This window comes from Pseudomonas sp. CAN1, assembly GCF_030462585.1.
Classification (GTDB): domain Bacteria; phylum Pseudomonadota; class Gammaproteobacteria; order Pseudomonadales; family Pseudomonadaceae; genus Pseudomonas.
In genome coordinates, this window is the sequence record NZ_JASMRU010000004.1 from 283921 (window position 1) to 338311 (window position 54391).

A 54391-nucleotide genomic window follows, 5' to 3' on the forward strand; every position below is an offset into this window, starting at 1 on the left:
AGAGCATCCCCAGCTCAGCCATTGATTGCGGCTCGCCGTCACCGACAATGAAGTGATCGAGCACGCGCACGTCAATCAGCGCCAGCGCCTGGACGATGCGGCGGGTCAGCAGGTCGTCCGACTGGCTCGGCTCGGCGATGCCGGAGGGATGTTAGGAAACAATTTGCTTTGTCACCTAAGCGCACTGCTTTGGGATAGCGGCTAAATTTGCTAAACCAACGCATATAGGGCTTGGGTGATGGTTCTCATTATTCGAAAGTCGGAAATAGCGTCCATAGCGGAAAGCAATGGCTTTGAAAACTACCTCCCTGCTCAAATTCTTTCATCAGTGGAGTTAAAAGAACCACGCCCAACGGGATTCCCGCTTCTATTCTCAGAACGCCTCGAACTCATAGAGCCTGCAGTTCTATATTTACACGAGCATTTAATACATCGCGCCCATTCAAAAGAGACGATAAGAACTTACTGCGAAATACTTCAAGACTGGTTTGAAACCCTTGAGCAAAATAATATCCAATGGCAAATCGCAGACGCATCAGACCTAATCTCCTATAGAAATAGAATGATAAACCAGCGTAGCGAAAAAACGAAATCCAGCTACAGCATATCCACAATAAACCATCGCGTACGGGGGGTTATTAGATTCTACGAGTGGGCGGTAAGAACGAAGCATCTGCGGAGCTCTCCAATAGGAGAGCGCCCAAGACTCATAATGAAAAGTGTGAACTTTAGCCGCCGACAAAATTTTGAGGCGAACTTAAAGTCGCCATTCATCATTAGACAATATGAAAATCTCCCAAACCCTTTAAACCCAGCCGAAGCGCGAGATCTACTTGCCGCCCTACAACCGCCGTTTGATCTGATTGCGAGATGGCAACTTTTTACAGGAATGCGCATTAGCGAGGCATTGCAATTAAACCTAGCGGACATTCAGGCAAAAAACCAGAGGCGGAGTATAAAAATAGAAATATGCAGGAAGGGCAGGAAACACGGCTATATAATTGCGCCAGCCCCACTGATCAGGGCAACAGAAAACTACATTGCCACACATAGACTGGCATGGCAGAACAGAACTGCATCTAGGGGAAACACTCCAAACCCAGAGGCCCTATTCATAACTTCTCACGGAAAAAGAGCTTCAAAGGGAAACTACCAAAGGGCGATACGAGAGACTAGTATTTCTTTGGGATTTAGATGCACCTCACATACCCTAAGAGCAACTTTCGCATGCACATTACTATCTAAACTCGAGTCGCTTTCGAAGTCTGGCGAAAGTATAAACCCGCTAATGATTGTGAAGATATTAATGGGCCATTCCAATATAGAAACGACAGACAGATATCTTCGAGCAATTTACACAGATGGATGCGATGTAGAGGCTATCCTCGAAGATCTTTTAGGAAAAAGCAATCATGCAGCGAACTCCAGCATCCAGGATATATAAGGATAGTATCGATAAAAAATTCCAATCGCGGCTATCTCGCCAGGAGCGAGCGCAATCTATCCGCATCAGAGAAACGACTATAGACTTTAGCCTTCTCAACCTTCCAAAAGATATAGAGATTGCCCTTTCGGAAACATTTAAAACACACTGCAGCGCACTATCCAAAGACACCACTATCACTTATTGGAGAAACTTAAGAGTATTCTCGAAGTTTTTAGAAACAGACGGAAAGGTCCGAAGGGTTGAGGACCTTAATGGAGAAATGCTTCGAAGGTACATTAGATGGCTTAATCGACAAACTTCAATGGACGGCCGTGAGTGGACAAAGCAATCTAGAGCGGCCTATTACACCACTGTGAAGTCGCTTCTCAAGACGGCTCTGCTCACCAGGCAATTTGTTTTACATGACATAGACTTCCCAAACAACCCGTTTCCATGGAGGAACAGAGACACACCTGCCAGAAAAAGACTTTCAGCAGATCACTTAAAGCAAATTCTCGATGCTTGCACGAAAGAAATATCCGATATCCGAAGACGCCGAGAGTCATTTAAGAAAAACATCTCGGAGAATCATCAGCAAGGAAGTATTCAGTGGCTAATCTCGCAAACAATTAAAAAGTACAACGGCATAATCCCAGAACGAAAGACACTCCAGAAAGTTAAGGACAGAGAATATCTTAAAGCCTTAGAGTCCAATGGAGGCCTAAAAGAAATAGAGCCTTTAATTTATCCGCGCTCAGAAACCCTCCTACCCTACTATCTATCCATACTCGTGCAAACAGCTGGCAATCCGGCCTCAATTTCCCGCCTCGAAACAACCTGTCTGCAAGAGCTTCCGCTAATTGACAATAGAGTCGCAATCATCTGGAGGAAAGGAAGAGCCAGCTCGATCCAAAGGGTTATATTCTCGGACGAGGCCCCCAACAAACCACCTCAATTAGTTAAAGAACTACTCTCATGGGGCGCCGACCTACGAGCCAAGTCTCCTGAGCCCCTGAAAGAAATGCTATTTATCTTCAAAGGCCCAAGAGAAATTAGCTACCTGTCTGATCGGACCGCCTCACAAATACTTAACGATTTCTGTAAACGCCATTGTATAGAGCGATTTAGCTTATCAGAGGTGCGCGGCGGAGTCCTTGCAAGCATCTACCAGTCAACAGGAAGTCTACAAAGGGCCAAGGAGTTGGCAAACCACAAAAGCTCTGCCACAACTATAAAATATGTAAACTCCGACGAAACAAAAATCAGAAACAGGGAGGTAATTTCTGATATTCAGAAAAGCTTCCTAAAAAACATAAAGCCTAAGAGAGGAAAGCAAGTCTCGCCCTCCCTTCCCCCCCATGGAGTTAGCACCAAGTCAGTTTCATTATTTGGATTCAACTGCAAAGACCCATATGAAGGGGCGGCTCCAGGCACTAAAAAAGGTGAAATATGCAGTAATTTTCTTGGCTGCTTTATATGCCCAAACGCAATTATACCAAATGACGCGAAGAGTATTGCGAGGCTAATACAAGCAAAACAGCACCTGACCCAAAGTGCAGAATACATACATCCCAGCCGCTGGCAAATTCTTTACGCACCGATCTTGCGAATACTAGAGGAGGATATACTCCCAAATTTCTCCAGCCACCAAACGTCAGAAGCGGAAAAGATAGTGAAAGACTTGCCGCCACTACCTGAGCTAAGGTGAGCAAACATGCAAAAATACAACCCGTTAAAACCAACAGATAGCCAGAGCCAGGGCGACTCTCAAGAAGATAGAAACACCTTCCTATCTAACTGTAAGTGGGAGGATGACGTCTGGACACTATCTCCGACAAATGCAGTGGAAGAAACTAAACCTTGCAAACTGAACTGGGCATTTCGTGTTTCAAAGGATGAGTTATTCACTGCGACCAAGCACCAGGGGCTACTCGAGAAATCAAAAAAACTGCTATATCTAGCGCAAACGCGCTCAATTTTGAATGGCATGCCACAAAAATCAAAGAGTGTATCTCAACTATTTGACTACCTGCGAGCACTATTAATATGGATGCTCGAAAACGACATACCAAGCTTTGACTTCCTAGACGACCAATTAGTACTGAAATTCAGATCATACATTTCAAAAAGAACCATAAATAACGGTAGAAATATTAAACAAATAACCGTCCAGAAATACTTATCAATAATATCCTACCTTCTCAATTTCAAAACAGAATTGGACATAAAAATCTCGCCACCGCAGAGTGCAGCATACTTCACATCCATGGAGCGAGAGTTTTGGCCATATACGCCAAATGAAATAGCTCTACCATTAATTGAAAGATCAAAACTATTAATAAAGTCCGCTCCAGCAGTAACATTAGCTGGCTTAAAAATATACTCAGATGAAATGCTTATAGAGCAAAAAAGCGGCACACCTCGAAAGCAAGCACTTAGCAAGGCATCGAAAAAGCTCTCTGCCGCAAATCTGCATATACAACAGCCCCGCGCATTTAGAATAAGGTCGGCGAAAGACCTATCAAAACTTATTAACTCCCTATACACCGCCTGCTTCGTGTTGATCTCCTATCTAACAGGCGCAAGAGTAAGTGAAATTTTGACATTAAAAGACAACTGCCTAAGACGTGTCTCTAATGGGGATGGTCTAGAGCTAACCGTAATTGCTGGGCGAATATTCAAGCAAGAAGCTGAGTATTACGGTAGGCCTCATGAATGGGTAGCACCACCACTTACGCAGAAAGCTATCGAAGTCCTAATTTTGTTATCAGAAAAGCATCGTCTACAAACCGCCAGAAATGACCTGTGGCTACGAAGCAAAAACATTGGTTCGGCTGAATGGGAGCATACATGCAGAACACCAATAGAAATATCAACTAGGGATAGATTACGAGGGGCATTGCTAAGCTATTCCGATTGGTTAGACCTGCCTAAGATTAACGGTCGAAAATGGCGTCTTTCAACGCATCAAGGACGAAAAACATTCGCTCGATTTGCAGCTCTTAGAGACCGATCCTCTCTCTTCGCCTTGTCACAGCAGCTTGGGCACCGTGAACGAGCGATTACAGATTTCAGCTATAGCGGCCAGGATTATGATCTTTCGTCAGAAATTGACTCAATTATAGTCGAGCAGTCCATTACCGCTTGGGAGCATTTGCTCGAGACACCACTTCTTGGAGGACGAGCCGGAGATGAGATTATTGCCAAGCGCCCCAGCTTTCAAGGAGCAAGCATGAAACAAGAAATCACCACTTATGCAAGAATTCTTGTAGATGCAGGCCTTACTCTTGGAGTGTGTGACTGGGGATACTGCATATACAGGAAAGAGTTTAGCAGTTGTAAAGGAAGCAATTTCGGTCCTAGCCCGCTCAGAAGAGAACCATCTACATGCGCCTCCTGTAAAAATTTTGCTTTAACCAAAGAGCATACGCCTTATTGGGAATACCAAATAATTAAATCTTTGGAAATTTTAGAGCAACCTGATATCCCCCTACAAACTGCCAGACTAGCTAGGGCGCGGATAGAAGAGGCATCAGAGTTAATTCAGAAAATCAAAATAACTGATGACATGGACCAGGAAGATGACTGAAAGAACACAAAAATCAGCCGATCGAATAATGGAAGCCATCAGAACTTTGCATGAGGAAAGTCCTGACAAGCAGATAACCATAACTGCTGTTTGCAATATCGCAGAAGTCTCACGAAATACCATCTATAGGTATCACAAGGACGCCCTAGAAAGAATTCGTCAACTGAATAAATCCAGTCGGCCGGAGCCCCCGACACTAAAGGACACCGTTGATAAACTTACGAGAGAAAATAGGGCACTCACCTTGCGCCAAGAAAAACTTGCCGCTCTGATTGATCACTATTTTTCTGCCTGGCAGGAAGCCAAATCAAAATCGGAACACCAGCAGCGGGAGCTTGCCGAGCTTCGAAAACTGCTCCGCTCAGCCCCAAAGCCAATCAACGGTTAGCTTTTCTTGGGGATTTTCGCGTACGAGAAAAATCTTTAATAGAAATTGCGAAACCGTGCCCCACCTATTGAAAATTCACCAAAAACGTGATATATAGCGCGAGCTTAATACTAGGTTGCGCAAATTATGAACATGAACGTCTCGGAGAAGTTTTTCTCTGCAAGCTCCGAATTACCAAGTGAATCTGCGGGCCCGAAGCTTGTGAGCCTCTTCTGCGGCGCAGGTGGATTGGACTTAGGATTTATAAATTCAGGGTTTGATGTTGTATATGCCGCCGACTACGACTTGTCCGCCGTTCAAACATATAACCGCAACCATGCAGGAAAAAGAGCTAACCAGATAGACCTGTTAGAGACCAGCGCTGCAGAGCTCTACCAGCAAGCAGTCATCGCTCCAGGCCTAGATGGGCATATTGATGGAGTTATTGGCGGCCCTCCCTGCCAAGGGTTCTCGCGCGGAAATACTGGCCGTTGCTTTAGTGATCCTAGAAACCAACTAGCCGTTAAGTACGCAGAAATTGTTAACTATTTCTTTGAGCACTCAAAGATAAAGTTTTTCTTGTTTGAAAACGTTCCGGAAATTCTTGCAAGCAAAAATACCGAATTCCTTTCGATGCTACGGGAAAAGCTGTCAGAGAATTTTATCATTCATGAAAAAGAGATCAACGCAGCCAATTTTGGAGTTCCACAACAGCGACACCGCTACTTTATCGCTGGAGTTAGCAAGCATATAGACAGTACAAGCTTCAAGTTTCCAGAGCCAACGGCATTAACTCATAAGACCGTTCGTGAAGCTATCCATGGTCTACCAGAGCCAATCTATTACAAGAAAGGGTGTGGAGAGAACGACATTCCATTCCACCCCAATCATTGGACTATGCAACCAAAATCAAAGCGCTTCTTAACCGGCGAAATGCCTACTGGCGGTCGCTCATTCATTAAACTTGAGTGGGGCAAACCGAGCAGAACTGTAGCTTACGGAAATCGCGAGATACATGTTCACCCTGAAGGGCACCGCCGCCTGAGTATCTATGAGGCGATGCAGCTTCAAGGATTCCCAAAGTCATACAGACTTTGCGGAAGCCTAAGCGCACAGGTTAAACAAGTATCCAATGCGGTTCCACCCCCGGTAGCAACCGCGCTAGCCGAGAGCTTGAAAGACTTATTATTTTAAGGGACTAGTACATGGAAGTTCAGCAAAATGATCCACAAAATGAAAGTGATCCGCTAGAAGCGACTGAGCAAACAGAAGACTTAGTCAATAGCAAGCTTGCAAGCGCGCACGACTCCGGGGAAACCGTAAAGGCGCGCTTAATGACCGACGAGCGAGTTTTCGCACGGATCACTGATGGTATCTACCGAGACCCTGCATCTGCGCTACGTGAATTAATCGCCAATGGATACGACGCTGACGCAACGGAAGTTCGCGTAGAAACAGACTTCCCCCGGTTCTCAAAAATATCAGTGCGCGATAATGGCAGAGGCCTGACCAAAGAAACTCTGGCCCATGTGATATGTCATATTGGCGGCAGTCTCAAACGAACAAAGCAAGGCCAAAATTTCAATATTTCCAGTGACGACGACCCCACTAAGAGCAAGGAGGGGCGCCCTCTCATTGGAAAACTCGGGATAGGTCTGTTTTCAGTCTCACAGATAACTCACCATGTAGTTATCATCTCGAAAACAAAAGGCAGTAGCAAACGCATATATTGCGACATACTTTTGATGCCGCAGTCAGAAGCCCTTCTTGAGAAAGAGGAGGGTCAAAAATTTGTAACCGGCGAAGTTGAGATAAAGTTTGTTGAAGCTAACGATATCGACTCGCACGGAACCGAAATACTGCTGCTTGACCTAAGAAGTCACGTGAAAGAAGCCCTTCTCTCTAAAATGACATGGGATGCGCTTAGAGAGAAAGATGAGAGCGAGAAGAAAGAGGAAGAAGTCAAAACCGAAGCAGACTTAGCGATAGCCTTTGGTGATGATGGATTTGAAGGTGGCATTAGCATCGTTGAACCTCTTTTCCATATCGGAGAGATAGACGTACATAACGGTGTAATCCTTAAGGAAGCAAAGCTTCCTTGGAAAAGTGATGCGAACTCAGAAGATAAATTCCCGCAACTGGTAGAAAGACTTTCTGCGGCGGTAGACCCCACCGACAGATCAAGCAAGGGACCTAGCATTCAGGAGCATTTGGACTATTATCTTAGGATGCTTTGGGTATTGAGCCTTTCGATCCCGCTTCCCTATCTTAAAAAGCATCCGTTCGAAATTGAGAGTACCGACGGTGCGCAGATATTTCAGATAGACAACAAGCAAAAGGGAAGCCCTGCGGAAGTCAAGCTAGACTCGGGCCAGACGATTGCGGCTAAATATAAATTTAAATCGATTCAGGCACACAGCCTTCCGTTCAACGTATTTGTGGATGGCATCAAGCTTACTCGACCGCTTCAATATGGGAACTTTAAGCCATTAGACCATGCCATAACCAACCCGCTAATATTTATTGGCCGTGCAAAGCCTGATCTCAGCGTTATTCCTGAGCAATATCGGGGCGGCGAGCTTGAGTTTGAAGCCTACCTTTACTGGACCAAGAAAATTGTTCCAAAAGAACACAACGGGGTTCTAATCCGAATAAACGGCGCCTCGGGAACGCTTTTTGACGAGACTTTTTTAAAGTACCAAGTTTCCGAACTTACTCGCTTACGCCAAATCACCGCAGAAATCTTTGTAATTAAAGGGCTTGACGCCGCGCTCAATATCGACCGCGAATCATTCAACATAGCGCACCCTCACTTCCAAATCCTCAAGAACTGGTTGCATTCGGCGATGCGCCAGCTAATGAACAAACATAAGTTGCTCTCTGGAAACATAAACAAAACGACTCTTGGCGAAAGAAAAGAGAAAACTTTCGAGCAACTTAGAAGCATTGTCTCAGAACACGTAAAGATTTCTGGCGAAACGGCATCAGCACCAAAATCAATTCGGTACCTCGAAACCGAGAGTGCCACACTCAAATTTGAAGAGGAAACACACAGCAAATCCGTAATTGAGCTGAACAGAGAAAAAGCTCTGGCACCTATCTTGCGGAACAAGGCTGCCTCGCCGAGGGACAAAGCGCGCCAGATGCTGAACGAGGAGAAGGCCAAGACGCTTGCCTCGATTCTGACTGTTTATGGGATAGACCAGCATCTATCTAAAGAGAGATTTGAAAGCTTGGTCTCCGCGATACTTGAAGTAATGGTCCTAGAGATTGGGAAATGAATGATATGGATGTCAACACAGAAGAACACAAAGAGACGGAAGACTCCTTTGATTCGGACTTCGACCTCCCAATCGGAGTAGCCCCCACGGTGACAGTTCATACGTCGCCCATGCTAAAGACAGAGTTTGCTCCTTGGCATAAGCCGAGAAAGCAATGGATACGCGACAATCAGTGGAACTATCTCTCCTCCGCCATAGCAAAAGCACTCAAGCTAAAAGAAAAAAGCCGCTCGCTCAATTATCTTAGTCTTCCAGGCGTGGACCTTCTAGACATTCGCGCCCTCGAAGAAACGTGCAACGACTTAGGGGTAAAGCTTAAATTTCTAGGCCTGAACTACATTGAGGAAGATCAACAGGAGCAGCAAGCGGAGCAAGCTTTGTCGCTGAACGAAGTCAGATCACTGGACTATGTCGACCAAGAGAGCACGTTGCTAACTGAACGTTTCGAGGATCTTTGCGACCCTAAGTCAATCGTAAGTCAGCAAGTACTCGAAGAGTGCAAAACTTACGATGTAATCAACATCGATCTTTGCGCCTCTTTCGCTAAGCACAAGCCTGGAACGTGGGGGAGTCTATACACTGCACTCCACAAGCTACTAGTACACCAGGTTTACTATCGCACCGAACCTTGGGTCTTCCTTATCACCACTAGAACAGACAAAAGAAAAGTAGACCCGGATGCATTTGTTCGCCTAATCAACTCTGTACTAGAGTCTGTAGACCCCGCAATTATCTCTGAATACTTAGAAGGGAAAATGGGCATCAGCCCGAAATACATTCAAGCTCGCCAAATCACACAAGAAGCCTTGACAACAGTTCAGCACATGAACTGTTTTACAGCATCTTTTGGGATATGGAAGCTACGGCTTTTGATTGACGGTGATTACAAGACAAAGTCGCACATGCACCCTCCATTTTCGTATCACGTCGAATCAACCGACTCGGTGCCTGACATGACGTCCATGTCGTTCTGGTGTACACGGCTCCCCCCAGCCAGTACCGATCCCTCAGGGCTGTCTGCATCTAATGGAGGCTCCGTCGGCCGGGCGGATCATAGAGAAATATTCCAGAGCTATTCAAAAAAGGCACTGGAATCGTCAATCAATGGCGTCGACCTAGATGTACTTCTGACCGAGAAGCCCGGCGATTACGCACATGCACTGGAGCGCTCAAAGTCGCTATTGAGAAAAGCGCGGTACTCTTTGGACAAATACGATGACTGGGTTACCCAACAACAAGACAAAATTAGCTCTATGATTGCGGGCCGCCAGGCTCCGACATGAAATCGACATTAATTTGAATCGGTGACATGCATGCTAAACCCACCCCACCCCGGTGAACTATTGAGGGAAGACGTTCTTCCAGCACTCAAAATTTCTGCCAGAGAGCTCTCTCAGCATCTTGGGTATCTGGAGACTGAGATTCTTGGTGTCTTAGAGTGCAAAGCTGGCGTGAGTGCAGACCTTGCTCTTAGGCTTGAGCTAGCAGGGATAGGTGTCGCGAGCAATTGGTTAGCAATGCAGTCCGCTTTCGACCTAGCACAAGCGAGAAAGCGGCAGCATCCGACGATCAAACGGATATATCCATAGCAAACCGTCTGCACGACCTCGTTAGGCTGTCGCCGAGGGCACTACAAGGTAGGTCCCCTCGGGGACACGTGCGGCTCAGGTTCTATTCAGATCTGCGGCGTAGACCCTGGTTACAGCCGTCAACCTCACCTAACGAGTAGTTGTGGGCCAGGATCAGCGCGGCGGCGTTGTGCGCCAGGGCGCGCTTGACGATCTGCCGCGGGTAGACGCTGGCGCTGTCGATGGAGCCGTGGAACAGCACCTCGAACTCCAGCATGCGGTGGCGGTTGTCCATGAACAGGCAGGCGAATACCTCATGGGGCTCGTGGCGCAGCCGCGCCTTGAGGAAGTCGCGCACCGCCTGCGGGCTCTCCAGCGCCGGGCCGCGATCCATGTCCTCGGCCAGGTGCCGGCGCCCCATCTCCAGCACCGCCTGCAACTGGGCGAACTTCGCCGGACCCAGCCCATGGTGGTGGCAGAAGGCGTCCAGGTTCGCCTCCAGCAGGGCGCGCAGGCTGCCGAACTCCAGCAGCAGCCGGCGCGCCAGGTCGACAGCGCTGCAACCAGCGACGCCGGTACGCAGGAAGATGGCCAGCAATTCGGCATCGCTCAGGCTCGCCGCACCCCGTTCCAGCAGCTTCTCCCGGGGGCGTTCCGCCGCAGGCCAATCGAGAATTCTCACGCAACCTCCCAGCTCAGGGGCCCCGCTGTTCCCGCGCAGGCGCTGTGCTATCTTAGCCCCCTCGCTTCGCGCAGCCGGAGGCCTGGGGAGGCGTCATCGGCTTCAGCGCGCGTCATCCATTTCCGTATTTAAGGCTGGCCTATGCAGCGGCTCTATCGTAAACGCATCGTTCTGGGCGTCGGCGGCGGTATCGCCGCCTACAAGAGCGCCGAACTGGTCCGCCGGTTGCGCGACCAGGGCGCCGAGGTGCGTGTCGTGATGACCCAGGGCGGCCGCGAGTTCATCACCCCGCTCACCCTCCAGGCGCTGTCCGGCCACCCGGTGCACCTGGACCTGCTCGACCCCGCCGCCGAAGCGGCCATGGGACATATCGAACTGGCCCGCTGGGCCGACCTGGTGCTGATCGCCCCGGCCACCGCCGACCTCATGGCGCGCCTGGCCCAGGGCGTGGCCAACGACCTGCTGACCACCCTGGTACTGGCCACCGATGCGCAAGTCGCCCTTGCACCGGCGATGAACCAGGCCATGTGGCGCGACCCGGCCACCCAGGTGAATGCCGAGCTGCTGCGCTCGCGCGGCCTGCACTTCTTCGGCCCCGCCGCCGGCAGTCAGGCCTGCGGTGACGTCGGCCTCGGGCGCATGCTCGAAGCCGAGGAGCTGGCACAGCGCGCCGCCGACTGCTTCGAGTACAAGGCGCTGACCGGCCAGCACATCCTGATCACCGCCGGGCCGACCCAGGAAAACATCGATCCGGTGCGCTACATCACCAACCACAGCTCCGGGAAAATGGGCTTCGCCCTGGCCGAGGCGGCTGTCGAGGCCGGCGCCCGCGTGACCCTGGTGACCGGCCCGGTGCACCTGCCCACCCCCGACCGGGTCAACCGCGTCGACGTGGTCAGCGCCCGCGACATGCTCGCTGCCTGCGAAGCGGCGATGCCGGCGGACATCCTGATCGCCTCCGCCGCGGTGGCCGACTACCGCCCGGAACTGGTCGCAACGCAAAAACTCAAGAAAGACCCCACCAAAGGTGATGGCCTGCTCTTGCAGCTGGTGCGCAATCCCGACATCCTCGCCACCCTTTCGCTGCGCGAGGATCGGCCGTTCAGCGTCGGCTTCGCCGCGGAAACCGAGAACCTGCTCGACTACGCTTCGCGCAAGCTCAAGGACAAGAATCTCGACCTGATCGTGGCCAATGACGTGGCGAATCCGTCAATTGGCTTCAATAGTGAAGAGAACGCCATCACGGTCATCGACCGCGAATTGCACAAGACTGCGTTCGCCCAGACCAGCAAGGGCAAGATTGCCCGCCAGCTGATCGCCTTCATCGCCGAACGCATCAATCAACACTGAGAACTCAATGCACTCCCTGCAAGCCAAGATCCTCGATCCCCGCCTGGGCAGCGACTTCCCGCTGCCGCAGTACGCCACTCCGGGTTCCGCCGGCCTCGACCTGCGCGCCATGCTCAAGGAGGACTGCGTCCTCGAACCGGGCCAGACCGTACTCATCCCCACCGGCCTGTCCATCTTCATTGCCGACCCGGGCCTCGCCGCGCTGGTCCTGCCGCGCTCCGGCCTGGGCCACAAGCACGGCATCGTGCTGGGCAACCTGGTCGGCCTGATCGACTCGGACTACCAGGGCGAGCTGATGGTCTCCTGCTGGAACCGTGGTGATACGGCCTTCAGGATCGCCATCGGCGAGCGCATCGCCCAACTGGTGCTGGTACCGGTGGTACAGGCGCATTTCGAGCTGGTCGAGAGCTTCGACGAGAGCCAGCGCGGCGCCGGCGGCTTCGGGCATTCCGGCAGCCATTGACCCTTTCCTAATTTCAGGATGAATCGCCGAGGAGACGTTGCATGAAACTTTTCCAACGCACTGCCAAGGACAGCGCCGAGCTGCCGGAACTCGTTCCGGCGGAAAAGGCCGTCAGAGGACCCGCCGCCAAGGTCGACCTCAAACCGCTGCTGCCGGCCTTCGTCGTCACCGTCGCTGGTGTCGCCGCGGCCAGCGCCCTGCTCTGGTTCAGCCTGTTCGGCCAGGCCGGGCAGACCCACACCGCACAGCTGAGCAGCGCCTGGTCGGAAAACCAGGCCGGCGCGCTGCGCCAGTCGCTGAGCCTGCTCGCGGCCGACAGCCGCAGCATGGCAGGCGATCCGCAACTGCTGCCAACGCTGCAGGGCAACGATCCGGCGCGCATTGCCGCGCTGGAGAAGTCCCTCGCCCAGGGTCACCTGGATGGCCTGGTGGACGTCCACCTGAACGCCAACGGCCAGGCTGTGCAGGACGCCAACCGCCCCGGCCCGCTGAACTACGCCGCGCTGGACATGCTGCACCGCGTCGAGAGCGGCCAGAACGTGGCGCCGGAAGCCTACAAGGTCGGCAACCGCTGGCTGGTCTACAGCCCCACCGCGCTGCGCGCCGCGGACAACTCGATCCAGGGCTCGCTGCTGCTGGTGGTGGACCTGCAACGCCTGATCGACAGCCTGCCGCCGATGTCGGCCGATATCGGCCAGTTGCAGCTGGCCCAGCAGTTCGGCAACTCGCCGGCGCAGGTCCTGCTGCAACGCGGCCAGGCTTCCGGCACCACGGTGCTGAACCTGTCCAGTGGCAACCCGAACTGGAAGCTCACCTTCACCCCCGGGCCGAGCCTCACCGATTCGCTGTACTCGCCAGCCCTGCTGGGCATCGCCGCGCTGCTCGCGCTCGTCGGCGGCCTGCTCGGGCTGTATCTGGCGCAAAGTGCGATGCAGCGCCGGGTCAGCAAGGACGCCCACGCCCTGGGCCAGTTCATTCAGGAACTCGCCGGCCAACGCACTGCCAAAGCACCTGAGCTGAGCCTGCCGAGCCTGCAGGTGCTGGCTCAGGCGCTGGCTCGCCAGCCGCGCCGCAAGACCGAAACAAACGGTGCCAGTGTCCCGGCCGCCGCCCCCGCAGCGCCAGCCCAACCCGCCCCGGCGATGGTTGAGGTCGGCGCTCCGGCCAAGGCCGAGGCGTCACTGGTCGACCCGCTGTTCCAGAACACCGACATTCTGGACATCGACATACTTGATGAAGACCAGGATCTCCTGGGATTGGAGCAAACCCCCGCTATGAGCACGCCTAAAGCCCCGCAGCTGCCCGCCAGCATTTTCCGCGCCTACGACATCCGTGGCGTGGTCGGCGATACCCTGACCGCCGAGACCGCCTACTGGGTCGGCCGCGCGATCGGTTCCGAAAGCCTGGCGCGCGGCGAGCCGTGCGTCTCCGTGGGCCGCGACGGCCGCCTGTCCGGCCCCGAGCTGGTCCAGCAGCTGATCCAGGGTCTGCTCGACTGCGGCTGTCAGGTCACCGACGTCGGCATGGTGCCGACCCCGGTCCTCTACTACGCCGCCAACGTGCTGGAAGGCAAATCCGGCGTGATGCTCACCGGCAGCCACAACCCGCCGGACTACAACGGCTTCAAGATCGTCGTTGCCGGCGAGACCCTGGCCAACGAGCAGATCCAGGCCCTGCGCGAGCGCATCCAGAACGACGACCTCGCCTCTGGCGTGGGCAGCGTGCAGCAGGTCGATATCCTGCCGCGCTACTTCAAGCAGATCCGCGATGACATCGCCCTGGCCAAGCCGCTGAAAGTGGTAGTGGACTGCGGCAACGGCGTCGCCGGCGTGATCGCCCCGCAACTGATCGAAGCCCTGGGCTGCACGGTCATCCCGCTGTACTGCGACGTCGACGGCACCTTCCCCAACCACCACCCGGACCCGGGCAAGCCGGAGAACCTGGAGGACCTGATCGCCAAGGTCAAGGAGACCGGCGCCGACCTCGGCCTGGCCTTCGACGGCGACGGCGACCGCGTGGGCGTGGTGACCAACGAAGGCACCATCATCTACCCCGACCGCCTGCTGATGCTGTTCGCCAAGGACGTGGTATCGCGCAACCCGGGCGCCGACATCATCTTCGACGTCAAATGCACCCGTCGCCTGATCTCGCTGATCAGCGGCTACGGCGGCCGTCCGGTGATGTGGAAGACCGGCCACTCGCTGATCAAGAAGAAGATGAAGGAAACCGGCGCCCTGCTCGCCGGCGAGATGAGCGGCCACATCTTCTTCAAGGAACGCTGGTACGGCTTCGACGACGGCATCTACAGCGCCGCGCGCCTGCTGGAAATCATCAGCCTGGACAAGCGCGACGCCGAGCGCGTGTTCTCCGCCTTCCCGATGGACATCTCCACCCCGGAAATCAACATCACCGTCACCGACGAAGGCAAGTTCGCCCTCATCGAGGCGCTGCAGGCCCGTGGCCAGTGGGGTGAAGCCAACCTCACCACCCTCGACGGCGTGCGTGTGGATTACCCCAAAGGCTGGGGCCTGGTGCGCGCCTCCAACACCACGCCGGTGCTGGTGCTGCGTTTCGAGGCGGACACCCAGGAAGAACTGGAACGCATCAAGGACGTGTTCCGCACCCAGCTGAAAGCGGTCGACCCCGCCCTCAGCCTGCCCTTCTGACCCTCAAGTAATCTGTTGGAGCCGACCATGACCCAGAGCCGCGATGACGCCGCCCAGGTTGCCCGCGTCCTTGCCGAAGCCCTGCCCTACATCCGCCGTTTCGTCGGCAAGACGCTGGTGATCAAGTACGGCGGCAACGCCATGGAAACGGACGAGCTGAAGAACAGCTTCGCCCGCGACGTGGTGCTGATGAAGGCCGTCGGCATCAACCCGGTGGTGGTTCATGGTGGCGGCCCGCAGATCGGCGACCTGCTCAAGCGCCTGTCGATCGAGAGCCACTTCATCGATGGCATGCGCGTCACCGACGCGCAGACCATGGACGTGGTGGAGATGGTCCTCGGCGGCCAGGTGAACAAGGACATCGTCAACCTGATCAACCGTCATGGCGGCAGCGCCATCGGCCTGACCGGGAAAGACGCCGAGCTGATCCGTGCGAAGAAGCTCACCGTCACCCGCCAGACGCCGGAGATGACCAAGCCGGAAATCATCGACATCGGCCACGTCGGCGAAGTCACCGGGGTCAACGTCGACCTGCTGAACATGCTGGTGCAGGGCGACTTCATCCCGGTCATCGCGCCGATCGGCGTGGGCGCCAACGGCGAGTCCTACAACATCAACGCCGACCTGGTGGCTGGCAAGGTGGCTGAAGCGCTGAAGGCCGAGAAGCTGATGCTGCTCACCAACATCGCCGGCCTGATGGACAAGCAGGGCGAGGTACTCACCGGCCTGACTACCGAACAGGTCAACGAGTTGATCGCCGACGGCACCATCTATGGCGGCATGCTGCCGAAGATCCGCTGCGCTCTCGAAGCGGTGCAGGGCGGCGTGACCAGCGCGCACATCATCGATGGCCGTGTACCCAACGCGGTACTGCTGGAGATCTTTACCGACAGCGGTGTCGGCACGCTGATCACCAACCGCAAGTCGCGCTGATCGAAAACGACACCCGCCTGGAGCGATCCACGCGGGTGTTTTTCTGTCTGGAGTTTGTCTGACATGGCCGCATCACCCGTTTCCCGCAACGACTTCAGCTTCTTCCACGGCCTGCGCGTGCGCTGGTCAGAGGTCGACCCTCAAGGCATCGTCTTCAACGGCAACTACCTGACCTACGCCGACGTCGCCACCACCGAGTACTACCGCCACCTGGGCGTGAGCTACCCGGCCGACCTGCTGCGCGGCGGCGGCGACCTGTTCGCGGTGAAGACCACCCTGGAATACCTGGCGCCAGCGCACTTCGACGACTGGCTGGAAATGGGCGTGCGCGTGAGCCGGTTGGGCCGCAGCAGCCTGACCTTCCAGGTCTCGATCTGGTGCGACGAGCAGTTGCTGACGCTGGGCGAGCTGATCTACGCGTACGCTGGCGAAGACCGCACGAGCCAGCCCCTGCCGGACTGGCTGCGCGGGAAGATCAACGAATTCGAGCGCTGCTCGCCGCAGCAGTAAGCGCGGCGAGCTGGCGACTCAGTTGCCGCTGGAGATCTGGGCGAAACGCGCCCGGTCGGCGGCAAAGCTGTCCTGCGCCTGGATACGCAGCTGCTGGTAGCGAGTGATGTCCTGCTGCAGACGCTGCTCGTCGTCACGCAGGTTGCCCAGTTGCGCCACCAGGTCATCGGGTACCTGGCGCCCGGCACGCTCCTGGTCGGCGGCGCGGGCCTGCAGGTTGGCCTGCTGGGTCTTGAGCGACTGCAGGTTGCCGCGGGCCACGCTGGCCAGGCCATCGAGCTCGGCCAGCTTGCGGTCGCGGGCGCGATCGACGTCTTCCACGCTGGTGTACATGCGCATCAGCTGCTGGTCGGAACTGGCACGAGCGGCATCCGCCTTGCGCTGCTCGATCTCGGCGGCGGTCGGTGCCGGCGGCACCTCGCGAACTACCCGGCCCTGGTCGTTGAGCACCTGGTAGCCCTTGCCGATGTACTGCGGCGGCACGCCCAGGCGGTCGATGACGGTGATGCCCTTGTCGTTGACGTAGCGATACATCTCGACGCCGGCCGCCCCGACCTGCCCTGCCAAAAGGATACCCAGCAACCCCAACAACGCCCTGTAGTGGAAAGCACCCTGCTTGGTCATGCCAGATACCCTGTTCGGTTAGATGCCGTACTGCGCTCGATATGCCTCGACTGCCGACAGATGCTGCTTGAGTTGCGCATCGCCTGCCAGATATTCCAGCACCTGCTCCAGCGAGACAATGCTCACCACCGGGATCGAAAAGTCGCGCTCGACTTCCTGGATCGCCGACAGCTCGCCCTTGCCGCGTTCCTGGCGGTTCAGTGCGATCAGCACGCCGGCCGCCTGGGCGCCCTGGGCGTCGATGATCTGCATGACCTCGCGGATCGCGGTGCCGGCGGTGATCACGTCATCGATGATCAGCGCACGGCCGACCAGCGGAGCGCCAACCAGCGTACCGCCCTCGCCGTGATCCTTGGCTTCCTTGCGGTTGAAGCACCAGGGCAGGTCGCGGCCGTGCTGTTCGGCCAGTGCAATGGCTGTAGCGGCCGCCAGCGGGATTCCTTTATAGGCGGGCCCGAACAACACGTCGAAAGGTATGCCGCTGTCGACCACCGCGCTGGCGTAGAAACGACCCAGCTGGGACAGCGCAACACCGGTATTGAACAGACCGGCATTGAAGAAGTATGGACTGGTGCGCCCGGACTTGAGAGTGAACTCACCGAAGCGCAGAACGCCGCGCTCGATGGCGAAGCGGATGAAATCGCGTTGATATGCGTGCATGGGAAAGAACCGGCCGGTATGAATTTAGCTAAACCGTTTGAGCTCGGGTATCATACACACACGTGATTTTGGGGGCCATTTATGCGGATCATCAGTGTGAACGTGAATGGTATTCAGGCTGCGGCCGAGCGTGGTTTGCTCAGCTGGCTGCAAGCCCAGAATGCCGACGTGATCTGCTTGCAGGATACCCGCGCCTCCGCTTTCGATCTGGATGACCCGTCCTACCAACTGGATGGCTACTTCCTGTACGCCTGCGATGCCGAAGTGCCCAGTCAGGGCGGCGTCGCAATCTATAGTCGTCTGCAACCCAAGGCTGTCATAAGCGGCCTGGGTTTCGAGATGGCCGATCGTTACGGGCGCTACCTGCAAGCCGATTTCGATAAGGTGAGTATCGCCACTCTCCTGCTGCCTACCGGGCAGGAAGGGGACGAGAACCTGAACCACAAGTTCAAGTTCATGGACGATTTCGCCCAGTACATGAACAAGCAGCGCCGCAAGCGCCGCGAATACATCTATTGCGGTTCGCTGTACGTGGCGCACCAGAAGCTGGACGTGAAGAACTGGCGCGAATGCCAGCAATCTCCCGGTTTCATGGCGCCCGAGCGTGGCTGGATGGATGAGATCTTCGGCACCATGGGCTATGTCGACGCCCTGCGCGAGGTCAACCGCGAAGGCGATCAGTACAGCTGGTGGCCGGAAAGCGAACAGGCCGAGCTGCTCAACCTGGGCTGGCGTTTCGACTATCAGATCCTCACGCCGGGTCTGCGCCGCTTCGTGCGTGGCGCCAAGCTGCCGCGCCAGCCGCGCTTCTCCCAGCATGCGCCGCTGATCGTCGACTACGACTGGACCCTGAGCATCTGAGTCCTGTCACGCCGCCGCGAGGCGGGCAGAAAAAAGCCGGCTTCGAGCCGGCTTTTTCGTGTCTGGAGCGCGCTTATTTGATCGGCCGCCAGGTGAAGGGATAGCGGTAGTCCAGCCCTTCATTGGCCTTGATCCCGGCGATGATGGTCAGCACCAGTGCGCCGATGCTCACCAGCCCCAGCAGGAAGAAGCCGATCACCACCAGCATCAGCAGGAAGCTGACCACCACCGCGAGGCTCACGGTGATCTGGAAGTTCAGCGCTTCCTTGCCCTGGCGGTCCACGAACGGGTCCGATTCACGCTTGATCTGCCAGACGATCAGCGGCCCGAGCAGGTTGCCGAAGGGGAAGATGAAGCCGAGGAAGGCGGCGAAGTGGCAGAACATCGCCCACTGCCGGGCCTCCTGGCTCGGCTGAAGCTGTTGTACCAGTACTTCGTCGCTCATCCTTTCGCTCCTTGCACTTGATGATCGGCCGGGCTGGCCGCTCGTCGGATCAGTCCGCCAGCGCGGCGCGCTGCAGATCGAACAGTTCGCGCAGGCCCTGCTGCGCCAGCTCCAGCATGGCATTCAGCTCGGCCGGCTGGAAGGGTGCGCCCTCGGCAGTGCCCTGGACTTCGATGAAGCCACCGGCATCGGTCATGACCACGTTCAGGTCGGTCTCGGCGGCGGAGTCTTCCAGGTAGTCCAGGTCCAGCACCGGCACGCCCTGGTACATGCCCACGGACACCGCAGCGACCATCTGTTTGAGCGGGTTGCCCTTGAGCGCGCCGCGCTTCTTCAGCACGGCCAGGGCGTCGATCAGCGCCACGGTGGCGCCGGTGATGGAGGCAGTGCGGGTGCCGCCATCGGCCTGGATCACATCGCAGTCGATGTACAGGGTGTTCTCGCCCAGCTTGGTCAGGTCCAGCGCGGCGCGCAGGGAACGGCCGATCAGGCGCTGGATTTCCAGGGTGCGGCCACCCTGCTTGCCACGGGCGGCTTCGCGCTGGTTACGCTCGCCGGTGGAGCGCGGCAGCATGCCGTACTCGGCGGTCAGCCAGCCCTGGCCCTGGCCCTTGAGGAAGCGCGGCACACCGGATTCGGCGCTGACGGTGCAGATCACCTTGGTGTCGCCGAACTCGACCAGCACGGAGCCCTCGGCGTGCTTGGTGTAATGGCGGGTGATACGGATCGGGCGCAGTTGGTCGGCGGCGCGGCCACTGGGACGGTTCATGGAGGCATCCTGTACAGATTGCTGGCGGGGAATGTCCGCCATTATAGAGGCCAGCAGACGGGCGCAACCACCGCTGGCGTGCTGCTGCGCGCCACGCTGGGGTACAATTACCGGTTTCCGACGACCTGTCGGCCGTTTTCCCAGCCCATTCAGAGAGGTGACTCCATGGTCCACAGCATGACCGCCTTCGCCCGCGTCGAGCGCGCCGGCACCCATGGAACCCTCAGCTGGGAGTTGCGCTCGGTCAACCACCGCTACCTCGAGCCCAACCTGCGCTTGCCCGAAGCCTTCCGCGACCTCGAAGGCGCTGTGCGCGAGGCGCTGCGCCAGGGGCTGTCGCGCGGCAAGGTGGAATGCACCCTGCGCTTCAACGAGGAGAACGCCGGCAAGGCGCTGCAGGTCGACCGCGAGCGCGCCGCGCAGCTGGTCGCCGCCGCCGAGAGCGTCGCCGACCTGATCAAGAGCCCCGCCCCGCTCGACCCGCTGGCCGTGCTGGCCTGGCCGGGTGTGCTGGTGGGCGACGCCGCCGACCCGCAGGCGCTCAACGCCAGCGCCCTCGCCGCCTTCACCCAGGCCCTCGACGAGCTCAAGGCCGGCCGTGCCCGCGAAGGCGCCGAGCTGGCAAAGATCATCGACGAGCGCCTGTCCGCCATGCAGGAAGACGTAGCCAACCTGCGCCAGCTGGTGCCGGAAATGCTCGCCAACCAGCGCCAGAAAGTCCTCGACCGCTTCACCGAGATGAAAGCCGAACTCGACCCGCAGCGCCTGGAGCAGGAAATGGTCCTGCTGGCGCAGAAGAGCGACGTCGCCGAGGAGTTGGACCGCCTGACCACCCACGTCACCGAGGTGCGTCGCGTGCTCAAGGCCGGCGGCGCTGCCGGCCGGCGCCTGGATTTCCTCATGCAGGAACTCAACCGCGAGGCCAACACTCTAGGTTCGAAGGCGTTCGACCCGCGCTCCACCCAGGCCGCAGTCAACCTCAAGGTGCTGATCGAGCAGATGCGCGAACAGGTCCAGAATATCGAGTAAGCCGGACACCTCCGGCTTCAACCACCGTCAACTGCAACCCCAGGAAAGCGCCATGTCCGGCACCCTCTACATCGTTTCCGCTCCGTCCGGTGCCGGCAAGACCAGCCTGGTCAAGGCCCTGCTCGACGCCATGCCCAGCGTGCGCGTCTCCGTGTCCCACACCACCCGCGGCATGCGTCCGGGCGAAGTGGACGGGGTGAACTACCACTTCGTCGGCCATGACACCTTCCGCGCCATGCTCGAGCGCAACGAGTTCCTTGAGCACGCGCAGGTCTTCGACAATCTCTACGGCACTTCCCAGCGCTGGGTCGAGAAGACCCTCGCCGAAGGCAACGACCTGATCCTCGAGATCGACTGGCAGGGCGCGCAGCAGGTGCGCCGGCTGATGCCCCAGGCGCAGTCGATCTTCATCCTGCCGCCGACCCAGGAAGCCCTGCGCCAGCGCCTGACCAACCGCGGCCAGGACAGCGACGAGGTGATCGAGCGACGCATGCAGGAAGCCGTCAGCGAAATGAGCCACTATGTGGAATACGATCACCTGGTGATCAACGACGACTTCGCCCACGCGCTGGAAGACCTCAAGGCGATCTTCCGCGCCCGCCAGCTGCGCCAGGATGCCCAGCAGCAACGCCATACCGAGCTGCTGCAACGCCTGCTGGCCTGAAGTCGCCGAGAGAAGGCACTTCCATAAAGATTGGCGATTTTTTAGACTATCCAGTCCGCCCGGCATTTTCCGGGCCTACATTTTAGTAACGAGGAACACCATGGCCCGCGTCACCGTTGAAGACTGCCTGGACAACGTCGATAACCGTTTCGAGCTGGTCATGCTCGCCACCAAGCGTTCGCGTCAGCTGGCCACCGGCGGCAAAGAGCCCAAGGTACCGTGGGAGAACGACAAGCCCACCGTGGTTGCCCTGCGCGAAATCGCTTCCGGCCTGATCGACAACGAAATCGTTCTGCTGGAGGACGTGGTTGAAGAAGAACCGCTGTTCGCTGCCTTCGAAGACGAGGCCAACAACGAGGCCCTGTAAGTCGATGTCCGGCCGACGAATCGGTGCACTGCGACGTACCGCTCGGCAGGGGGTAAGCCCATGCCGAGCATAGATGCCTTCGCCGACCGTCTGTCGAGCTACCTGGGCCCGGATCAGGTCAACCTGGTCCGCCGCGCCTACTACTACGCCGAGCAGGCCCATGACGGGCAGCGCCGCCGCAGCGGCGAGGCCTACGTCACCCATCCGCTCGCCGTCGCCAACATCCTCGCCGACATGCACATGGACCATCAGAGCCTGATGGCGGCCATGCTGCACGACGTGATCGAGGACACCGGCATCGCCAAGGAAGCGCTCACTGCGCAGTTCGGCGAAACCGTCTCGGAACTCGTGGACGGGGTCAGCAAGCTGACCCAGATGAACTTCGAGTCCAAGGCCGAGGCACAGGCCGAGAACTTCCAGAAGATGGCCATGGCCATGGCACGCGACATCCGCGTGATCCTGGTGAAGCTGGCCGACCGCCTGCACAACATGCGCACCCTGGAAGTGCTGTCGGGCGAAAAGCGCCGGCGCATCGCCAAGGAAACCCTGGAGATCTACGCACCCATCGCCAACCGGCTGGGCATGCACAGCATGCGCGTGGAATTCGAGGACCTGGGCTTCAAGGCCATGCACCCGATGCGCTCCGAACGCATCCGCCAGGCGGTGAAGAAGGCCCGTGGCAACCGCCGCGAGATCGTCGGCAAGATCCAGGAATCGCTGGTCAACTGCCTCGCCCGCGAAGGCATGGAAGGCCAGGTCCTGGGCCGCGAGAAGCACCTGTTCAGCATCTACAAGAAGATGCGCGGCAAGCGCAAGGCGTTCAACGAGATCATGGACGTCTACGCCTTCCGCATCATCGTCGACAAGGTCGACACCTGCTACCGCGTGCTCGGCGCCGTGCACAACCTGTACAAGCCGTTCCCCGGTCGCTTCAAGGACTACATCGCGATTCCCAAGGCCAACGGCTACCAGTCGTTGCACACCACCCTGTTCGGCATGCACGGCGTGCCCATCGAAATCCAGATCCGCACCCGCGAGATGGAAGAGATGGCCAACCACGGCATCGCCGCGCACTGGCTGTACAAGTCCGATGAGGACGAGTCGCCCAAGGGCACCCATGCCCGCGCGCGCCAGTGGGTGAAGGGCATCCTCGAACTGCAGCAACGCGCCGGCAACTCGCTGGAATTCATCGAGAACGTGAAGATCGACCTGTTCCCGGACGAGGTCTACGTCTTCACGCCCAAGGGCCGCATCATGGAGCTGCCCAAGGGCTCCACGGCCGTCGACTTCGCCTATGCGGTGCATACCGACGTCGGCAACAGCTGCATCGCCTGCCGCATCAACCGCCGCCTGGCGCCGCTGTCCGAACCGCTGCAGAGCGGCGCGACGGTGGAGATCGTCACCGCGCCGGGCACCCGGCCGAACCCGGCCTGGCTCAACTTCGTGGTCACCGGCAAGGCGCGCACGCACATCCGCCACGCGCTCAAGCTGCAGCGCCGCTCCGAGTCGATCAACCTCGGCGAGCGCCTGCTGAACAAGACCCTGGCCGGCTTCGACAGCCACCTGGAGAAGATTCCGCAGGAGCGCATCCAGGGCGTGCTCACCGAGTACCGCATGGAAGTCTTCGAGGACCTGCTCGAAGAGATCGGCCTGGGCAACCGCATGGCCTACGTGGTCGCACGTCGCCTGCTGTCCAGCGAAGGCGAGCAGGCGCCCAGCGCCGAAGGGCCGCTGGCGATCCGCGGTACCGAAGGCCTGGTGCTCAGCTACGCCAAGTGCTGCACACCGATTCCGGGCGACCCGATCGTCGGCCACCTGTCTGCCGGCAAGGGCATGGTCGTGCACCTGGAGAACTGCCGGAACATCAGCGAAATCCGCAACAACCCGGAGAAATGCATCCAGCTCAGCTGGGCCAAGGATGTCACCGGTGAGTTCAACGTCGAGCTGCGCGTCGAGCTGGAACACCAGCGCGGCCTGATCGCCCTGCTGGCGACCAGCGTCAACGCCGCCGACGGCAATATCGAGAAGATCAGCATGGACGAGCGCGACGGTCGCATCAGCGTGGTCCAGCTCGTCGTCAGCGTGCATGACCGTGTGCACCTGGCCCGCGTCATCAAGAAGCTGCGCGCGCTCAAGGGCGTGATCCGCATCACCCGCATGCGCAGCTGATCCCACCCCAAGGAGTCGAAATGACCAAGACCGTTATCCACACCGACAAGGCCCCGGCCGCCATTGGCACCTATTCCCAGGCGATCAAGGCTGGCAACACCGTCTATGTCTCCGGTCAGATCCCGCTGGACCCGAAAACCATGGAACTGGTCGAGGGCTTCGAAGAGCAGACCGTCCAGGTCTTCGAGAACCTGAAAGCGGTGATCGAGGCTTCCGGCGGCTACCTGCACGACGTCGCCAAGCTGAACATCTTCCTCACCGACCTGTCGCACTTCGCCAAGGTCAACGAGATCATGGGCAAGTACTTCGTCCAGCCCTACCCGGCCCGCGCCGCCATCGGCGTGGCCGCCCTGCCCAAGGGCGCCCAGGTCGAGATGGACGCCATCGTCGTCCTCGAATAAGCGTCACGAAACACCTACGGGGCCCCAGCGGCCCCGTTCCTTTGTCTGCAAGGAGCAAACATGCGTCGCGCCCTGATCCTGAGCGCCCTGATCGGCCTGCTCACCGGCTGCGCCGGCACCCCTTCCGACCCTTCCGGCATCTGGGTCAACCAGGCCGCCATCGATGCCGCCGGCAAGGGCGGCAAGCTGCGCGAGGCACTGCTGGGCTACGGCCCGAACCTGGAATGGAAGATCGACACCAAGGCCAGCCAGGCCACCTTCAGCAATGGCTTCGAGCTGGGCGAAGGGCAGCTGACCCAGGTCGACCCCAAGCATTACCGCGTCGACTTCTACGGCAGCAACCAGGAATCCCTGGAGCTGGACGGCAAGGAGCTGGTGCAGGTCGGTAGCGACAACTGGCCCGAGCAGCGCTTCCAGCGCCCCAAGGAACAGCCCGCCACCCAGAGCCCGGCCGGCAGCACCTTCGAGAATGCCCTGTACGCCGCCTACCTCAAGGGCACCTGGGTGATCGAGGAAGGCGAAGGCAAGGGCAGCAAGGTCAAGTTCCAGCCCAATGGCAGCCTCGAAGGCATGCCCGGCGCCGATCGCTACGCGCTGTGCCTGGCCGGCGACTGCGCGGCCATGAGCGGCGACAACGACAGCATCTGGCTGCAACAGGGCCAGCAGGGCCGCGAGTACCTGTTCGAGCGCGACGGCGACAAGCTGGAGCTGTTCGAGGCGGTGAACCGCGCCCAGGCCGACGAGATGCCGCAGTACGTGCCCGGCAACAAGGTCTGGAGCCTGGAGCGCGACTGATCCGCCAGCGGGCGGGCGCGAATGACCGCGGTCAGCGCAGCCCGCTCCACAGCAGCCAGCCACCCAGCGCCAGCAGCAGGCCGCCGCACAGGCGGTCGAGCGCGGTGACCCGGCGCTGCAGCCAGGTGCGCCAGCGCGGACGATCCAGCAGGCGCACCAGCGCCATGTCCCACAGCAGCACCACCGCGCCCATCCACAGCACGCAGACACCCAGCGCCCAGCCCGGCAGGTGGAACTGCCCGAGCACGCCGAACAGCCCGGTGTAGAAGATCGGCAGCTTGGGATTCAGGCTGCTGGCGAGCAGGCCTTCGCGCATCCCGTGCAGAAATCCCCCGCGGCGTTGATTGCCCAGCTCGGTGGGAATCTCCAGCTCCCGCCGCGCCAGCAGCGCCTGCCCACCGAGCCAGACAAAATAGGCGCCACCCAGCAGCTGCACCACCCGCAGCCCGTGGCTGGCCACCTCCGGCAGCAGGCCGAGGACGAACAGCACCAGCAGCATGCTCGCCAGGTTGGCCAGGGCGATGCCCGCCGCACAGCCATCGGCATGGCGCCTGCCCCGCAGCAGCGCGGCGCGAATCAGCAGGAAGAAATCCGGCCCCGGCGACAGCAGGGCGGCGAAGTGGGTGCTGGCGACCAGCGCGAAGGCGGCAAACATGGCGATCTCCCGGATAGCGGCGTCGCGCAGTCTGGAAGCGCCGGCCTCGGGCAGTCTTGGAAGAAACTCAGGTGCGCGTGGCGCGCAGGAAGCGTCCGGGGGTGACGCCGGTGAAGCGGCGGAAGGTGCCGGAGAAATGCGCCTGGTCGTAGAAGCCCAGGCTCAGCGCGACCTCCAGCGGCTTCTCGCCGGCGACCAGCAGGCGCTTGGCCTCGCGGATGCGCCGTTGCAGCAGGTAGGTGTGCGGCGGCACGCCGTAGGCGTTGCGGAAGGCTTCGATCAGGTGGCGCGGATGGCGCTGCAGCAGCGCGGCGAGCTCTTCGAGGCTGACCGCCTCGCGGTAATGCGCTTCCAGGTAGTCGCGCAGCTTGGCAGTCACGCTGCCGTCGCGGGACGCCGAGGCAGTCGGGCGCATGCCGCCGTGGCGGACGAACACCAGCTCCAGCAGCGCCAGCAACTCGCTCTCCAGCGCCAACGCATCGTTGCGCTCGAACTCGCTGGCGACGCGCCGCAGCGCCTCCGCCACTAACCCGTCATCGTGCGGATTGAGCGCCTGGAAGCCGCGTGGCAATTGCTTGCGGCCGAGCAGCGGCAGCAGGCGCGACTCCTCGATGTAGAGCATCCGGTAGACCAGCCGCTCGGACTCGGCGTTGCCGGTGTGCGGCTCCTCCGGATTCATCAGCGACAGGGTGCCAGCCGGCAGCACGTGGTGCGCACCACGGCACTGGTAGCCGCCAGCACCGTGGAGGATGGCGCCGATGGCGAAGGCGTCGTGGCTGTGGCGCCCGAACGGCTGGCCGGAGAAGTCCGCATGGAACAACTCCACCCCCGGCAACCAGGGGCGCGCCAGCAGCCGGTTGGCGTCCATCTCAGTCCTGTTTTCCGGCGAGGATTGCCGCATAGCCTTCGCGGAAGCTCGCGTAGCGCGGCTCCCAGCCCAGCGCGCGGGCGCGAGCGTTGCTGCAGCGCTTGCTGCCGGCACGGCGCACGGTCTGCTCGTCGGCCCAATGGGTGACGCCCAGTTGCTCGCGCAGCCAGCCAACTACCTCGTGCAGCGCCGCCGGATCGTTGTCGACGCCGATGTAGCAGTCTTCCAGCGCGGTACCGCTGCGGTCGGCCTCCAGCAGCGCGGCGAGCAGGCCGGCGGCGTCTTCGGCGTGGATGCGGTTGGCGTACAGCGGCGGCTCGCTGGCCACTCGGTAGCCCTCGCGTACTTGCTTGAGCAGCCACTCGCGGCCGGGGCCGTAGATGCCGGTGAGGCGCACGACGCTGGCGGGAATGCCGCTCTGCAGCGCCACCTGCTCGGCTTCGAGCATCACACTGCCGGAATAGCTCTGGGCTTCGGCGGGCGCGGCCTCGTCGATCCACTCGCCATCGCGCTGGGCATACACGCCGCTGCTGGAGACGAACAGCAGGCGCTTGGGCACCTGCCCACGCTGCTGCAGCCAGCCGAGGGTGTTGCGCAGGCCTTCGACATAGGCGGCGCGATATCCGGCTTCGTCGTGCTGGGTCGCGGCGGCGCAGAACACCAGGTAGTCCAGCCTGCCTACCGGCCAGGTGTCCGGGCATTCGAGCTGGCCGAGGTCGCCGGCCACCGGCAGCACTTCCAGCGGCAGCGCGGCAACATTGCGGCGCAGGCCATGGACGCGCCAGTCACGGGCGGCCAGCTGGCGGCCCAGGCGGCTGCCGACATCGCCGCAACCGACGATCATCAGGCTCGGGAAGGTGCTCTTGCTCATGCTTGGCTCCGCGAATCAAAGCTCGGCAGTTTAGCGCGGTTGGTTCGCGGCGGTGCAGCCGCTATGCTTGGGCCACCTCAACGGATTCAATGCCATGACCCTGACCGAACTGCGCTACATCGTCACGCTTGCCCAGGAGCAACACTTCGGCCGCGCCGCGGAACGCTGCCACGTCAGCCAGCCGACCCTGTCGGTGGGCGTGAAGAAGCTGGAAGACGAGCTCGGCGTGCTGATCTTCGAGCGCAGCAAGAGTGCGGTGCGCCTGACCCCGGTCGGCGAAGGCATCGTGGCGCAGGCGCAGAAGGTCCTGGAGCAGGCCCAGGGCATCCGCGAGCTGGCCCAGGCCGGCAAGAACCAGCTGACCTCGCCGCTGAAGGTCGGCGCGATCTACACCATCGGCCCGTATCTGTTCCCGCACCTGATTCCGCAGCTGCACCGGGTCGCCCCGCAAATGCCGCTGTACATCGAGGAAAACTTCACCCACATCCTGCGCGACAAGCTGCGCACCGGCGAGCTGGACGCGATCATCATCGCACTGCCGTTCCAGGAAGCCGACGTGCTGACGCTGCAGCTGTTCGACGAGCCCTTCTACGTGCTGATGCCGGCGGACCACCAGTGGACCGCGAAGAAGACCATCGACCCGGAACTGCTCAACGACAAGAGCCTGCTGCTGCTCGGCGAGGGCCACTGCTTCCGCGACCAGGTGCTCGAAGCCTGCCCGACCACCCACAAGGGCGGCGAGAACAAGCACACCACGGTGGAATCCAGCTCGCTGGAAACCATCCGCCACATGGTCGCCTCCGGCCTCGGCGTGTCGGTGCTGCCGTTCTCCGCCGTGGACAGCCACCACTACGCGCCGGGAGTGCTGGAAGTGCGCCCGTTCAGCGCCCCAGTACCCATGCGCACCGTCGCCATCGCCTGGCGCGCCAGCTTCCCGCGGCCGCGCGCCATCGAGGTGCTGGCCGACTCGATCCGCCTGTGCTCGGTCGCCAAGCCGACCGTCAAGGGTGAAGCCGAGCCGGCATGACCGATCTGTCGAACGTCCCGGTCACCGCGCTCAAGGGCGTGGGCGCCGCACTGGAAGAGAAACTGGCGAAGGTCGGCCTGGAGAACCTCCAGGACATCCTCTTCCACCTGCCGCTGCGCTACCAGGACCGCACCCGCATCACCCCCATCGGCGCACTGCGTCCGGGGCAGGATGCGGTGGTCGAAGGCGTGGTCTCCGGCGCTGACGTGGTGATGGGCAAACGTCGCAGCCTGCTGGTGCGCCTGCAGGACGGCACCGGCACCCTGAGCCTACGCTTCTACCACTTCAGCCAGGCGCAGAAGGAAAACCTCAAGCGCGGCACGCACCTGCGTTGCTACGGCGAGGCGCGCCCCGGCGCTTCCGGCCTTGAGATCTACCACCCCGAATACCGGTCGCTCACCGACGCCGCTGCGGCGCCGGTGGAGCAGACCCTGACGCCGATCTACCCGACCACCGAAGGCCTCACCCAGCAGCGCCTGCGCCAGCTCAGCGAGCAGACCCTGGCGCGCCTGGGCCCGTCGAGCCTGCCGGACTGGCTGCCGGCGGAACTGGCCCGCGACTACCGCCTGGGCCCGCTGGACGAAGCCATCCGCTACCTGCACCGGCCACCGCCGGACGCCGACCTGGAAGAACTCGCCGAAGGCCGCCACTGGGCCCAGCACCGCCTCGCCTTCGAGGAACTGCTGACCCACCAGCTGTCGCTGCAACGCCTGCGCGAGAGCGTGCGTTCCCAGGCCGCGCCACAGCTGCCGCCGGCGAAGAAATTGCCGGCGCTGTACCTGAAGAACCTCGGCTTCAAGCCCACCGGCGCGCAACAACGTGTCGGCGCGGAGATCGCCTACGACCTCGCCCAGCCCGAGCCCATGCTGCGCCTGGTACAGGGCGACGTCGGCGCCGGCAAGACTGTGGTCGCCGCCCTCGCCGCCCTGCAGGCGCTGGAAGCCGGCTACCAGGTGGCGCTGATGGCGCCCACCGAGATTCTCGCCGAGCAGCACTTCCTCAACTTCACCAAGTGGCTGCAGCCGCTGGGCATCGAAGTCGCCTGGCTGGCCGGCAAGCTCAAGGGCAAGGCCCGCGCCAGTGCGCTGGAGCAGATCGCCGGCGGCGCGCCGATGATCGTCGGCACCCACGCGCTGTTCCAGGAAGAGGTGAAGTTCAAGCGCCTGGCCCTGGTGATCATCGACGAACAGCACCGCTTCGGCGTGCAGCAGCGCCTCGCCCTGCGCCAGAAAGGCGTAGACGGCCGGCTCTGCCCGCACCAGCTGATCATGACCGCCACGCCCATCCCGCGGACCCTGGCGATGAGCGCCTACGCCGACCTCGACACCTCGATCCTCGACGAACTGCCTCCCGGCCGTACCCCGGTGAACACCGTGCTGGTAGCCGACAGCCGCCGCATCGAAGTGATCGAGCGGGTCCGCGCCGCCTGCGCCGAAGGCCGCCAGGCCTACTGGGTCTGTACGCTGATCGAGGAATCCGAAGAACTCACCTGCCAGGCCGCGGAAACCACCTACGAGGAGCTCTCCTCGGCGCTGGGCGAACTGCGCGTCGGCCTGATCCACGGGCGCATGAAGCCGGCGGACAAGGCCGTGGTCATGGAAGCCTTCAAGGAAGGCATGCTGCAGTTGCTGGTCGCCACCACGGTGATCGAGGTCGGCGTGGACGTGCCCAATTCCAGCCTGATGATCATCGAGAACCCCGAACGTCTTGGCCTGGCCCAACTGCACCAGCTGCGCGGCCGCGTCGGCCGGGGCAGCGCGGCGAGCCACTGCGTGCTGCTCTACCACCCGCCGCTGTCGCAGATCGGCCGCGAGCGCCTGGGGATCATGCGCGAGACCTGCGACGGTTTCGTCATCGCCGAGAAGGACCTGGAACTGCGCGGCCCCGGCGAAATGCTCGGCACCCGCCAGACCGGCCTGCTGCAGTTCAAGGTGGCCGACCTGATGCGCGACGCCGACCTGCTGCCGGCGGTGCGCGATGCCGCCCAGGCCCTGCTGGCGCACTGGCCGCAATCGGTCAGCCCGCTGCTGGCACGCTGGCTGCGCCACGGGCAACAATACGGTCAAGTGTGATGTATTTCACTTTCGCCGGTCAGTTGACCGCTCGGTCACGCTGACTGCGTGGTTATACTCCGACCCAGCCGTTGATAACCGGATCACATTCATGAGCGACCTTGCACGCGCCCCATCCGACTCCTCGCAGGCCCCCGAGGTCATCCTGCAGCTGCTCGACAAGCTGGGAATCCCCTATCGCGAGGTCAGCGATTCCACGACACTGCCGGCCGCCCGTCGGGTACAGGCCAGCCTGCTGGAGGACGCCGTCGGCACCCTGCTGGTGATGTTCCCGCAGAGCCAGTTGCTGGACCTCAATCGCCTGGCCGAACTCACCGGGCGCAAGCTGGTGGCGGTCAAGCCCGAACGCCTGGAGCGCATGCTCGGCAAGCACCAGCTCGGCCGCCTGCCGGCGCTGCCGCCGCTGACCAGCTCGCCGTGCCTGTATGACGAGCGCCTGCTGCAGGAAGCCCAGCTGCTGATCGAATCCGGCGCACCGGGCATCCTCCTGGAAATCCCCACGGCCTCGTTCCGCACCCTGCTGGAAAAAGCCAGCGCCGCGCGCTTCGGCGTGGCGCTGGAATCGATCCGGCCAAACCTCGACCGCCCGGACGACGACCGCAAGGAAATCACCCAGGCCGTGCAGGCGTTCACCGCCCGCCGCATCCAGCAGCGCCTCGAGGAAACCATCGAGATTCCGCCGCTGCCGGAAACCGCGCAGAAGATCATCAAGCTGCGCGTCGACCCCAATGCCACGGTGGACGACATCACCGGCGTGGTCGAGACCGACCCGGCGCTGGCCGCGCAAGTGGTCAGCTGGGCCGCCTCGCCCTACTACGCTGCCCCCGGCAAGATCCGCTCGGTGGAAGACGCCATCGTCCGCGTGCTGGGCTTCGACCTGGTGATCAACCTCGCCCTCGGCCTGGCCCTGGGCAAGACCCTGAGCCTGCCCAAGGACCAGCCGCAGCACGCCACGCCGTACTGGCACCAGGCGATCTACACCGCCGCGGTGATCGAGGGCCTGACCCGCGCCGTGCCGCGCGCCGAACGTCCGGAAGCCGGCCTGACCTACCTCGGCGGCCTGCTGCACAGCATCGGCTACCTGGTCCTGGCGCACATCTTCCCGCCGCATTTCTCGCTGATCTGCCGGCACCTGGAGGTCAACCCGCACGTCGAGCACAACCTCGTCGAGCAGCACCTGCTGGGCATTACCCGCGAGCAGATCGGCGCCTGGCTGATGCGCACCTGGGACATGCCGGAAGAGATCTACACCGCCCTGCGCTTCCAGCACGATCCTTCTTATGCCGGCGACTGCTCGGCCTACGCCAACCTGGTGTGCCTGGCGACCCGCCTGTTGCGCAACCACGGCATCGGCAGCGGCCCGGAGACCGACATCCCGCAGGACCTGCTGGACCGCCTGGACATCCCCCGCGAAAAAGCCGAGGACGCCGTACGCAAGGTACTCGACGCCGAAGCGGTGCTGCGCGAACTGGCCAGCCAGTTCAACCCGCCGCATTGAGGCGGACATGAAAAAGGCCCCATCAGGGGCCTTTTCTTTTTCTCTTCGTAGGAGCGAGCTTGCTCGCGAACCGCCCAGCTCATTCGCTGCCGGGAAGCTCGTTTGCGAGCAAGCTCGCTCCTACAGGTAGTTTCCAGCCCCCATGAAAAAGGCCCCTTCAGGGGCCATTTTTCTGTGCGTCGAAAGCGCCTCAGGCGGCTTTCTTGTCGCTGCCCGCGGCGGCCTTCTTCTTCGGCTTCAGGTACTTCACCAGGCCCTGGAACCAGATCACCAGGCCGGGGTTGCCCTGGATCTGGATGTCCTTGTTCTGGATACCCTGCATGAACGCCAGCTGCGGGTTCTTCGAGGTCATGGTGGCGAAGCCGTAGGCGCCGTCCTTGAAACCCAGGGCGAAGGCCGGCTGCGGATGGGTACCGCGGCGGGAGCTGACCTTGAGGTCCTTGACGATGTAGTGGCGGGCGACCTTGCCGTCGAGCGTGTGGAGCTGGAACACCAGGTCCTTGCCTTCGAGCTGCTTCTGGAATGCCGGGTTTTCGCGGCTGGCCTTGGCCATCAGGCGACCGAGCATCCACAGGAGAAGACGGAATTTCATGCACAAACCTCGACGTTCGAGACAAAAGTCTGCGCATTGTAGCCAGTTTGAAAACGGACTACATCCGGTCTTTTGGAGGGATTGTGTAACTGGAGGAGGCAACCCGGAGCCGCTCTGGCTCCGGGTCAGACGCGATCAGTTGACGGCGTCTTTGAGCGCCTTGCCCGGTTTGAAGGCAACGGTGTTGCTGGCTTTGATCTTGACCGGCTGGCCGGTTTGCGGGTTCTTGCCGGTACGGGCGCCACGGTGGCGCTGAACGAAGGTACCGAAACCGACAAGGGTAACGCTGTCCTTGCGGTTGAGCGCGCCAGTGATTTCATCCAGCAGCGCGTTCAGCACCTTGTTGGCTTGTTCTTTGGTGAGGTCGGCCTTCTCGGCGATCGCGGCGGCGAGTTCTGGTTTACGCATAAATGCCTCTTTGACGGTTTGTTGTTGTTGTGTCCGTGCTGTCTTCCCAACAGCGCCCAAGGCACCGCAGCCTTGCCGTACAGGCTCTAGGCTGCGGCAGACGGGGGGAGAATGGCACGCCGAAAGCTGGTACGCCAGTATCGTCTGACAATTTGCGAGCAGTTTCCCAAGGCAAATCCGCCATTGGCGAGGACTGTCACGCCAGCAGGGCAGGCAACTCCTTGTTCAGGGAGAGTTTTTCGCTCACGGCGGCCCCGGTGAGGGCGTATCCGAGCAATCGACCGGCGGTATCGCGGCACAGGACCTTGAGGTCCGGGCCAGAGCCTTCCACCTGCCATTCGCCGTCGCTGCCACGCGGCGGCGGCGACACCACCAGTGGGCAGACCGGAGTCTTCACGGTGACCGGCATGGCGCCGTAGGCCACCGCCGTCGGCTTGCCGGCCAGGGTCTGCGCCAGCGCGCGGGCACAGGACATCAGCGGCATCACGTAGAGCAGGTTGAGGCCGTCGACCTCGGCGCAGTCGCCCAGGGCGTAGATGTTGGCGTGGGAGGTGCGCAGCTCGCGGTTGACCATCACGCCGCGGTTGATATCCAGGCCGGCGGCAGCGGCCAGGTCAATGCGCGGGCGCAGACCGACGGCAGAGACCACCAGGTCGCAGGGGATCACCTGGCCATCGGAGAGGTGCGCTTCCAGGCCGTCGGCGGCGCGCACCAGGCTGTTCAGCACCGGGCCAAGGTGGAAGCGCACGCCGAGGCCTTCCAGCCCCTGCTGCACCGCCTGGGCGGCGGCCGGGTGGAGCAGGCCGGGCATGACCTGCTCGCAGGGCGCCACCACGTCGAGCTGGTAGCCGCCGCTGGAGAGGTCGTTGGCGAACTCGCAGCCGATCAGGCCGGCGCCCAGCAGCAGCACGCGGCGCTTGCCGGCGGCGGCACTGCGGAAGCGCGCGTAGTCTTCCAGGTCGTTGATCGGGAAGATCAGTTCCTGGGCATCGCCCTCGACCGGCACGCGGATGGTCTCGGCGCCCCAGGCCAGCACCAGGTCGCGGTAGTGGATTTCTTCCTCGCCGATCCAGATGCGCCGGTGGCCCGGATCGATGCCGGTGACGCGGGTGTGCGTAAGGATGCGCGCCTTGAGCTGGTCGGCCATGGCGCCAGCTTCGGCCATGGCCAGGCCGTCGGCGTCCTTGTCCTTGGAGAAGCCGGTGGAGAGCATCGGCTTGGAGTAGGAGCGGCCGTCGTCGGCGGTGATCAGCAGCAGCGGCGTCTCGCCATCCAGCTTGCGCCACTCGCGGGCCAGGTTGTAGCCGGCCAGGCCGGTGCCGATGATCACCAGCGGTGCGTTGTCGCTCATTGCTCTCTCACCTCAAAATCGTCACAGCGTAAAGACGGAACGGCGGCCCGGAAGCCGCCGCATATTGGTTCTGCCACCAAGAATCCATTCAGGACCTGGCGAGCTAGAGCAGAACAAGGCGGAAGCGAGCGAGGGAGCGGAGTGTACTTCAGTACATGAGCATCCCGAGTTCGCTTCCAACGCAGTTATGCCGACGCGCAGCCCGGTCATGGATGGATTCTCAGGAAATCTCGATCATCTCGAAATCGATCTTGCCGACGCCGCAATCCGGGCAGACCCAGTCCGCCGGGATGTCTTCCCAGCGCGTGCCGGGGGCGATGCCCTCTTCCGGCAGTCCCAGCGCCTCGTCGTAGATGAAGCCACAGACCACGCATTGCCATTTGCGCATCAGCCAAGCCCTCCTGCGAATACCCCGTGAACCTAACCCGGTTTGCCAGCGCCAGCCAACGGCGCCCGCGCCGCCGGGTCGCGTCAGCAGGGTCAACCCGCCAGCCTGTCCAGTCTAACGCGCACGAGCGCAGCCTGTCGGGCGCGCAAACGCAAACGGCGGCCCGAAGGCCGCCGTCGCGGGAATCATTCCTGGCGGGATCAGCCGATTTCGATCATCTCGAAATCCAGCTTGCCGACGCCGCAATCCGGGCACAGCCAGTCTTCCGGCACGTCTTCCCAGCGGGTGCCGGCAGCGATGCCCTCGTCCGGCCAGCCCTGGTTCTCGTCATAGATCAGGCCACAAACCACGCACTGCCACTTCTTCATCAGCTATCACCCTCATGTTCTTGTCGCTTGGACGTCAGTGCATCCAATGTCCGGCTTTGTACTGGCGATGGGCTTGCGGCGCAAGCCCCAGGAAAAACCTCGGATGGCCGGCCAAACCTTTGATGGGGTTTGGCGCAATGCACTCTTGCGGACAACGCAATCGGCGTGCAAAGCCGCCATGTTAAGCTGCCGCGTCCCTGGCCAACCGCAGTCGAAACCGTGCCCGAAGCCGCCCTGATCCACCCTCCCCGCTGGCTCACCGCCGCCCAGTTGCACCCCGCTCCGAGCGCGCAGGTGCTGGACTGGCTGTTCGACGAAGGTTCGCTGACGCGCCGGCTGACCGCGCTCTCCGCCGACCATTTCTCGGTACTGCCGCTGGCCGAGGGCTGGCACCGCCTGCGCACCGACGAGTGCGCCGCGCTGGGCGTGCCCGATGGCAGCCAGGGCTGGGTGCGCGAGGTGTACCTGAAGGGCCACGACACCCCCTGGGTCTTCGCCCGCAGCGTGGCCGCGCGTTCGGCGCTGGAGGGCTCCGGCTTCGACCTGCGCCTGCTCGGCACGCGCTCGCTAGGTGAACTGCTGTTCAGCGACCGCGCCTTCCAGCGCGGCCCCATCGAGGTGTGCCGCTACCCGGCCGCCAGCCTGCCGGCCGAAGTACGCGCCGAACGCCTGTGGGGCCGCCGCTCCTGCTTCAGCCGCGACGGGCTGGGCGTGCTGGTCGCCGAGGTATTCCTGCCTGCACTCTGGCAACGGCTGGAGCAACAGCCCGTATAATCCCCGGATCGCTTTCCGGAGGCCGCCATGTTCGTCGCCCTGATCAAACCCCTCGCCCGCCTGCATCCCCGCGCCTGGGACTTCGTCCAGCTGACGCGCATGGACAAGCCGATCGGCATCTACCTGCTGCTCTGGCCGACGCTGTGGGCACTGTGGATGGCCAGCGGCGGCGTGCCGAGCGTAAAGAACCTGGTGATCTTCGTCCTCGGCACCGTGCTGATGCGCATGGCCGGCTGCGTGATCAACGACTTTGCCGACCGCAAGCTCGACGGCCACGTCGAACGCACCAAGGCGCGCCCGCTGGCGACCGGCAGGATCACCGTGCGCGAGGCCTGGATTGCGTTCTTCACGCTGCTGGGGCTGAGCTTCCTGCTGGTGCTGTGCACCAACGCACAGACCATCTGGCTGTCCTTCGGCGGCGCGGCGGTGGCGGCGCTCTACCCCTTCATGAAGCGCTACACCTACTACCCGCAGGTGGTGCTGGGCGCGGCGTTCTCCTGGGGCATCCCGATGGCCTTCACCGCGGCCAGCGGCACGCTGCCGGCGGTGGCCTGGCTGCTGTTCTTCGCCAACGTGCTGTGGACGGTGGCCTACGACACCTACTACGCGATGACCGACCGCGAGGACGACCTGAAGATGGGCATGAAGTCCACAGCGATCCTCTTCGGCGACGCCGACCGGGTGATCAACCTGAGCCTGCAGGGCCTGATGCTCCTGCTGCTGATCCTCGCCGGCAACAAGCTGGCGATGCACCTGTATTACTACCTGGGCCTGGCCATTGCGGCCGGCTGCTTCGCCTGGCAGTTCCATTCGACCCGCGACCGCGAGCCGATGAAGTGCTTCAAGGCCTTCCTGCACAACCACTGGGCGGGGCTGGCGATCTTCCTCGGCACCGTCGTCGACTTCGCCCTGCGCTGATGCAAGAGACCTTGTAGGAGCGAGCTTGCTCGCGAACCCGCTTGATACCGAGGTGCCAGGCACGGTTCGCGAGCAAGCTCGCTCCTACGAAGAGCCATTACGGAAGGGCCGTTACGGCTTGGCCATGTGCCAGGCGCCCATCTTGCCCTCGCCGGACATATCACCCGCCGCCATGTCCTTGACGAAGGTGTACAGCGGCTTGCCCTTGTAGGCCCATTGGTTAGTGCCGTCGTCACGCTTGATCACCGTCCAGTCGCCCATCGCCTTGGCATCCGCGCCAGCGCTCAGGGGCGGCCAGTTCTCCGCGCACTGGCCGGCACAGGCCGACTTGCCGCCGCTGTCCTTGTCGTAGGTGTAGAGCGTCATGCCCTTGGCATCGACCATCATGCCGTTCTTCACCGTGGCAGGCTCGGCGGCCAGGGCCGACATCGCCGGTAGCATCAGGCCCAGTGCCAGGGCCGGGAATAGCAGTTTCATCACGCTTCTCCTCTGGTGAGGTGGAAACGGCGCGAGCATCGGCGCAAAGGCAGGCGGACTTGCAGGCAGGGCCGGCCAGGGCGACGTCGACAACCCACTCACTACCGTCATCGCTTGATCCGACAAAGGCTCTGCCGGCCGCACCGCCGACCGGGCCGGTGCGTTCCACTTGTGCCGCGCTGAGCGCGCTGCAACTCGATCAGCATAGACGAGCGCTCTAGGTCGAGGCCCAGCTAACATGGCGGTGTCACATTCATGAAATATTTCCGTTATCTAATGCGGCGCATTACAGAAATTCTGAGGCCTCAGCATGGTTGGCAAGACAATCCTCATCGTCGATGACGAAGCTCCGATCCGGGAAATGATCGCCGTGGCCCTGGAGATGGCCGGCTACGAGTGCCTCGAAGCCGACAGCACGCAGACTGCGCACGCGGTGATCGTCGACCGCAAGCCGGACCTGATCCTGCTCGACTGGATGCTGCCGGGCACCTCCGGCATCGAGCTGGCCCGCCGCCTCAAGCGCGACGAGCTGACCTCGGCGATCCCGATCATCATGCTCACCGCCAAGGGCGAAGAGGACAACAAGATCCAGGGTCTGGAAGTCGGTGCGGATGACTACATCACCAAGCCCTTCTCCCCGCGCGAACTGGTTGCCCGCCTGAAGGCCGTGCTGCGTCGCACCGGCGCTGGCGACAGCGAGACGCCGATCGAAGTCGGCGGCCTGATGCTCGACCCGATCAGCCACCGCGTGACCATCGACGGCAAACCCGCCGAGATGGGCCCGACCGAATACCGTCTGCTGCAGTTCTTCATGACCCACCAGGAGCGCGCCTACACCCGTGGCCAGCTGCTGGACCAGGTCTGGGGCGGCAACGTCTACGTCGAGGAACGCACCGTCGACGTGCATATCCGCCGCCTGCGCAAGGCCCTCGGCGAGGTATACGAAAATCTGGTTCAGACCGTGCGCGGCACCGGGTATCGTTTCTCGACCAAAAGCTGATCGGGTCTCTGGCTCGACGGGTACAAGGAACGGAATTTCGTGACCCAGAACTGGAGTGGCGTGCTGATACGCCACCTGCTGCTAGTCGTCGCCGGCGGCGCGCTGCTCGGCCTGATCACCGGCCAGTACGGCTGGGCCATCGCCGTGGCGCTGGCCGCCTACCTCGGCTGGTCGACCTGGCAACTGCTGCGCCTGCACAAGTGGCTGAAGAACCACCAGCCCGAGGAGGCCCCGCCCGATGGCTACGGCCTGTGGGGCGAGGTGTTCGACAGCATCTACCACCTGCAGCGTCGCAACCAGAAGGCCCGCGGCCGCCTGCAGGCCGTGATCGACCGCATGCAGGAGTCCACCGCGGCCCTGCGCGACGGCATGATCCTGCTCGACCGCGACGGCAACCTGGAATGGTGGAACCAGTCCGCCGAGCGCCTGCTGGGCCTGAAGAGCCCGCAGGACGGTGGTCAGCCGGTGACCAACCTGGTGCGCCATCCGCGCTTCAAGGAATACTTCGAAGGCGAGGATTACCGCGAACCGCTGGAGCTCTCCTCGCCGATCAGCGACAACCTGCGCCTGCAGTTCCACATCACCCTCTACGGCGCCGGCGAGCACCTGATGCTGGTGCGCGACGTGACCCGCGTCCACCAGCTGGAACAGATGCGCAAGGACTTCGTAGCCAACGTCTCCCACGAGCTGCGCACGCCGCTGACGGTGATCGCCGGCTACCTGGAGACGCTGCTGGATAACGTCGAGGACGTGAACCCGCGCTGGACCCGCGCGCTGCAGCAGATGCAGCAGCAGGCCGGGCGCATGCAGAGCCTGCTCAACGACCTGCTCCTGCTGGCCAAGCTGGAAGCCACCGACTACCCGGCGGACAACAAGCCGGTGGCGCTGGACCTGATGCTGCTGTCGATCCGCAACGACGCCCAGGCGCTCTCCGGCGCGCGCAACCACCGCATCAGCCTGGAAGCGGATGCCAAGGTGAAGCTCAAGGGCAGCGAGGCGGAGCTGCGCAGCGCATTTTCCAACCTGGTGTTCAACGCCGTGAAATACACCCCCGACGAAGGCGAGATCCGCATTCGCTGGTGGGCCGACGAACAGGGCGCGCACCTGGCCGTGCAGGACAGCGGCATCGGCATCGATCCCAAGCACCTGCCGCGCCTGACCGAGCGCTTCTACCGCGTCGACTCCAGCCGCAATGCCAGCACCGGCGGCACCGGCCTCGGCCTGGCCATCGTCAAGCACGTGCTGCTGCGCCACCGCGGCACCCTGGACATCAGCAGCGTGCCGGGCAAGGGCAGCAGCTTCACCTGCCACTTCCCGCCGCAGCAGGTCGAGGTCCGCGCATAACCGTGCGCGACTTCGGCACTGCTACAGACGGGCTTGCCAGCCAGGCCCTGCGAACCGCATTCTTGTCCGTCCATTCTTGAACCAACAGACCCATGGACCCTTCTTCTAGTAGCAACTTCCTCACCTATTTCGCCGATTTCGGCCTGATCCTCTTCGCCCTGTTCCTCGTCGTGCTCAACGGCTTCTTCGTTGCCGCCGAGTTCGCCATGGTCAAGCTGCGCTCTACCCGCGTGGAGACCATCGCCAACCAGTACGGCTGGCGCGGCACCATCCTGCGCAAGGTGCACAACCAGCTCGACGCCTACCTTTCCGCCTGCCAGCTGGGCATCACTCTGGCCTCCCTGGGCCTGGGCTGGGTCGGCGAGCCGGCCTTCGCCGAACTGCTGGAGCCCTTGCTGGCCGCGGTCGGCGTGCACTCCGAGGAAGTCATCCGCGGCGTGTCGTTCTTCAGCGCGTTCTTCATCATTTCCTACCTGCACATCGTGGTCGGCGAGCTGGCGCCCAAGTCCTGGGCTATCCGCAAACCCGAGTTGCTGTCGCTGTGGACGGCGGTGCCGCTGTACCTGTTCTACTGGGCCATGTACCCGGCGATCTGGCTGCTCAACGCCAGCGCCAACGCCATCCTCAAGATCGCCGGCCAGGGCGAGCCGGGGCCGCACCACGAGCACCATTACAGCCGCGACGAGCTCAAGCTGATCCTGCACTCCAGCCGCGCCCACGACCCCAGCGACCAGGGCATGCGCGTGCTGGCCTCGGCGGTGGAACTGGGCGAGCTGGAAGTGGTGGACTGGGCCAACTCCCGCGAGGACCTGGTCTACCTGGAGCGCAGCGCCCCGCTGGACGACATCCTCGCCACCATCCGCCGCCACAAGTACAGCCGCTACCCGGTGTACGACAGCGAGAAGGGCGAGTTCATCGGCCTGCTGCACATCAAGGACCTGCTGCTGGCCCTGGCCACGCTGGACAGCCTGCCGGAGTCCTTCGACCTCGACGAGCTGACCCACCCGCTGGAGAAAGTCACCAAGCACCTGCCGCTGGCCCGTCTGCTGGAGCAGTTCCGCCAGGGCGGCTCGCACTTCGCGCTGGTGGAGGAAGCCGACCACAAGGTCGTTGGCTACCTGACCATGGAAGACGTGCTGGAAGTGCTGGTCGGCGATATCCAGGACGAACACCGCAAGGCCGAACGCGGCATCGTCGCCTACCAGCCCGGCAAGCTGCTGGTGCGCGGCGACACCCCGCTGTTCAAGCTGGAGCGCCTGCTGGGCCTGGACCTGGACCACGTCGAGGCGGACACCCTGGCCGGCCTGGTCTACGACACCCTCAAGCGCGTGCCCGAGGAAGAGGAAGTGCTGGATACCGAAGGCCTGCGCATCATCGTGAAGAAGATGAAAGGCCCGAAGATCGTCCTCGCCAAGGTGGTGAAGCTGGACTGAGTCCCGCTGTCATGAAAAAGCCGCCCTTCGGGGCGGCTTTTTTGTGCCTACAGGACGGGCTTTTCGTAGGAGCGAGCTTGCTCGCGAACAGTGCCCGTCAGCAACGCCGGCGCTGGGCGGGTTCGCGAGCAATAACGATGGTGTCCCCCTCGCTCCTACAACAAACTGCTGCTCAGTTGCCTTTCACCACCGCAAAGTTCGGCAAGGTGTCCACCGGCTGCGAGAAGTCATAGGGAATCGAGACCAGGTCCAGGCCGACGTTGCGTTGCACCACGAAGTGCAGGTGCGGGCCGCTACTGTTGCCGGTGTTACCAGACTTCGCCAGCGGCGAGCCAGTGGCGACGCGCTGGCCTTCATGGACCAGCACCGAGCCGCGCATCAGGTGCAGGTAGACGCCCATGGTGCCGTCGTCGTGGAGCACACGGACGAAGTTGCCGGACGGGTTCTTGCCGCGACCGTCCTGGCCGTTCTCGATCTTCACCACGGTACCGCCGCGCGCCGCAATGATCGGCGTGCCCACCGGCATGGCGATATCCATGGCGTAGCGGCCCTTGCGCGTGAAGTGGCTGTAGCGGCCGTTGGCCCCCTGGGTCAGGCGGAACGGTCCGCCGGTCCAGGGCAGCGCGTACTGGTACGACAACGGCGTCGGTCGCGGGTCGCCCAGGGCGTAGCGCAGCTTGGGCTTGTAGCGCAGCGGCTTGGCGGGGTCCAGCGGAGTCAGGGTAGCCAGGCGGATCGAGCTGCGCGGCGGCAACACCCAGCGGATCGGCCGCTCCGGCGCACCCACGGCGTTCTGTGCGCCGGTCACGCTCAGCTCGACTTCCACCGGCGCATACAGGTCGTTGCGCACCTGCAGCGTCTCGCCGCCGGCATGCTTTTTCGTCTCCAGCTTCACCTGCTGCTCCAGGTGCTCGACCATGCGATCGCGGAAAACGAAGACAGCCGCACCCGCCACGGCTTTATCCGTGTAGGTGACCACGCCGTTGGCGTCGGTGTACTTGTAGATGGTCACGGCCGAAGCCGTCCCGGAAGCGGCCAGAAGACCGCACAGGAGGATACTGCGCCCTAGCATGTCGACTCTGGTTATAGGTATGACAACGCAGGCAAGACTAGCAGCGTCTCCCGTGGGTAGCGATCTGCCGCCAGTCGGCATGTGAAGCAGTTCTGCCCCGCCGGTCGGCTGCCGGACAGCCGGTTCAGGCGCCGGGAACGTAGTGCTTCTGGGTGCTGCCGCGAGCGATCAGGCGCGACAGGTAATCCAGCTTCTGCGGGTCGCGGTCGACGAAGCGGAAGGTCAGCTGCAGCCACTCGCTGTCCGGCTTCGGCTCCAGCGCCGCCACCGCGTGCAGGTAGCCGTTGAGGCGGGCGACATCGCTGTCTTCTTCCAGATCCAGCACGGCGCTTTCCAGCACCTGCGGCAGCGGCGTACCGCGTTTGACCACCAGCAGCGCTTCCTTGAGGCTCAGCGCCTTGATCACGCAGGGCAGATTGGCGGCTGGCAGGCGCAGCTGGCCTTGCTGGCCCTTGGCGCCGCTGCGAGCAGCCGGCGCGGCGGCGGCAGCAGGCTGTGCGGCCGTCGGTTGGGCCGGACGCGCTGCGGCGGGCGCCGCCGGGCGCACGACATCGGCCTTGCCGCCAGTGAGAGCGGCGAGCGAGTCATTGGGCATCGAACCCACCAGGCTGCGCTGCGGCGCCTGGGCGGCGAGGGCTTCCAGCTTGCCGGCGCGCGACAGCGCCTTCTTCACCTTGCTCACCAGCTGGTCATTGGAGAACGGCTTGCCGATGAAGTCGGAGACGCCAGCCTGGATGGCCTGCACCACGTTGTCCTTGTCGCCACGGCTGGTGACCATGATGAAGGGCGTGGTCTTCAGGCTGTCCTGCTCGCGGCACCAGGTCAGCAGCTCGATGCCCGACAGCTCGGGCATTTCCCAGTCGCAGAGAATCAGGTCGACGGCCTGGCGCGCGAGGAACTGCTGCGCCTTGCGGCCGTTCACCGCCTCCTCGATCTGCAGACCGGGGAAATGGTCCCGCAGCCCCTTCTTCACCAGGTCGCGGATGAACGGAGCGTCATCCACCACCAGCACACTGACCTTGCCCATCGGCATCTCCCGCAAACGATAGGGCGAAGGATAGCCTTGCCGACTGGCATGTTGCCACGTCGGCGTGACCGACGAGTCTCCGGCGGCAGGGCCTATGGCTGCGCGGAGCTGGAGCCGGGCAACAGCTTGAGGCCGACCAGGCACAGCAGTACCGCCCCGGCAAGGTACCAGGCAGGGGCATTGGGGCTGCCGGTCAGGCCGATCAGGCCGGTGGCGAAGAACTGCGCGAAACCGCCGAACAGCGCCACACCGATGCAGTAGCTGACAGACAGGCCGGTGGCGCGGATGGCCGGCGGGAACAGCTCCGGCAGGGTCGCCAGCACACCGACCATGCTGAAGGTCAGCGGCACACTCAACAGCCCCACGGTCACAAGCAGCAGCCACAGGCTCGGGTTCTGGTTGAGCAGTGCGAAGGCCGGGTAGATCGCCACCAGCAGGATCGGCAGCGGCCAGAAGATCGACAGCCGACGGCCGATGCGATCACTCAGGCGCCCGGCCCAGGGCGCCAGCAGTAGCGCCGGGAAGCTGCTCATCAGGGCCGCCCAGGTGGCACTGCTCAGCGGCATGCCGAGCACGCCGATGGCGTGGTTGGCCAGGTAGAACTGGGTGATGTACACCGGCACCGAGACGCCGATGACCAGCAGCACGCCAGTGACCAGCTGCCGCGGGTATTTGGCCAGCAGCCCTAGCCCCTGCTCGCTCGGGGCCGCACCCGGCTGAGTGGCGGATGAGGCAGGCAGGGTCTCCTCCAGGCGATAGCGCAGGTACTCGCTGATGGGAATGGCGAGGATGCCGACACCGAACACCGCCCGCCAGCCCCAGCTGTCCATCGCCGCCGGGCTCAGCGCGTTGCTCAGCATCAGCACCACCAGAGCGCCGAGGAACACGCCCAGGCTCTGGCTGAACACCTGCCAGCTGCAATAGAAGGCCCGCGAGCCGTCGCTGGCGTTCTCCATCAGGATGGTGGTGGCGGTGCCGACCTGGCCGCCCACGGCAAAGCCCTGCAGCAGCCGCGCGGCTATCACCATCAGCGGGCCGATCAGGCCGCCCTGGGCGTAGGTGGGCGCCACGGTGAACATCAACGCGCCGATGGCCATCATCCACAGCGTCAGGCGGATAGCCGAGCGCCGTCCCACCCGGTCGGCGTAAAGGCCGATCAGCAAGCCACCGAGCGGACGCATGATGAAGCCGGTGCCGAACACGGCGAAGGACAGCATCAGCGAGGTCAGGCCGTCGCCAAAGGGGAAGAACAGCCGCGCCATCAGCGTGGCAAGCAGGCTGTAGACGAGGAAGTCGTAGAACTCCAGGGCGTTGCCCAGGCATACCGCGGCGATCACCCGGTTGCGGGCGCGCGCCGGTCTTATCCCCTGGCCAGGCAGGGCATTCACTTTCGCAGTCATGCCGGTGCTCCTTGCTCTGCTCAGGCCAGGAAACGCTGGGCGAGACGGACCCAGAAGGTCGCTCCCTGCGCCAGGATCTGGTCGTTGAAGTCGTAGCCGGGGTTGTGCACCGAGCAGCCGCCCTCACCCTCGCCATTGCCGATCAGCACATAGCAACCGAGGGCGCGTTCGAGCCAGAAGGCGAAGTCCTCGCTGGCCAGGATCGGCTGCGGATCTGGCAGCAACCCCTCCTCGCCCAGCCAGTCGAGCACCAGTTCGCGGGCAAGCTGGGCGCAGGCGGGATCGTTCACCAGCACCGGATAGCCTTCGTCCACCAGAACCTCGGCCCGCGCGCCGAAGCTACTGGCCTGCTGCTCGGCCAGCTCCTGCACGCGCCGGCGCAGCAGCCGCCGCACCTCTGGGTTCAGTGCACGCAGGCTCAGGCGCAGCTCGGCCTCGTCGGCAATGACATTGCTGGCCTCACCAGCCTGGAAGGCGCCAACCGTGACCACCGCTGCCTGCGATGGCGCGACATTGCGCGACACCAGGCTCTGCAGGGCCATGACCAGCGATGCGCCCGCCACGATCGGGTCGACGGTCAGCTCCGGCATCGCACCGTGCCCACCCCGGCCGTGCAGGCGGATGGTGACGGTGTCGGAGGACGCCATGCAGGGACCGGGCAGCACCATGAAGCGCCCGGCAGCCAGACCGGGAAGGTTGTGCATGGCGAACAGCGCGTCGCAGGGGAAGCGTTGCAGCATGCCTTCATCGAGCATGCGCTTGGCGCCCGAGCCGCCATGGCCTTCCTCGGCGGGCTGGAAGAACAGGTGCAGGGTGCCGCGCCAGGAGCGCTCGCGGGCCAGCTCACAGGCCGCCGCCAGCAACATGGCGGTGTGTCCGTCATGACCGCAGGCGTGCATCTTTCCCGCGCTCTGGCTGGACCAGGGCTGGCCGCTGTTTTCCTGGATAGGCAGCGCGTCCAGCTCGGCGCGCAGGCCCAGCACTGGGCCGGAGCCATTGCGCAGCGTGCCGATGACGGCAGTGCCGGCCATTTCCTGGATTTCGTAGCCCCAGGCCTGCAGTTGCTCGATGACTCGCCGGCGGGTGGCGAATTCTTCGAAGCCCAGTTCGGGTTCGGCATGGATGGCGCGACGCAGCTCGATCATCGCCGGCGCAATGGCGGCGATGCCCGGCGCAATACGGGTGGAGTTCATCGACTGGCTCCTGTTTTTCTTGTCGGATAGGACTGGATCGATGCCCGTGACCGGCCGGTACCAAGGCGTGGCTTACCCTAGCGCTGCCCCCGGGTACGCATAAGCCAATAAAAAGTTGTCGTGACCATCGCCGGTGGTCGCACGGGAGACACCCCATGAAACTGCATCAGTTGCAGGCCCTGATCGCCGTCGCCGATGGTGGCGGGATTCGCGCTGCCGCACGCATCCTCGGGCTCAGCCAGGCAGCAGTGACCCGCGCGCTGCGCGAGCTGGAAGAGGAGCAGCGGCTGCCGCTGCTGATCCGCCATGCGGGCGGAGCGAGGCTCACCGACTGCGGCCAGGTCCTGCTGCCGCGTGCCCGGCAGATCGCCGCACAACTGGACAGTGCCGAGCAGGAACTGGCGGCGCTGCGCGGCGAAGGCGCGCAGACACTGTGCATCGGCATAACTCCGTGGCTCGGGCAGACCTTGCTGGGCCGGGTGCTGCAGGAGTTTCGCGAGGAGCTTCCGACGGTGCAGCTGGAAATCTACGAAGGCCTGCAGGCAGTAATCCTGCCCTTGCTACGCAGCGGTCGCATGCAATTCGCGCTGGGTCCGGCGAGCATCCTGCCGGGGGCGGAGTTCACCCATCAGACGCTGGCGGATTACCGCATGCGGGTGGTCGCGCGCCACGCTCATCCGTTTGCCCAGGCCCGCTCACTGGCGCAGTTGCGCGAACAGGAATGGGCGATGAACTTCGTACCGGAGCGGTACGACGAGGCGGTGGGGGAGCTGTTCGGTGGCAAGGGATTGCAGGTGAGTCGCGAGCGCATCGTCTGCGCGCATTCGGCGGGGATGCTCAGCAGCCTGATCGTCGATGCCGGCCTGCTGGGCTACGCGCCCGAGCCGATGATGCTCTGCGAGCCGCTACGCAGCGGCGCCTGCGCGGTGCCGCTGGAGGACCGTTTGCCGACCGGGGACATCAGTATCATCCGCCTGCGGGACCAGGGACTGGACGCCACGTCGCGGCAGTTCATCAGTTGCCTGCAGCGCGTGCTGAAGGACAACCGACGCAGGCGCGACACCGTGGGGCAGCGCCTGGCCCAGATGGTGACACTGAGATTCTGAGCGGGCGGCTGCAAGACGTCGCTGCAGCCGCCCGGCGAATCAGGCCTCGGGCTTGCTCTGGGACTTGCCCTGCACTTCTTCCTTCATGCGGGTCAGGCCGAGGTGGCGCACGTCGGTGCCGCGAACCAGGTAGATCACCAGTTCGGCGATGTTGCGCGCGTGATCGCCGATGCGCTCCAGCGAACGCAGGGCCCAGATGACGTTGAGCACGCGGGAGATGGCCCGCGGGTCTTCCATCATGTAGGTGACCAGTTCGCGCAGGGCGGTCTTGTACTCACGGTCGACGGTCTTGTCGTACTGCGCGACCGACAGCGCCAGGTCTGCGTCGAAGCGGGCGAAGGCGTCCAGCGCCTCCTGCACCATCTTGCGCACCTGGTTGCCGATGTGGCGCACCTCGACGTAGCCGCGCGGCGACTCGCCTTCCTCGCACAGCTGGATGGCGCGGCGGGCGATCTTCGAGGCTTCGTCGCCGATGCGCTCAAGGTCGATCACCGACTTGGAGATGCTGATGATCAGGCGCAGGTCGGAGGCGGCCGGCTGGCGGCGGGCGAGGATGCGCAGGCACTCCTCGTCGATGTTGCGCTCCATCTGGTTGATCTGGTCATCGATCTCGCGCACCTGCTGGGCCAGGCCCGAGTCGGCGTCGATCAGCGCGTTGACCGCGTCGTTGACCTGCTTCTCCACCAGGCCACCCATGGCCAGCAGATGGCTGCGCACTTCCTCAAGCTCGGCGTTGAACTGCTGCGAGATGTGATGGGTGAGGCTTTCTTTGTTGATCATGTTCGCTCCGCGAAAGCCGCTGGCGCCGGGCCGCAGGCTTGTTGTGTTCTCCGGGGTGTTCTACCGCGCACGCAATACCGCGAGACTAGCCGTAGCGACCGGTGATGTAGTCTTCGGTCTGCTTCTTGGCCGGGTTGGTGAACAGGGTATCGGTATCGCCGAACTCGATCAGCTTGCCCATGTACATGAACGCCGTGTAGTCGGAGACGCGCGCGGCCTGCTGCATGTTGTGGGTCACGATGACGATGGTGAACTTGGACTTCAGCTCGTAGATCAGCTCTTCGATCTTCAGGGTGGAGATCGGGTCCAGCGCCGAGCACGGTTCGTCGAGCAGCAGGACTTCCGGCTCCACGGCGATGGTGCGGGCGATGACCAGACGCTGCTGCTGGCCACCGGAGAGGCCGAGGGCGGATTCGTGCAGGCGGTCCTTCACTTCGTCCCATAGGGCCGCGCCCTTAAGTGCCCACTCGACGGCTTCGTCGAGCACGCGCTTCTTGTTGATGCCCTGGATGCGCAGGCCGTACACCACGTTCTCGTAAATGCTCTTGGGGAACGGGTTGGGCTTCTGGAACACCATGCCAACGCGGCGACGCAGCTCGGCGACGTCGACGTTCTTGGCGAAGATGTTGTGGCCGTCGAGGAGAATCTCGCCCTTCACGTTGCAACCGTCGACCAGGTCGTTCATGCGGTTGAAGCAACGCAGCAGGGTCGACTTGCCGCAGCCGGACGGGCCGATGAAGGCGGTCACGCGCTGCTTGGGAATGTTCATGCTGACGTCGAACAGCGCCTGCTTCTCGCCATAGAACAGGCTCAAGCCGGGTACTTCGAGGGCGACGGTCTCGCTTTCCAGGTTCATGCCATGGCGGTCGCCGCGGCCGAGCGCGCCGATGTCGATGCCGTGGGATGCAGTTTCTTGGGGCATGTTCAGTCTCCTTGGGAGGCTTGGCGGCAGGCACGGCCCGCCGCCTGCAGAATCAATTTTCCAGCGCCTTGTACTTTTCGCGCAGGCGGTTACGAATGGCGATGGCCGAGAAGTTCAGCAGGGCGATCACCATCACCAGCAGCAGCGCGGTGGCGTACACCAGCGGGCGCGCGGCCTCGACGTTCGGGCTCTGGAAGCCGACGTCATAGATGTGGAAGCCCAGGTGCATGATCTTCTGGTCCAGGTGCACGTACGGGTAGTTGCCGTCCACCGGCAGCGCCGGAGCCAGCTTGACCACACCCACCAGCATCAGCGGCGCCACTTCACCGGCGGCGCGGGCCACGGCGAGGATCAGGCCGGTCATCATCGCCGGGCTGGCCATCGGCAGCACCACTTTCCAGAGGGTCTCGGCCTTGGTTGCACCCAGGGCCAGGGAGCCTTCGCGGGTGGCCCGCGGGATACGCGCCAGGCCTTCCTCGGTGGCCACGATCACCACCGGCACCGCGAGGATGGCCAGGGTCAGCGAGGCCCAGAACAGCCCCGGCGTGCCGAAGGTCGGCGCCGGTAATGCTTCGGGGAAGAACATTCGGTCGAGCGAGCCGCCCAGCACGTAGACGAAGAAGCCCAGGCCGAACACGCCGTAGACGATCGCCGGAACGCCGGCGAGGTTGTTCACCGCGATGCGGATGACGCGGGTCAGCAGGCCCTGGCGAGCGTACTCGCGCAGGTAGACCGCCGCGATCACACCGAACGGAGTGACGATCACGGCCATCACCAGGGTCATCATCACGGTGCCGAAGATGGCCGGGAAGATGCCGCCCTCGGTGTTGGCTTCACGCGGGTCGTCGCTGAGGAATTCCCACAGTTTCTTGAAGTAGAAGCTCAGCTTGGCGCCGACGCCCATCTGGTTCGGCTGGTAGGCGTGCACCAGTTTTCCGACGCTGATCTCGGTCTGCTGGCCGGTGGCATCGCGCATGACGATGCTGTCGCGGTTGAACTCCGAGTGCAGGGCGTTGAGCTGCTCTTCCAGTACCTTGTACTGGGCGTTCAGCTCGGCGCGGCCGGCGGCGATGTCGGCCTCGGCCGTGGCATCCAGCTTGTTGTTCAGCTGCAGGCCACGCTCTTTCAGGCGCAGGCGCTCCAGGCCATGGTTGATGCCCCCGATGTCGCCCTTCTCCAGCTGGTACAGCTTGGCGTAGAGCTCATCGACGCGCTTCAGACGGGTCTGCAGCTCGGCCATGGCGGCGGGACCTTCGGCGACTACCTTGCCGCTTTCCTTGACGCTCAGCAGGTAGCCATAGAAGTTGCCCCACTCGCGGCGCTCCAGGGTCACCAGGTCGGCCGGGTGTCGACGATCAGTCAGCCACTCGCCGATCACCCAGGAGAAGTCGCTGCCGTAGAGGTCGCGGTTGCCCAGCTTGAGGAGTTCGCGGGTCATGAACTCCGGGCCGTTGTCCGGTACCGGCAGACCGGCGCTGCGCAGGCGTTCGCGCGGCACCTGCTCGATCTGCACTTCTTCGCCGATCAGCGTCTTGGGTGCCTCATTGGGGACGCTGTAGGTCGCCTCGATCACATCCGCCGGCCAGAAGTGGCCGAGACCGCGGACGGCGATCACCGAGAGCAGGCCGATGGTCATGATCACCGCGATGGACACGGCCCCTGCGTTCATCCACACCCAGGGAGAACCGCTGGCAAACCACGCTTTGACGGATTCCTGTTTCTGTTTCACGGAACGTAGCCTCGTCGAGCGTCGCTTAGAGCGACGCGTATTTCTTGCGCAGGCGCTGACGGATCAGCTCTGCCAGGGTGTTCATCACGAAGGTGAAGGACAGCAGTACCAGTGCCGAAAGGAACAGCACGCGGTAGTGAGTCCCGCCCACCTCCGACTCGGGCATTTCCACCGCGACGTTCGCCGCGAGGGTGCGCATGCCCTGGAAGATGTTCACGTCCATGACCGGGGTGTTGCCGGTGGCCATCAGCACGATCATGGTCTCGCCCACGGCGCGGCCCATGCCGATCATCAGCGCCGAGAAGATGCCCGGGCTGGCGGTCAGGATCACCACGCGGGTCAGCGTCTGCCAGGGCGTGGCGCCCAGGGCCAGGGAGCCGTAGGTCAGGCTGCGCGGCACACTGAAGATGGCGTCTTCGGCGATGGAGAAGATGTTCGGGATCACCGCGAAGCCCATGGCCAGGCCGACTACCAGGGCGTTGCGCTGGTCGTAGGTGATGCCCAGGTCGTGGCTGATCCACAGGCGCATGTCGCCGCCGAAGAACATGGTCTCCAGGTGCGGGCTCATCCACAGGGCGAAGGCGCCGGTGGCGAGGACCACGGGGATCAGGATCGCCGCTTCCCAGCCAGCCGGCAGGCTCAGGCGGATGCGCTCGGGCAGGCGGCTCCAGATCAGGCCGGCGAGCAGGATGCCCAGCGGCGTGAGCAGCAGCAGGCTGAAGATGCCCGGCAGGTGACCTTCGACGTACGGCGCGAGGAACAGGCCGGCGAAGAAGCCGAGGATCACGGTCGGCAGCGCCTCCATCAGCTCGATCACCGGCTTCACCTTGCGGCGCATGCCCGGAGCCATGAAGTAGGCGGTGTAGACGGCGGCTGCGATAGCCAGCGGCGCGGCGAGGATCATCGCGTAGAAGGCGGCCTTCAGGGTACCGAAGGTCAGCGGCGACAGGCTCAGCTTGGGTTCGAAGTCGGTGGTCGCGGCGGTGGACTGCCAGACGTAGGACGGCTTGTCGTAGCTCTCGTACCAGACCTTGCCCCACAGCGCGCTGAAGGACACTTCCGGGTGCGGGTTGCTCAGGCTGAAGCGACGCAGCTCACCGCCCTGCTCAAGGATCAGGCGGTTGGCGCGCGGCGACAGGGCCATCGGGCCGGCGGACGGAGCGACGTTCTCCACCAGCAGCGTGCGGTGCGCGGTGCTGTGGAAGATGCCCAGGTTGCCCTGCTTGTCGATGGCCAGGAAGCCCTTGCGGCGCTGCTCCGGTGCGATGCTGGAGATCGGCTGGTCGCCCAGTTTGAAGTCACGCACGTGGGACAGGCGCGGCTCGCCATCCTCGCCACGGGCCATGAACCACTGGCCGATGCCGCCTTTGGAATCGCCGATCATCAGCGAGATGCCACCCAGCAGCTGGCTGCTGGCGGTCACTTCGGCGGAGGCGTCATCCAGCAGCTTGTAGCGGCCATTGAGCTGGTGGGTATTCAGGTCGAAGACATCCGCCTGGGCGCGGCCATTGAGCACATAGAGCCACTGCTTGCGCGGGTCCATGTAGATGGCCTTCACCGGGTCGGCGATCTGCGGCAGGTTGATGCGGTCTTCCTGCAGGGTGCTCTCGCCGGTCAGCATGTTTTCCTGCTGGGTCAGGCTGAGCAGCAGCATTTGGCTGCCGGTGGAGCCGGCGAGCAGCAGACTGTCATCACCCGAGGCGATCGCCACGTGCTCCAGCGGACGGCCCTGGGGATCCAGGCTCATCGGCGCTTCGCCGTAGGGATAGTCGATGTGCGGGGTGATGGTCTTCTTGTTGTCCGGGTAGGTGACCTTGTAGTTGTGCTTGAACACCAGCACCTGGCCGTTGGACAGGCCCAGCGCCACGGTCGGGTGGCCCGGCTGGTCTTCGGCGATGGAGGTCACGCTGGTGCCGGCGGGCAGCTTCAGCGCCACGCGGTCCATCTCGTCGCCTTTCTTGGCGTCGAAGAATACGACTTCGCCATTGGCGGCGACGCGCATGCCGACCATGTTCTGCTCTTCGATGCTCAGCAGCAGCGGCGCTTGCGCCGTCTTCAGCCAGGCCGGAGTCAGGGGATCACGCGCGTCCAGTTCGGCGCCGCGGAACAGCGGCAGCACGACGTAAGCGAGGTAGAAGAAGATCAGGGTGATGGCGGCCAGCACGGCGAGACCGCCGACCAGGACGTACCAGCGGGTCAGTCGATCCTTGAGCGCCCGGATACGGCGCTTGCGCTGCAGGGCAGGCGTATTGAAATCGATCCGCTCGGGAGGAGAAGAAGTCATCGGGGAGTTGGCCATGTCGTTCATGGAGTGACACCCTAGCGGCCCTATATGACAGAAAGATGACATGAAGGTGACGCGACAAAGCCCGCCAGCAGAGCCATGCTGGCGGGCTCGGTCGAGTATGCGTCAGCCCATGCCGGGCGGGGATCTCCGCCCGATTGGAGGACTGATTACAGACCCAGATCCTTGATCGCTTTTTCGGCGACTTTGGACGGCAGGGGGATGTAGCCGTCTTTCACGACAACCTGCTGGCCGGTCTTGGAGAGCACCATCTTCAGGAACTGTGCTTCCAGCGGGTTCAGCGGCTTGTTCGGCGCCTTGTTGACGTAGACGTAGAGGAAGCGCGACAGCGGGTAGGTGCCGTTCAGGGCATTCGCCTCGTTGTCTTCGATGAACTCGCCGCCTTCTTTCTTGGCCAGGGCAACGGTCTTCACGCTAGCGGTCTTGTAACCGATACCGGAGTAGCCAACGCCGTTCAGGGACTGGCTGACCGACTGCACAACGGAAGCCGAACCCGGCTGCTCGTTCACGTTCGGCTTGTAGTCGCCTTTGCACAGGGCTTCTTCCTTGAAGTAGCCGTAGGTGCCGGATACGGAGTTACGACCGAACAGTTGGACAGGCTTGTTGGCCCAGTCGCCGGTCAGGCCCAGGTCACCCCAGGTCTTCACTTCCGACTTGCCGCCGCACAGGCGGGTGGAGGAGAAGATGGCGTCGACCTGCTGCATGGTCAGACCCTTGATGGGGTTGTCCTTGTGCACGAAGATCGCCAGGGCGTCCACGGCAACCGGAACAGCGGTCGGCTTGTAGCCGTACTTCTGTTCGAAGGCCTGCAGCTCGACGTCCTTCATCTTGCGGCTCATCGGGCCCAGGACGGCACGCTGCCTGATGGCGGGCGTGGCCTTTGTACCCTGAGTAGTTGTATCTGGCCTCACGATTCCACCAGAAAGGAAAGCTGTCGTGGGCAACGGCAGCTTCCGGTCAGAAACGGAAGCGTGGATGAAAGAGGCTCAGTTCTCTCGACAGTGCCGCATTATTCTTTTCAGCTCGCTTAGTGCATCGCTGAAGTCGCTCAAAGCGAAACTCAGCCAGGGGCCAAGCAGGCCCGGCACGGCCCGCAGTACTTGCCCCACAGGAACACCGGCAAAACCCTGCAGCAGGGAACTCGCCAGCAGCGCGCTGATGCCCGCCACGAACAGGGCCAGCGCCAGCAGATAG

General features: G+C 62.2%; 53 protein-coding genes and 2 pseudogenes (2 of these 55 running past the window's edge). 30 read left to right on the forward strand and 25 right to left on the reverse strand.

All coding sequences use genetic code 11. The features are described 5' to 3' along the window. A protein-coding gene (locus QO207_RS08580; RefSeq protein ID WP_367620473.1) for a hypothetical protein crosses the window boundary here: on the forward strand, positions 1-25 show its 3' end. The gene continues 458 nt to the left of window position 1, outside the view; only the last 25 of its 483 coding nucleotides appear in the window; its start codon lies beyond the left edge, outside the window; its stop codon occupies positions 23-25. Here QO207_RS08580 and QO207_RS08585 read toward each other — a convergent pair. Continuing rightward, positions 1-151 (reverse strand): annotated as a pseudogene (locus tag QO207_RS08585) (JAB domain-containing protein); its annotated part reaches 2 nt to the left of the window's first position; the annotation flags it as partial. The gene QO207_RS08580 and the pseudogene QO207_RS08585 sit on opposite strands and share 27 nt — an antisense overlap. An 87-nt stretch (positions 152-238) precedes the next feature. Between QO207_RS08585 and QO207_RS08590 the strand changes: the two are divergent. The 8 genes from QO207_RS08590 (at position 239) to QO207_RS08625 (ending at position 10252) form a co-directional block, all read left to right on the forward strand. Then, on the forward strand, positions 239-1444 hold the full coding sequence (locus tag QO207_RS08590; protein ID WP_301532031.1) for a tyrosine-type recombinase/integrase: 1206 nt from the start codon (positions 239-241) through the stop codon (positions 1442-1444). Further along, positions 1413-3134 carry a phage integrase SAM-like domain-containing protein gene (locus tag QO207_RS08595; protein ID WP_301532032.1) on the forward strand — a complete coding sequence of 574 codons (1722 nt, stop codon included), beginning with the start codon at positions 1413-1415 and terminating at the stop codon, positions 3132-3134. Before QO207_RS08590 ends, QO207_RS08595 begins: the two co-directional genes overlap by 32 nt. A gap of 6 nt (positions 3135-3140) precedes the next feature. Next, positions 3141-5015, forward strand: coding sequence for a hypothetical protein (locus QO207_RS08600; protein ID WP_301532033.1), 1875 nt, complete (start codon positions 3141-3143; stop codon positions 5013-5015). Next, the gene (locus tag QO207_RS08605; RefSeq protein WP_301532034.1) at positions 5008-5403 is read left to right on the forward strand and encodes a helix-turn-helix domain-containing protein; all 396 of its coding nucleotides are present in this window, start codon (positions 5008-5010) and stop codon (positions 5401-5403) included. Before QO207_RS08600 ends, QO207_RS08605 begins: the two co-directional genes overlap by 8 nt. Positions 5404-5529: 126 nt before the next feature. After that, positions 5530-6576 carry a DNA cytosine methyltransferase gene (locus QO207_RS08610; RefSeq protein ID WP_301532035.1) on the forward strand — a complete coding sequence of 349 codons (1047 nt, stop codon included), beginning with the start codon at positions 5530-5532 and terminating at the stop codon, positions 6574-6576. Positions 6577-6587: 11 nt separating this feature from the next. Continuing rightward, the gene (locus QO207_RS08615) at positions 6588-8663 is read left to right on the forward strand and encodes an ATP-binding protein (RefSeq protein ID WP_301532036.1); all 2076 of its coding nucleotides are present in this window, start codon (positions 6588-6590) and stop codon (positions 8661-8663) included. Continuing rightward, the gene (locus QO207_RS08620; protein WP_301532037.1) at positions 8660-9946 is read left to right on the forward strand and encodes a hypothetical protein; all 1287 of its coding nucleotides are present in this window, start codon (positions 8660-8662) and stop codon (positions 9944-9946) included. Before QO207_RS08615 ends, QO207_RS08620 begins: the two co-directional genes overlap by 4 nt. Positions 9947-9976: 30 nt before the next feature. Further along, complete coding sequence (locus QO207_RS08625; RefSeq protein WP_301532038.1) at positions 9977-10252, forward strand: HigA family addiction module antitoxin; 276 nt, start codon at positions 9977-9979, stop codon at positions 10250-10252. A 124-nt stretch (positions 10253-10376) separates the two neighbouring features. Here QO207_RS08625 and radC read toward each other — a convergent pair. Next, a pseudogene (gene radC, locus QO207_RS08630) lies at positions 10377-10913 on the reverse strand (DNA repair protein RadC); the annotation flags it as partial. A 141-nt stretch (positions 10914-11054) separates the two neighbouring features. On the opposite strand from radC, the gene coaBC reads away from it, so the two are divergent. The 5 genes from coaBC to QO207_RS08655 all read left to right on the forward strand — a co-directional run bounded on the left by coaBC (position 11055) and on the right by QO207_RS08655 (position 16835). Further along, positions 11055-12263, forward strand: a complete 1209-nt coding sequence (gene coaBC, locus QO207_RS08635) for a bifunctional phosphopantothenoylcysteine decarboxylase/phosphopantothenate--cysteine ligase CoaBC (protein ID WP_301532039.1) — start codon at positions 11055-11057, stop codon at positions 12261-12263. Between the two features lie 7 nt (positions 12264-12270). After that, complete coding sequence (gene dut / locus QO207_RS08640; protein WP_301532040.1) at positions 12271-12726, forward strand: dUTP diphosphatase; 456 nt, start codon at positions 12271-12273, stop codon at positions 12724-12726. A gap of 41 nt (positions 12727-12767) precedes the next feature. Beyond that, positions 12768-15392: a phosphomannomutase/phosphoglucomutase gene (locus tag QO207_RS08645; RefSeq protein ID WP_301532041.1), complete on the forward strand. Its 2625-nt coding sequence runs from the start codon at positions 12768-12770 to the stop codon at positions 15390-15392. 27 nt (positions 15393-15419) lie between these two features. Then, positions 15420-16325, forward strand: coding sequence for an acetylglutamate kinase (gene argB, locus QO207_RS08650; protein ID WP_301532042.1), 906 nt, complete (start codon positions 15420-15422; stop codon positions 16323-16325). Positions 16326-16388: 63 nt separating this feature from the next. Further along, complete coding sequence (locus QO207_RS08655) at positions 16389-16835, forward strand: thioesterase family protein (RefSeq protein ID WP_301532043.1); 447 nt, start codon at positions 16389-16391, stop codon at positions 16833-16835. An 18-nt stretch (positions 16836-16853) separates the two neighbouring features. On the opposite strand, the gene QO207_RS08660 is transcribed toward QO207_RS08655, so the two are convergent. Beyond that, complete coding sequence (locus QO207_RS08660) at positions 16854-17369, reverse strand: DUF4124 domain-containing protein (RefSeq protein WP_301532085.1); 516 nt, start codon at positions 17367-17369, stop codon at positions 16854-16856. A gap of 108 nt (positions 17370-17477) precedes the next feature. Further along, positions 17478-18119: an orotate phosphoribosyltransferase gene (gene pyrE, locus QO207_RS08665; protein WP_301532044.1), complete on the reverse strand. Its 642-nt coding sequence runs from the start codon at positions 18117-18119 to the stop codon at positions 17478-17480. 81 nt (positions 18120-18200) lie between these two features. Here pyrE and QO207_RS08670 point away from each other — a divergent pair, with 81 nt between their 5' ends. Beyond that, positions 18201-18980, forward strand: coding sequence for an exodeoxyribonuclease III (locus QO207_RS08670; RefSeq protein WP_037009721.1), 780 nt, complete (start codon positions 18201-18203; stop codon positions 18978-18980). Between the two features lie 73 nt (positions 18981-19053). On the opposite strand, the gene QO207_RS08675 is transcribed toward QO207_RS08670, so the two are convergent. Both QO207_RS08675 and rph read right to left on the reverse strand, forming a co-directional pair. Further along, a complete protein-coding gene (locus QO207_RS08675) occupies positions 19054-19425 on the reverse strand; it encodes a DUF4870 domain-containing protein (RefSeq protein ID WP_301532045.1) in 372 nt (123 codons plus the stop codon). A gap of 49 nt (positions 19426-19474) precedes the next feature. Continuing rightward, a complete protein-coding gene (rph, locus tag QO207_RS08680; RefSeq protein ID WP_301532046.1) occupies positions 19475-20194 on the reverse strand; it encodes a ribonuclease PH in 720 nt (239 codons plus the stop codon). A gap of 165 nt (positions 20195-20359) precedes the next feature. Between rph and QO207_RS08685 the strand changes: the two genes are divergently transcribed. The 6 genes from QO207_RS08685 (at position 20360) to QO207_RS08710 (ending at position 25619) form a co-directional block, all read left to right on the forward strand. Beyond that, positions 20360-21223 carry a YicC/YloC family endoribonuclease gene (locus QO207_RS08685; RefSeq protein ID WP_301532047.1) on the forward strand — a complete coding sequence of 288 codons (864 nt, stop codon included), beginning with the start codon at positions 20360-20362 and terminating at the stop codon, positions 21221-21223. Positions 21224-21275: 52 nt separating this feature from the next. Further along, complete coding sequence (gene gmk / locus QO207_RS08690; RefSeq protein WP_045217706.1) at positions 21276-21887, forward strand: guanylate kinase; 612 nt, start codon at positions 21276-21278, stop codon at positions 21885-21887. Between the two features lie 100 nt (positions 21888-21987). Beyond that, positions 21988-22254, forward strand: a complete 267-nt coding sequence (gene rpoZ / locus QO207_RS08695; RefSeq protein ID WP_045217709.1) for a DNA-directed RNA polymerase subunit omega — start codon at positions 21988-21990, stop codon at positions 22252-22254. 60 nt (positions 22255-22314) lie between these two features. Beyond that, on the forward strand, positions 22315-24423 hold the full coding sequence (gene spoT, locus QO207_RS08700; RefSeq protein WP_301532048.1) for a bifunctional GTP diphosphokinase/guanosine-3',5'-bis pyrophosphate 3'-pyrophosphohydrolase: 2109 nt from the start codon (positions 22315-22317) through the stop codon (positions 24421-24423). Between the two features lie 20 nt (positions 24424-24443). Next, positions 24444-24824, forward strand: a complete 381-nt coding sequence (locus QO207_RS08705) for a RidA family protein (RefSeq protein WP_017520704.1) — start codon at positions 24444-24446, stop codon at positions 24822-24824. 60 nt (positions 24825-24884) lie between these two features. Then, complete coding sequence (locus QO207_RS08710) at positions 24885-25619, forward strand: hypothetical protein (protein WP_301532049.1); 735 nt, start codon at positions 24885-24887, stop codon at positions 25617-25619. Positions 25620-25650: 31 nt separating this feature from the next. Here QO207_RS08710 and QO207_RS08715 read toward each other — a convergent pair whose 3' ends face one another. The 3 genes from QO207_RS08715 to QO207_RS08725 form a co-directional block, all read right to left on the reverse strand. Beyond that, on the reverse strand, positions 25651-26274 hold the full coding sequence (locus QO207_RS08715; RefSeq protein WP_301532050.1) for a LysE family translocator: 624 nt from the start codon (positions 26272-26274) through the stop codon (positions 25651-25653). Between the two features lie 67 nt (positions 26275-26341). After that, on the reverse strand, positions 26342-27142 hold the full coding sequence (locus QO207_RS08720) for an AraC family transcriptional regulator (protein WP_301532051.1): 801 nt from the start codon (positions 27140-27142) through the stop codon (positions 26342-26344). 1 nt (position 27143) lies between these two features. After that, positions 27144-28013, reverse strand: coding sequence for an NAD-dependent epimerase/dehydratase family protein (locus QO207_RS08725; protein WP_301532052.1), 870 nt, complete (start codon positions 28011-28013; stop codon positions 27144-27146). 94 nt (positions 28014-28107) lie between these two features. On the opposite strand from QO207_RS08725, the gene QO207_RS08730 reads away from it, so the two are divergent. The 3 genes from QO207_RS08730 to QO207_RS08740 all read left to right on the forward strand — a co-directional run bounded on the left by QO207_RS08730 (position 28108) and on the right by QO207_RS08740 (position 32610). Further along, the gene (locus tag QO207_RS08730; protein ID WP_138217111.1) at positions 28108-29040 is read left to right on the forward strand and encodes a hydrogen peroxide-inducible genes activator; all 933 of its coding nucleotides are present in this window, start codon (positions 28108-28110) and stop codon (positions 29038-29040) included. Further along, a complete protein-coding gene (recG, locus tag QO207_RS08735) occupies positions 29037-31112 on the forward strand; it encodes an ATP-dependent DNA helicase RecG (protein WP_301532053.1) in 2076 nt (691 codons plus the stop codon). The genes QO207_RS08730 and recG overlap by 4 nt, the downstream gene beginning before the upstream one ends. A 91-nt stretch (positions 31113-31203) precedes the next feature. Further along, entirely contained in the window at positions 31204-32610 is a 1407-nt protein-coding gene (locus QO207_RS08740; protein WP_301532054.1) for an aminoacyl-tRNA deacylase and HDOD domain-containing protein, read from the forward strand. A gap of 190 nt (positions 32611-32800) precedes the next feature. Here the strand turns inward: QO207_RS08740 and QO207_RS08745 are convergent, their stop codons facing one another. From QO207_RS08745 to QO207_RS08765, 5 genes are all read right to left on the reverse strand, one after another. Then, a complete protein-coding gene (locus tag QO207_RS08745) occupies positions 32801-33202 on the reverse strand; it encodes a helicase (RefSeq protein WP_301532055.1) in 402 nt (133 codons plus the stop codon). A 135-nt stretch (positions 33203-33337) separates the two neighbouring features. Beyond that, positions 33338-33610: an HU family DNA-binding protein gene (locus tag QO207_RS08750; protein ID WP_017520695.1), complete on the reverse strand. Its 273-nt coding sequence runs from the start codon at positions 33608-33610 to the stop codon at positions 33338-33340. A 196-nt stretch (positions 33611-33806) separates the two neighbouring features. After that, a complete protein-coding gene (locus QO207_RS08755) occupies positions 33807-34961 on the reverse strand; it encodes an NAD(P)/FAD-dependent oxidoreductase (RefSeq protein ID WP_301532056.1) in 1155 nt (384 codons plus the stop codon). A gap of 220 nt (positions 34962-35181) precedes the next feature. Beyond that, positions 35182-35349 (reverse strand): rubredoxin, encoded by a 168-nt coding sequence (locus QO207_RS08760; RefSeq protein ID WP_065085359.1) that lies wholly within the window; start codon positions 35347-35349, stop codon positions 35182-35184. 200 nt (positions 35350-35549) lie between these two features. Beyond that, complete coding sequence (locus tag QO207_RS08765) at positions 35550-35717, reverse strand: rubredoxin (RefSeq protein WP_301532057.1); 168 nt, start codon at positions 35715-35717, stop codon at positions 35550-35552. Positions 35718-35951: 234 nt separating this feature from the next. Between QO207_RS08765 and QO207_RS08770 the strand changes: the two genes are divergently transcribed. Together QO207_RS08770 and ubiA are read left to right on the forward strand one after the other, a co-directional pair. Continuing rightward, on the forward strand, positions 35952-36491 hold the full coding sequence (locus tag QO207_RS08770) for a chorismate lyase (protein WP_301532086.1): 540 nt from the start codon (positions 35952-35954) through the stop codon (positions 36489-36491). A 27-nt stretch (positions 36492-36518) separates the two neighbouring features. Beyond that, positions 36519-37409, forward strand: a complete 891-nt coding sequence (gene ubiA / locus QO207_RS08775) for a 4-hydroxybenzoate octaprenyltransferase (RefSeq protein ID WP_301532058.1) — start codon at positions 36519-36521, stop codon at positions 37407-37409. Between the two features lie 111 nt (positions 37410-37520). Here the strand turns inward: ubiA and QO207_RS08780 are convergent, their stop codons facing one another. Then, positions 37521-37886 carry a hypothetical protein gene (locus QO207_RS08780; protein WP_301532059.1) on the reverse strand — a complete coding sequence of 122 codons (366 nt, stop codon included), beginning with the start codon at positions 37884-37886 and terminating at the stop codon, positions 37521-37523. Positions 37887-38196: 310 nt separating this feature from the next. Here QO207_RS08780 and phoB point away from each other — a divergent pair, with 310 nt between their 5' ends. From phoB to QO207_RS08795, 3 genes are all read left to right on the forward strand, one after another. After that, complete coding sequence (gene phoB, locus QO207_RS08785) at positions 38197-38886, forward strand: phosphate regulon transcriptional regulator PhoB (RefSeq protein WP_301532060.1); 690 nt, start codon at positions 38197-38199, stop codon at positions 38884-38886. Between the two features lie 39 nt (positions 38887-38925). Then, positions 38926-40230, forward strand: a complete 1305-nt coding sequence (phoR, locus tag QO207_RS08790) for a phosphate regulon sensor histidine kinase PhoR (protein WP_301532061.1) — start codon at positions 38926-38928, stop codon at positions 40228-40230. A gap of 92 nt (positions 40231-40322) precedes the next feature. Beyond that, entirely contained in the window at positions 40323-41663 is a 1341-nt protein-coding gene (locus QO207_RS08795; protein WP_301532062.1) for a hemolysin family protein, read from the forward strand. A 172-nt stretch (positions 41664-41835) separates the two neighbouring features. Here the strand turns inward: QO207_RS08795 and QO207_RS08800 are convergent, their stop codons facing one another. From QO207_RS08800 to QO207_RS08815, 4 genes are all read right to left on the reverse strand, one after another. Further along, positions 41836-42735: a M23 family metallopeptidase gene (locus tag QO207_RS08800; RefSeq protein WP_301532063.1), complete on the reverse strand. Its 900-nt coding sequence runs from the start codon at positions 42733-42735 to the stop codon at positions 41836-41838. Positions 42736-42859: 124 nt separating this feature from the next. Continuing rightward, positions 42860-43762 carry a response regulator gene (locus QO207_RS08805; protein WP_301532064.1) on the reverse strand — a complete coding sequence of 301 codons (903 nt, stop codon included), beginning with the start codon at positions 43760-43762 and terminating at the stop codon, positions 42860-42862. Positions 43763-43854: 92 nt separating this feature from the next. Next, positions 43855-45162 (reverse strand): MFS transporter, encoded by a 1308-nt coding sequence (locus QO207_RS08810; RefSeq protein ID WP_301532065.1) that lies wholly within the window; start codon positions 45160-45162, stop codon positions 43855-43857. A 20-nt stretch (positions 45163-45182) separates the two neighbouring features. Then, positions 45183-46355 (reverse strand): M20 aminoacylase family protein, encoded by a 1173-nt coding sequence (locus tag QO207_RS08815; protein ID WP_301532066.1) that lies wholly within the window; start codon positions 46353-46355, stop codon positions 45183-45185. A 155-nt stretch (positions 46356-46510) separates the two neighbouring features. Between QO207_RS08815 and QO207_RS08820 the strand changes: the two genes are divergently transcribed. Continuing rightward, positions 46511-47461 (forward strand): LysR family transcriptional regulator, encoded by a 951-nt coding sequence (locus QO207_RS08820; RefSeq protein ID WP_301532067.1) that lies wholly within the window; start codon positions 46511-46513, stop codon positions 47459-47461. A 39-nt stretch (positions 47462-47500) separates the two neighbouring features. Here the strand turns inward: QO207_RS08820 and phoU are convergent, their stop codons facing one another. From phoU to QO207_RS08850, 6 genes are all read right to left on the reverse strand, one after another. Continuing rightward, positions 47501-48241 (reverse strand): phosphate signaling complex protein PhoU, encoded by a 741-nt coding sequence (gene phoU, locus QO207_RS08825; RefSeq protein WP_301532068.1) that lies wholly within the window; start codon positions 48239-48241, stop codon positions 47501-47503. An 85-nt stretch (positions 48242-48326) separates the two neighbouring features. Beyond that, on the reverse strand, positions 48327-49163 hold the full coding sequence (gene pstB, locus QO207_RS08830; RefSeq protein WP_301532069.1) for a phosphate ABC transporter ATP-binding protein PstB: 837 nt from the start codon (positions 49161-49163) through the stop codon (positions 48327-48329). 52 nt (positions 49164-49215) lie between these two features. Beyond that, positions 49216-50892 carry a phosphate ABC transporter permease PstA gene (gene pstA / locus QO207_RS08835; protein ID WP_301532070.1) on the reverse strand — a complete coding sequence of 559 codons (1677 nt, stop codon included), beginning with the start codon at positions 50890-50892 and terminating at the stop codon, positions 49216-49218. 25 nt (positions 50893-50917) lie between these two features. Beyond that, the gene (locus tag QO207_RS08840) at positions 50918-52951 is read right to left on the reverse strand and encodes an ABC transporter permease subunit (protein WP_301532087.1); all 2034 of its coding nucleotides are present in this window, start codon (positions 52949-52951) and stop codon (positions 50918-50920) included. A 395-nt stretch (positions 52952-53346) separates the two neighbouring features. Next, the gene (locus QO207_RS08845) at positions 53347-54108 is read right to left on the reverse strand and encodes a phosphate ABC transporter substrate-binding protein PstS family protein (RefSeq protein ID WP_301532071.1); all 762 of its coding nucleotides are present in this window, start codon (positions 54106-54108) and stop codon (positions 53347-53349) included. A 75-nt stretch (positions 54109-54183) separates the two neighbouring features. Next, on the reverse strand, positions 54184-54391 hold a 208-nt coding region (locus QO207_RS08850), incomplete at its 5' end, for a hypothetical protein (RefSeq protein WP_301532072.1).

Excerpts from the sequence above, each read along its gene's own strand:
- QO207_RS08815 (WP_301532066.1), bottom strand. The coding sequence starts at position 46,355 with ATGAACTCCACCCGTATTGCGCCGGGCATCGCCGCCATTGCGCCGGCG.
- coaBC (WP_301532039.1), top strand. The coding sequence starts at position 11,055 with ATGCAGCGGCTCTATCGTAAACGCATCGTTCTGGGCGTCGGCGGCGGT.
- QO207_RS08720 (WP_301532051.1), bottom strand. The coding sequence starts at position 27,142 with ATGGACGCCAACCGGCTGCTGGCGCGCCCCTGGTTGCCGGGGGTGGAG.
- QO207_RS08755 (WP_301532056.1), bottom strand. The coding sequence starts at position 34,961 with ATGAGCGACAACGCACCGCTGGTGATCATCGGCACCGGCCTGGCCGGC.
- QO207_RS08820 (WP_301532067.1), top strand. The coding sequence starts at position 46,511 with ATGAAACTGCATCAGTTGCAGGCCCTGATCGCCGTCGCCGATGGTGGC.
- QO207_RS08710 (WP_301532049.1), top strand. The coding sequence starts at position 24,885 with ATGCGTCGCGCCCTGATCCTGAGCGCCCTGATCGGCCTGCTCACCGGC.
- spoT (WP_301532048.1), top strand. The coding sequence starts at position 22,315 with ATGCCGAGCATAGATGCCTTCGCCGACCGTCTGTCGAGCTACCTGGGC.
- gmk (WP_045217706.1), top strand. The coding sequence starts at position 21,276 with ATGTCCGGCACCCTCTACATCGTTTCCGCTCCGTCCGGTGCCGGCAAG.
- QO207_RS08780 (WP_301532059.1), bottom strand. The coding sequence starts at position 37,886 with ATGAAACTGCTATTCCCGGCCCTGGCACTGGGCCTGATGCTACCGGCG.
- pstB (WP_301532069.1), bottom strand. The coding sequence starts at position 49,163 with ATGCCCCAAGAAACTGCATCCCACGGCATCGACATCGGCGCGCTCGGC.
- QO207_RS08675 (WP_301532045.1), bottom strand. The coding sequence starts at position 19,425 with ATGAGCGACGAAGTACTGGTACAACAGCTTCAGCCGAGCCAGGAGGCC.
- QO207_RS08745 (WP_301532055.1), bottom strand. The coding sequence starts at position 33,202 with ATGAAATTCCGTCTTCTCCTGTGGATGCTCGGTCGCCTGATGGCCAAG.
- rpoZ (WP_045217709.1), top strand. The coding sequence starts at position 21,988 with ATGGCCCGCGTCACCGTTGAAGACTGCCTGGACAACGTCGATAACCGT.
- dut (WP_301532040.1), top strand. The coding sequence starts at position 12,271 with ATGCACTCCCTGCAAGCCAAGATCCTCGATCCCCGCCTGGGCAGCGAC.
- phoB (WP_301532060.1), top strand. The coding sequence starts at position 38,197 with ATGGTTGGCAAGACAATCCTCATCGTCGATGACGAAGCTCCGATCCGG.
- QO207_RS08685 (WP_301532047.1), top strand. The coding sequence starts at position 20,360 with ATGGTCCACAGCATGACCGCCTTCGCCCGCGTCGAGCGCGCCGGCACC.
- QO207_RS08750 (WP_017520695.1), bottom strand. The coding sequence starts at position 33,610 with ATGCGTAAACCAGAACTCGCCGCCGCGATCGCCGAGAAGGCCGACCTC.
- QO207_RS08810 (WP_301532065.1), bottom strand. The coding sequence starts at position 45,162 with ATGACTGCGAAAGTGAATGCCCTGCCTGGCCAGGGGATAAGACCGGCG.
- argB (WP_301532042.1), top strand. The coding sequence starts at position 15,420 with ATGACCCAGAGCCGCGATGACGCCGCCCAGGTTGCCCGCGTCCTTGCC.
- QO207_RS08765 (WP_301532057.1), bottom strand. The coding sequence starts at position 35,717 with ATGAAGAAGTGGCAGTGCGTGGTTTGTGGCCTGATCTATGACGAGAAC.
- rph (WP_301532046.1), bottom strand. The coding sequence starts at position 20,194 with ATGAACCGTCCCAGTGGCCGCGCCGCCGACCAACTGCGCCCGATCCGT.
- QO207_RS08605 (WP_301532034.1), top strand. The coding sequence starts at position 5,008 with ATGACTGAAAGAACACAAAAATCAGCCGATCGAATAATGGAAGCCATC.
- QO207_RS08660 (WP_301532085.1), bottom strand. The coding sequence starts at position 17,369 with ATGTATCGCTACGTCAACGACAAGGGCATCACCGTCATCGACCGCCTG.
- QO207_RS08655 (WP_301532043.1), top strand. The coding sequence starts at position 16,389 with ATGGCCGCATCACCCGTTTCCCGCAACGACTTCAGCTTCTTCCACGGC.
- pyrE (WP_301532044.1), bottom strand. The coding sequence starts at position 18,119 with ATGCACGCATATCAACGCGATTTCATCCGCTTCGCCATCGAGCGCGGC.
- QO207_RS08590 (WP_301532031.1), top strand. The coding sequence starts at position 239 with ATGGTTCTCATTATTCGAAAGTCGGAAATAGCGTCCATAGCGGAAAGC.
- QO207_RS08625 (WP_301532038.1), top strand. The coding sequence starts at position 9,977 with ATGCTAAACCCACCCCACCCCGGTGAACTATTGAGGGAAGACGTTCTT.
- QO207_RS08715 (WP_301532050.1), bottom strand. The coding sequence starts at position 26,274 with ATGTTTGCCGCCTTCGCGCTGGTCGCCAGCACCCACTTCGCCGCCCTG.
- recG (WP_301532053.1), top strand. The coding sequence starts at position 29,037 with ATGACCGATCTGTCGAACGTCCCGGTCACCGCGCTCAAGGGCGTGGGC.
- QO207_RS08730 (WP_138217111.1), top strand. The coding sequence starts at position 28,108 with ATGACCCTGACCGAACTGCGCTACATCGTCACGCTTGCCCAGGAGCAA.
- QO207_RS08705 (WP_017520704.1), top strand. The coding sequence starts at position 24,444 with ATGACCAAGACCGTTATCCACACCGACAAGGCCCCGGCCGCCATTGGC.
- QO207_RS08645 (WP_301532041.1), top strand. The coding sequence starts at position 12,768 with ATGAAACTTTTCCAACGCACTGCCAAGGACAGCGCCGAGCTGCCGGAA.
- QO207_RS08670 (WP_037009721.1), top strand. The coding sequence starts at position 18,201 with ATGCGGATCATCAGTGTGAACGTGAATGGTATTCAGGCTGCGGCCGAG.
- QO207_RS08620 (WP_301532037.1), top strand. The coding sequence starts at position 8,660 with ATGAATGATATGGATGTCAACACAGAAGAACACAAAGAGACGGAAGAC.
- QO207_RS08805 (WP_301532064.1), bottom strand. The coding sequence starts at position 43,762 with ATGGGCAAGGTCAGTGTGCTGGTGGTGGATGACGCTCCGTTCATCCGC.
- phoU (WP_301532068.1), bottom strand. The coding sequence starts at position 48,241 with ATGATCAACAAAGAAAGCCTCACCCATCACATCTCGCAGCAGTTCAAC.
- QO207_RS08740 (WP_301532054.1), top strand. The coding sequence starts at position 31,204 with ATGAGCGACCTTGCACGCGCCCCATCCGACTCCTCGCAGGCCCCCGAG.
- QO207_RS08615 (WP_301532036.1), top strand. The coding sequence starts at position 6,588 with ATGGAAGTTCAGCAAAATGATCCACAAAATGAAAGTGATCCGCTAGAA.
- QO207_RS08610 (WP_301532035.1), top strand. The coding sequence starts at position 5,530 with ATGAACATGAACGTCTCGGAGAAGTTTTTCTCTGCAAGCTCCGAATTA.
- ubiA (WP_301532058.1), top strand. The coding sequence starts at position 36,519 with ATGTTCGTCGCCCTGATCAAACCCCTCGCCCGCCTGCATCCCCGCGCC.
- QO207_RS08800 (WP_301532063.1), bottom strand. The coding sequence starts at position 42,735 with ATGCTAGGGCGCAGTATCCTCCTGTGCGGTCTTCTGGCCGCTTCCGGG.
- QO207_RS08760 (WP_065085359.1), bottom strand. The coding sequence starts at position 35,349 with ATGCGCAAATGGCAATGCGTGGTCTGTGGCTTCATCTACGACGAGGCG.
- QO207_RS08595 (WP_301532032.1), top strand. The coding sequence starts at position 1,413 with ATGCAGCGAACTCCAGCATCCAGGATATATAAGGATAGTATCGATAAA.
- QO207_RS08725 (WP_301532052.1), bottom strand. The coding sequence starts at position 28,013 with ATGAGCAAGAGCACCTTCCCGAGCCTGATGATCGTCGGTTGCGGCGAT.
- QO207_RS08795 (WP_301532062.1), top strand. The coding sequence starts at position 40,323 with ATGGACCCTTCTTCTAGTAGCAACTTCCTCACCTATTTCGCCGATTTC.
- QO207_RS08600 (WP_301532033.1), top strand. The coding sequence starts at position 3,141 with ATGCAAAAATACAACCCGTTAAAACCAACAGATAGCCAGAGCCAGGGC.